This window comes from Cloacibacterium rupense (assembly GCF_014645495.1).
In the GTDB taxonomy this organism is placed as follows: domain Bacteria; phylum Bacteroidota; class Bacteroidia; order Flavobacteriales; family Weeksellaceae; genus Cloacibacterium; species Cloacibacterium rupense.
The window spans coordinates 69,298-126,968 of record NZ_BMLV01000006.1 but is presented as its reverse complement, the minus strand read 5'-3'; the positions used below and the strand labels follow the sequence as shown (position 1 = coordinate 126,968).

The 57,671-nt window shown below is 33.3% G+C and carries 50 protein-coding genes (1 of these 50 running past the window's edge); 30 read left to right on the top strand and 20 right to left on the bottom strand.

Annotated features, from left to right (window positions below; all coding sequences use genetic code 11):
- Positions 1-262: the 5' portion of a leucyl aminopeptidase family protein gene (locus tag IEW40_RS12410; RefSeq protein WP_188618428.1), read on the bottom strand. 1,154 nt of this gene lie to the left of the window's left edge; 262 of the gene's 1,416 nt are visible here — the first part of the coding sequence; its start codon is at positions 260-262; the stop codon falls past the left edge of the window.
- Positions 263-294: 32 nt separating this feature from the next.
- Positions 295-1,419, bottom strand: coding sequence for an alpha/beta hydrolase (locus IEW40_RS12405; RefSeq protein WP_188618427.1), 1,125 nt, complete (start codon positions 1,417-1,419; stop codon positions 295-297).
- A gap of 258 nt (positions 1,420-1,677) precedes the next feature.
- On the opposite strand from IEW40_RS12405, the gene glgB reads away from it, so the two are divergent.
- The 8 genes from glgB to apaG all read left to right on the top strand — a co-directional run bounded on the left by glgB (position 1,678) and on the right by apaG (position 12,724).
- Positions 1,678-3,630, top strand: a complete 1,953-nt coding sequence (gene glgB / locus IEW40_RS12400) for a 1,4-alpha-glucan branching protein GlgB (RefSeq protein ID WP_188618426.1) — start codon at positions 1,678-1,680, stop codon at positions 3,628-3,630.
- Positions 3,631-3,700: 70 nt separating this feature from the next.
- Positions 3,701-5,110 (top strand): glycogen synthase, encoded by a 1,410-nt coding sequence (locus IEW40_RS12395; RefSeq protein ID WP_188618425.1) that lies wholly within the window; start codon positions 3,701-3,703, stop codon positions 5,108-5,110.
- A 113-nt stretch (positions 5,111-5,223) separates the two neighbouring features.
- Positions 5,224-6,495, top strand: a complete 1,272-nt coding sequence (locus IEW40_RS12390) for a glucose-1-phosphate adenylyltransferase (RefSeq protein ID WP_188618424.1) — start codon at positions 5,224-5,226, stop codon at positions 6,493-6,495.
- A gap of 91 nt (positions 6,496-6,586) precedes the next feature.
- Positions 6,587-6,991, top strand: a complete 405-nt coding sequence (locus IEW40_RS12385) for a hypothetical protein (protein WP_188618423.1) — start codon at positions 6,587-6,589, stop codon at positions 6,989-6,991.
- Positions 6,992-7,021: 30 nt separating this feature from the next.
- A complete protein-coding gene (locus IEW40_RS12380; RefSeq protein ID WP_188618422.1) occupies positions 7,022-8,059 on the top strand; it encodes an SRPBCC family protein in 1,038 nt (345 codons plus the stop codon).
- 127 nt (positions 8,060-8,186) lie between these two features.
- Positions 8,187-10,988, top strand: a complete 2,802-nt coding sequence (locus IEW40_RS12375; RefSeq protein WP_188618421.1) for a 2-oxoglutarate dehydrogenase E1 component — start codon at positions 8,187-8,189, stop codon at positions 10,986-10,988.
- A gap of 23 nt (positions 10,989-11,011) precedes the next feature.
- Complete coding sequence (odhB, locus tag IEW40_RS12370) at positions 11,012-12,244, top strand: 2-oxoglutarate dehydrogenase complex dihydrolipoyllysine-residue succinyltransferase (protein ID WP_188618420.1); 1,233 nt, start codon at positions 11,012-11,014, stop codon at positions 12,242-12,244.
- Positions 12,245-12,337: 93 nt separating this feature from the next.
- Complete coding sequence (gene apaG / locus IEW40_RS12365; protein WP_188618419.1) at positions 12,338-12,724, top strand: Co2+/Mg2+ efflux facilitator ApaG/CorD; 387 nt, start codon at positions 12,338-12,340, stop codon at positions 12,722-12,724.
- 6 nt (positions 12,725-12,730) lie between these two features.
- On the opposite strand, the gene IEW40_RS12360 is transcribed toward apaG, so the two are convergent.
- From IEW40_RS12360 to IEW40_RS12350, 3 genes are all read right to left on the bottom strand, one after another.
- Positions 12,731-13,285 (bottom strand): 3'-5' exonuclease, encoded by a 555-nt coding sequence (locus IEW40_RS12360; protein ID WP_188618418.1) that lies wholly within the window; start codon positions 13,283-13,285, stop codon positions 12,731-12,733.
- A gap of 107 nt (positions 13,286-13,392) precedes the next feature.
- Positions 13,393-14,355 (bottom strand): glycosyltransferase family 2 protein, encoded by a 963-nt coding sequence (locus IEW40_RS12355; RefSeq protein ID WP_188618417.1) that lies wholly within the window; start codon positions 14,353-14,355, stop codon positions 13,393-13,395.
- A 12-nt stretch (positions 14,356-14,367) separates the two neighbouring features.
- Positions 14,368-15,270 carry a lysophospholipid acyltransferase family protein gene (locus IEW40_RS12350; RefSeq protein WP_229663450.1) on the bottom strand — a complete coding sequence of 301 codons (903 nt, stop codon included), beginning with the start codon at positions 15,268-15,270 and terminating at the stop codon, positions 14,368-14,370.
- A 147-nt stretch (positions 15,271-15,417) separates the two neighbouring features.
- On the opposite strand from IEW40_RS12350, the gene IEW40_RS12345 reads away from it, so the two are divergent.
- The gene (locus IEW40_RS12345; RefSeq protein ID WP_188618416.1) at positions 15,418-15,954 is read left to right on the top strand and encodes a thioredoxin fold domain-containing protein; all 537 of its coding nucleotides are present in this window, start codon (positions 15,418-15,420) and stop codon (positions 15,952-15,954) included.
- A gap of 92 nt (positions 15,955-16,046) precedes the next feature.
- Complete coding sequence (locus IEW40_RS12340) at positions 16,047-16,631, top strand: murein L,D-transpeptidase catalytic domain-containing protein (protein ID WP_188618415.1); 585 nt, start codon at positions 16,047-16,049, stop codon at positions 16,629-16,631.
- Between the two features lie 340 nt (positions 16,632-16,971).
- Here the strand turns inward: IEW40_RS12340 and IEW40_RS12335 are convergent, their stop codons facing one another.
- Complete coding sequence (locus IEW40_RS12335) at positions 16,972-18,345, bottom strand: aldehyde dehydrogenase (RefSeq protein WP_229663449.1); 1,374 nt, start codon at positions 18,343-18,345, stop codon at positions 16,972-16,974.
- Between the two features lie 150 nt (positions 18,346-18,495).
- Between IEW40_RS12335 and IEW40_RS12330 the strand changes: the two genes are divergently transcribed.
- The 5 genes from IEW40_RS12330 to purF all read left to right on the top strand — a co-directional run bounded on the left by IEW40_RS12330 (position 18,496) and on the right by purF (position 26,978).
- Positions 18,496-19,302 carry an SDR family oxidoreductase gene (locus tag IEW40_RS12330; RefSeq protein WP_188618414.1) on the top strand — a complete coding sequence of 269 codons (807 nt, stop codon included), beginning with the start codon at positions 18,496-18,498 and terminating at the stop codon, positions 19,300-19,302.
- A 105-nt stretch (positions 19,303-19,407) separates the two neighbouring features.
- Positions 19,408-20,835: an adenylosuccinate lyase gene (gene purB / locus IEW40_RS12325; protein ID WP_188618413.1), complete on the top strand. Its 1,428-nt coding sequence runs from the start codon at positions 19,408-19,410 to the stop codon at positions 20,833-20,835.
- A gap of 142 nt (positions 20,836-20,977) precedes the next feature.
- Entirely contained in the window at positions 20,978-24,667 is a 3,690-nt protein-coding gene (locus tag IEW40_RS12320; protein ID WP_188618412.1) for a phosphoribosylformylglycinamidine synthase, read from the top strand.
- Between the two features lie 51 nt (positions 24,668-24,718).
- Positions 24,719-25,438 carry a phosphoribosylaminoimidazolesuccinocarboxamide synthase gene (purC, locus tag IEW40_RS12315; protein WP_188618411.1) on the top strand — a complete coding sequence of 240 codons (720 nt, stop codon included), beginning with the start codon at positions 24,719-24,721 and terminating at the stop codon, positions 25,436-25,438.
- A 55-nt stretch (positions 25,439-25,493) separates the two neighbouring features.
- Positions 25,494-26,978, top strand: coding sequence for an amidophosphoribosyltransferase (purF, locus tag IEW40_RS12310; RefSeq protein WP_188618410.1), 1,485 nt, complete (start codon positions 25,494-25,496; stop codon positions 26,976-26,978).
- A 68-nt stretch (positions 26,979-27,046) separates the two neighbouring features.
- On the opposite strand, the gene IEW40_RS12305 is transcribed toward purF, so the two are convergent.
- Positions 27,047-27,661, bottom strand: a complete 615-nt coding sequence (locus IEW40_RS12305; RefSeq protein ID WP_188618409.1) for a porin family protein — start codon at positions 27,659-27,661, stop codon at positions 27,047-27,049.
- A 127-nt stretch (positions 27,662-27,788) separates the two neighbouring features.
- Positions 27,789-28,832, bottom strand: a complete 1,044-nt coding sequence (gene aroB, locus IEW40_RS12300; RefSeq protein ID WP_188618408.1) for a 3-dehydroquinate synthase — start codon at positions 28,830-28,832, stop codon at positions 27,789-27,791.
- 132 nt (positions 28,833-28,964) lie between these two features.
- Here aroB and IEW40_RS12295 point away from each other — a divergent pair, with 132 nt between their 5' ends.
- Positions 28,965-30,134: a proline dehydrogenase family protein gene (locus IEW40_RS12295; RefSeq protein ID WP_188618407.1), complete on the top strand. Its 1,170-nt coding sequence runs from the start codon at positions 28,965-28,967 to the stop codon at positions 30,132-30,134.
- A 50-nt stretch (positions 30,135-30,184) separates the two neighbouring features.
- On the opposite strand, the gene IEW40_RS12290 is transcribed toward IEW40_RS12295, so the two are convergent.
- Positions 30,185-30,841: a Yip1 family protein gene (locus tag IEW40_RS12290; RefSeq protein WP_188618406.1), complete on the bottom strand. Its 657-nt coding sequence runs from the start codon at positions 30,839-30,841 to the stop codon at positions 30,185-30,187.
- A 128-nt stretch (positions 30,842-30,969) separates the two neighbouring features.
- On the opposite strand from IEW40_RS12290, the gene priA reads away from it, so the two are divergent.
- From priA to kbl, 3 genes are all read left to right on the top strand, one after another.
- Positions 30,970-33,408: a replication restart helicase PriA gene (priA, locus tag IEW40_RS12285; protein WP_188618405.1), complete on the top strand. Its 2,439-nt coding sequence runs from the start codon at positions 30,970-30,972 to the stop codon at positions 33,406-33,408.
- A 204-nt stretch (positions 33,409-33,612) separates the two neighbouring features.
- Positions 33,613-35,055: a D-alanyl-D-alanine carboxypeptidase/D-alanyl-D-alanine endopeptidase gene (gene dacB / locus IEW40_RS12280; protein ID WP_188618404.1), complete on the top strand. Its 1,443-nt coding sequence runs from the start codon at positions 33,613-33,615 to the stop codon at positions 35,053-35,055.
- A 79-nt stretch (positions 35,056-35,134) separates the two neighbouring features.
- Positions 35,135-36,331 carry a glycine C-acetyltransferase gene (gene kbl / locus IEW40_RS12275; RefSeq protein WP_188618403.1) on the top strand — a complete coding sequence of 399 codons (1,197 nt, stop codon included), beginning with the start codon at positions 35,135-35,137 and terminating at the stop codon, positions 36,329-36,331.
- An 82-nt stretch (positions 36,332-36,413) separates the two neighbouring features.
- Here kbl and IEW40_RS12270 read toward each other — a convergent pair whose 3' ends face one another.
- On the bottom strand, positions 36,414-37,073 hold the full coding sequence (locus IEW40_RS12270) for an HAD family hydrolase (RefSeq protein ID WP_188618402.1): 660 nt from the start codon (positions 37,071-37,073) through the stop codon (positions 36,414-36,416).
- A 152-nt stretch (positions 37,074-37,225) separates the two neighbouring features.
- On the opposite strand from IEW40_RS12270, the gene IEW40_RS12265 reads away from it, so the two are divergent.
- The gene (locus IEW40_RS12265) at positions 37,226-37,666 is read left to right on the top strand and encodes a toxin-antitoxin system YwqK family antitoxin (protein ID WP_188618401.1); all 441 of its coding nucleotides are present in this window, start codon (positions 37,226-37,228) and stop codon (positions 37,664-37,666) included.
- On the opposite strand, the gene IEW40_RS12260 is transcribed toward IEW40_RS12265, so the two are convergent.
- Entirely contained in the window at positions 37,663-38,133 is a 471-nt protein-coding gene (locus IEW40_RS12260) for a hypothetical protein (protein WP_188618400.1), read from the bottom strand. The two genes, IEW40_RS12265 and IEW40_RS12260, sit on opposite strands and share 4 nt — an antisense overlap.
- A gap of 84 nt (positions 38,134-38,217) precedes the next feature.
- Between IEW40_RS12260 and IEW40_RS12255 the strand changes: the two genes are divergently transcribed.
- A complete protein-coding gene (locus tag IEW40_RS12255; RefSeq protein WP_188618399.1) occupies positions 38,218-38,649 on the top strand; it encodes a DUF4268 domain-containing protein in 432 nt (143 codons plus the stop codon).
- 79 nt (positions 38,650-38,728) lie between these two features.
- On the opposite strand, the gene gldG is transcribed toward IEW40_RS12255, so the two are convergent.
- From gldG to IEW40_RS12235, 4 genes are all read right to left on the bottom strand, one after another.
- A complete protein-coding gene (gene gldG, locus IEW40_RS12250) occupies positions 38,729-40,381 on the bottom strand; it encodes a gliding motility-associated ABC transporter substrate-binding protein GldG (RefSeq protein WP_188618398.1) in 1,653 nt (550 codons plus the stop codon).
- Between the two features lie 153 nt (positions 40,382-40,534).
- Positions 40,535-41,263 (bottom strand): ABC transporter permease, encoded by a 729-nt coding sequence (locus IEW40_RS12245; protein WP_188618397.1) that lies wholly within the window; start codon positions 41,261-41,263, stop codon positions 40,535-40,537.
- A gap of 83 nt (positions 41,264-41,346) precedes the next feature.
- On the bottom strand, positions 41,347-41,910 hold the full coding sequence (locus tag IEW40_RS12240; RefSeq protein WP_188618396.1) for a CopD family protein: 564 nt from the start codon (positions 41,908-41,910) through the stop codon (positions 41,347-41,349).
- Between the two features lie 87 nt (positions 41,911-41,997).
- Positions 41,998-42,825: an SAM hydrolase/SAM-dependent halogenase family protein gene (locus tag IEW40_RS12235; protein WP_188618395.1), complete on the bottom strand. Its 828-nt coding sequence runs from the start codon at positions 42,823-42,825 to the stop codon at positions 41,998-42,000.
- A gap of 79 nt (positions 42,826-42,904) precedes the next feature.
- Between IEW40_RS12235 and IEW40_RS12230 the strand changes: the two genes are divergently transcribed.
- The 3 genes from IEW40_RS12230 (at position 42,905) to IEW40_RS12220 (ending at position 45,087) form a co-directional block, all read left to right on the top strand.
- The gene (locus IEW40_RS12230) at positions 42,905-43,864 is read left to right on the top strand and encodes a PhoH family protein (RefSeq protein ID WP_188618394.1); all 960 of its coding nucleotides are present in this window, start codon (positions 42,905-42,907) and stop codon (positions 43,862-43,864) included.
- 126 nt (positions 43,865-43,990) lie between these two features.
- Positions 43,991-44,515, top strand: coding sequence for a porin (locus IEW40_RS12225; RefSeq protein ID WP_188618393.1), 525 nt, complete (start codon positions 43,991-43,993; stop codon positions 44,513-44,515).
- Between the two features lie 68 nt (positions 44,516-44,583).
- Complete coding sequence (locus tag IEW40_RS12220; RefSeq protein WP_188618392.1) at positions 44,584-45,087, top strand: outer membrane beta-barrel protein; 504 nt, start codon at positions 44,584-44,586, stop codon at positions 45,085-45,087.
- Between the two features lie 63 nt (positions 45,088-45,150).
- Here IEW40_RS12220 and ffh read toward each other — a convergent pair whose 3' ends face one another.
- The 4 genes from ffh to IEW40_RS12200 all read right to left on the bottom strand — a co-directional run bounded on the left by ffh (position 45,151) and on the right by IEW40_RS12200 (position 49,071).
- Positions 45,151-46,518 (bottom strand): signal recognition particle protein, encoded by a 1,368-nt coding sequence (gene ffh / locus IEW40_RS12215; protein WP_188618391.1) that lies wholly within the window; start codon positions 46,516-46,518, stop codon positions 45,151-45,153.
- Between the two features lie 322 nt (positions 46,519-46,840).
- Positions 46,841-47,233 (bottom strand): HIRAN domain-containing protein, encoded by a 393-nt coding sequence (locus IEW40_RS12210; RefSeq protein ID WP_188618390.1) that lies wholly within the window; start codon positions 47,231-47,233, stop codon positions 46,841-46,843.
- Positions 47,223-47,996, bottom strand: coding sequence for a hypothetical protein (locus IEW40_RS12205; RefSeq protein WP_188618389.1), 774 nt, complete (start codon positions 47,994-47,996; stop codon positions 47,223-47,225). The genes IEW40_RS12210 and IEW40_RS12205 overlap by 11 nt, the downstream gene beginning before the upstream one ends.
- Before the next feature lie 82 nt (positions 47,997-48,078).
- On the bottom strand, positions 48,079-49,071 hold the full coding sequence (locus tag IEW40_RS12200; protein WP_188618388.1) for an aldo/keto reductase: 993 nt from the start codon (positions 49,069-49,071) through the stop codon (positions 48,079-48,081).
- A gap of 187 nt (positions 49,072-49,258) precedes the next feature.
- Between IEW40_RS12200 and IEW40_RS12195 the strand changes: the two genes are divergently transcribed.
- Together IEW40_RS12195 and IEW40_RS12190 are read left to right on the top strand one after the other, a co-directional pair.
- Positions 49,259-50,011 carry a glycerophosphodiester phosphodiesterase gene (locus IEW40_RS12195; RefSeq protein WP_188618387.1) on the top strand — a complete coding sequence of 251 codons (753 nt, stop codon included), beginning with the start codon at positions 49,259-49,261 and terminating at the stop codon, positions 50,009-50,011.
- A gap of 69 nt (positions 50,012-50,080) precedes the next feature.
- Positions 50,081-51,061: a bile acid:sodium symporter family protein gene (locus tag IEW40_RS12190; RefSeq protein ID WP_262891258.1), complete on the top strand. Its 981-nt coding sequence runs from the start codon at positions 50,081-50,083 to the stop codon at positions 51,059-51,061.
- Positions 51,062-51,067: 6 nt separating this feature from the next.
- Here IEW40_RS12190 and IEW40_RS12185 read toward each other — a convergent pair whose 3' ends face one another.
- Positions 51,068-51,907 (bottom strand): AraC family transcriptional regulator, encoded by an 840-nt coding sequence (locus IEW40_RS12185; protein ID WP_188618386.1) that lies wholly within the window; start codon positions 51,905-51,907, stop codon positions 51,068-51,070.
- Positions 51,908-52,006: 99 nt separating this feature from the next.
- On the opposite strand from IEW40_RS12185, the gene IEW40_RS12180 reads away from it, so the two are divergent.
- The 4 genes from IEW40_RS12180 to IEW40_RS12165 all read left to right on the top strand — a co-directional run.
- A complete protein-coding gene (locus tag IEW40_RS12180; RefSeq protein WP_188618385.1) occupies positions 52,007-52,663 on the top strand; it encodes an NAD(P)H-dependent oxidoreductase in 657 nt (218 codons plus the stop codon).
- 8 nt (positions 52,664-52,671) lie between these two features.
- Entirely contained in the window at positions 52,672-53,766 is a 1,095-nt protein-coding gene (locus IEW40_RS12175) for an alkene reductase (RefSeq protein WP_188618384.1), read from the top strand.
- A gap of 133 nt (positions 53,767-53,899) precedes the next feature.
- A complete protein-coding gene (locus tag IEW40_RS12170) occupies positions 53,900-54,304 on the top strand; it encodes a DNA breaking-rejoining protein (RefSeq protein ID WP_188618383.1) in 405 nt (134 codons plus the stop codon).
- Positions 54,305-54,525: 221 nt separating this feature from the next.
- Positions 54,526-57,671: DUF8202 domain-containing protein (locus IEW40_RS12165; RefSeq protein ID WP_229663448.1), on the top strand; the 3,146-nt coding region annotated here is incomplete at its 3' end.

Here is a 57,671-nt window from a genome sequence, read left to right as displayed (position 1 = left end):
TATTACGAAAATCATAAGCAAATTTTTGTGCAACAGATTTAATTTCGTGGTTTTTGGCGGTTGATTTTCCTGTTCCGATGAGGAAATGAGTGATTTCATCTTTAATTAAAACAAAGGTTTCATTCTTTTTTCCGCTGAAGAAAAGAGAAGTGTTTTTGTCAAAAATATCTTTTTTAGTTTCCCAAGTTTCTTCAGAGATAAACTCAAAGATTTGAGAATAATTTTTTTCGGTTTTTGATTGTATGTTGATTTTTTCTATCATTTTTTATTTCAAATAATTAAAATTTAATAAAATTAGCTTTCGGTGATTTCTTTTTTCGCAATTTTTGTGGGATCTTCTTTGCTGTCGAAAAACAACCATTCTATTGCTCTAGGAAATTCTTGTGACCAATAAAATTCGTTGTGTTCGCCTTCAGAATTAATGCTTACTTTGGTTTCAAAATCAAGCGATTGCGTTTTCTCCCAGTTCATTAAGGCATCTTCAAAAAGATGAATTCTTTCCACCATTTTAGAGCCTTCTTTTTCGCCTCCGTATAGATAAACTTTGGTTTTGTAATGATTGCTAAAATTCAACAATTGAAAATTATTTTCAGGATTTAACCAAAGCGACGGCGAAAAAATTAGTAATTTAGAATACACTTCAGGATACAAAAAGCCACCATAAATACTGATTAAAGCACCAAGAGAACTGCCGCCGATTCCTGTAAATTCTCGCTCTTGTTTGGTTCTGTAAACAGAATCTACATAAGGTTTCAGCGTGTCTGTTACAAATCTGATGTATTTTTTGCCTTCTGCATTGTCTGTAAGCGAAGATTTATCTAAAATATATTCCTTAATTCTATCGTCTTTTCCGTTTTCTATGGCGATGATAATAATGTCTCCACGTCCGTATTCGGAGAGGATAGAGAGTTTTTTGTCAATTTCCCAATTTCCGAATTCTGAGCCTTCATTAAATAGATTTTGTGCATCTTGAAGGTACAAAACAGGATATTCTTTGTTTGTTTTGTGATAATCAAAAGGTAAAAGTGCCCAAACTTTTCTGGATTTATTGAGTTGAGGCATAAAAAATTTCTCCGAAATCAATTCTACAATCGGGAAAAACTCTTTTTTGAAAGGCCCCCAATTGAGTCTCCATTTTTCAACAGAATTTTTGCTGTTCTTTTTGGATTTTTCAATTTTTCTGTTGGGTGTTACATTTCCGTAACGGTCTATTTCTACGCTTTCCCAACCTCCTTTTGTAAATTTGAATTCTATGAGATCTGGTAGTTTTTCGTCTTTAATCTCTATAAAATACAAGTCTTCAATTTTAGAATCTTTTTCTAAGACAAAGTTGTTGTCTCTAGGATTCCAATCATTGAAATTTCCAGTAATATAGATAGGTCTTTCATCAATTTCCGCACTTCTTAAATAGAACTTCATAGTTAAAATTTTTCCTCAAATCATTATTAAAGATTAAATTTATAAAAAAATATTGAATGACAAAATTTAAAATAAATTAGTTAAGAAAAACTTTATTTTATTGTTAAATAATGGTTAATTGTTTTTATTTATTGAAAATGTTAATTTAATCAAAAGAGTTGGTTTTATTAATTGTTTTAGTTAATAAAAATGTTTAAATTGCTAAAGAAAAATTTCTTAATTTCAATTTTTGAATTCACCAAATAAACAAATGAAAATATGTCTCATCAAGTAGAACCTTTTACCCTCTTTACCGATTTTGATATTCATCTTTTCAAAGAGGGAAAGCACTTTAAACTTTACGAAAAAATGGGCTCTCATAAAGTCCAAAAAGAGGGAAGAAATGGTGTTTACTTTGCGGTATGGGCACCTAATGCGAAAGAAGTTTCTGTAATTGGAAATTTTAATGGGTGGAATTCTCATACGCATCAATTATTATGGAGATGGGATAATTCGGGGATTTGGGAAGGTTTTATAGAAGGTTTAGATTGGGGAGATGTTTATAAATATGGTATCAAAGCTTACAGTGGTCATTATCTAGAAAAAGGCGATCCTTATGCGTTACAATGGGAGAATTCTACCAATGCTGGTTCTATTGTCAATACCACCTATTATGAATGGGATGATAAAAACTGGATGGCAAATCGCTACCAAAAAAATTCTCTAGATGCCCCAATGTCTGTTTACGAAGTTCATTTGGCTTCTTGGATGCGAGGTGTAGATGATCCGAATAAATTTTTCACTTATAGAGAAATCGCTGATAGACTAGTGCCTTATGTTAAGGAAATGAATTTTACGCATGTAGAATTTATGCCCGTGATGGAATATCCATATGACCCAAGTTGGGGTTACCAAATTACAGGTTTTTTTGCTGCAAGTTCACGTTTTGGAGGTCCACAAGATTTGATGTACTTAATTGAAGAATTGCACAAAAATGATATCGGAGTAATTTTAGATTGGGTGCCATCTCATTTTCCGGGAGATGCTAATGGTTTGCATTTTTTTGATGGAAGTTTTCTCTACGAACACGAAGACCCTAGAAAAGGTTTTCACCCAGATTGGAAATCTCATATCTTCAATTACGGAAGAAATGAAGTGAAATCTTTTTTAATTTCTAATGCTTGTTTTTGGTTAGACAGATACCACGCAGATGGTTTGCGTGTAGATGCGGTTCGTTCTATGTTAGAGTTAGATTATTCTAGAGCTGAAGGAGAATGGGAACCTAATATCTATGGAGATAATCGAAATTTAGAAGCCATAGATTTTATTAAAGAAATGAATACCATTGTTTATAGAGAATTTCCAGATATACAGACCATAGCAGAAGATAGCAGTGATTTCCCGAAAGTAACCAAACCTATTTATGATGGCGGTCTCGGTTTTGGGATGAAGTGGATGATGGGTTGGATGCACGATACGCTGAAATATTTCAAAGAAGATCCTATCGCTAGAAAATATCATCATCATAAGCTTACATTCAGTACCATGTATATGTTGAATGAGAATTTTATGTTGCCTCTTTCTCATGATGAAGTAGTTCACGGAAAAAGCAGTTTGATTTTTAAAATGCCGGGAGATGAATGGCAAAAACACGCTAATCTGCGTGCAATGTACACCTATATGTACGCGCATCCGGGCAATAAATTGCTTTTTATGGGTGGAGAATTCGGGCAAACTCACGAATGGAATTTTAGCCAAAGTTTAGATTGGCATCTTTTGCAGTATCCTATTCATAAAGGATTGCAAGATTTTGTGAAAAAACTTAATTTAATATTTAAGGAAGAAAAAGCACTTTCAGAAAATAATTTTAATCCGTATGGTTTTGAATGGATTGAAGCAAATGATGAGGATAATTCTATCTATGTTTTTTTAAGAAAAGGAAAAACTGAAGAGGATATTTTAATGACCGTTCTCAATCTTACGCCTAGAACTTTTGATTACAAAATTGGCATAGAAGAAGGTACAAAATGGAGAGTTATCCTAAATTCTGATAACAAAGAATTTGGAGGAAGCGGAATTAAAGCCGAAATTAAGTGGTACGAAGAAACCGGTTGGAATAACAAGTCCAATTCTATGATTGTTACTTTGCCGCCTCTTTCTGGTCTTATCTTGAAGCAAACAGAGAAAAAGAAAATTAAAAAGACTGATTCTAAAACGACCATCAAGAAGTAATAAAAACTTGATTCATTTTTTAATTTTAATGATGAATCATCAATAATACAAAACACAAATTTTAATTAAAATGAAAGTATTTCACTTAAGCGTAGAATGTTTTCCAGTTGCTAAAGTAGGCGGTTTGGCAGATGTAGTAGGAGCTTTACCTAAATATCAAAAAAAATTGGGTGTAGATGCAAAAGTTGTAATGCCGTGGTACAACAAGCCGTTTGTTCATGAAAATGAATTCGAAGTGGTTTTTGATGGTTTTATACATCAGATTCATCATATGTATCAAGTATTGGTTCTGAAAGAGAAACACAATGTTCTGGGATATGAATTGTATTTGGTGAAAATTCCAGGACTTTTAGACAGAGATAATGTGTATGGTTATTTTGATGAAAGTCAGCAGTTTATCGCGTTTCAACAAGCGGTTTTACATTGGCTTTCTGCAATGCAAATTCGTCCAGATGTACTACATTGTCACGATTCTCACGTAGGTTTGGTGCCTTTTATGGTAGAATATTGTCCAGATTTTGAATTTTTGAAAGGGGTGAAAACCATAGGAACTATACATAATGGTGAGTATCAAGGAAGTATGGATTGGCAAATGTCTAATTATATGCCTCGTTTTGATGCATGGAAATGGGGGCTTCTAGATTGGAAAGGTAGGATAAATCCGCTAGCTTCTATGATTAAATGTTGTCACGAATTTACTGCTGTTTCTCAAGGTTATATGGATGAACTCTATGAAGAAGCTCAAGGTCTAGAAGAATTGATAAGACAAGAACATAGAAAAGCGCATGGAATTATCAACGGAATAGATGTAGAAGTTTGGAATCCTGCAACTGATTCTATGCTAGATTTTAATTTTTCTTCAGCAGATTTTACAGAAGGAAAAAGAAAAAGTAAAGAAAAACTCTGCGAAGAGTATCGACTAAATCCAGATTTACCACTTTTTTCATTCATAGGAAGATTTGCAGGAGAAAAAGGAGCAGATATGCTTCCTGATATTATCAGAAGAGCTGTTCAAGAAACAGGCGGAGAACTTAATATCATAGTTTTAGGCTCTGGAAATCTTCAATTAGAACATACCTTAAAAGAACTGAGAAAAGAATTTTATATCAATTTTGCATTAGATTTAGGTTACAAAGAGTATTTGTCTCATAAAATTTATGCAAGTTCAGATTTCTTGTTAATGCCTTCTAGAGTAGAGCCTTGCGGTTTAAACCAAATGTATGCTATGCGCTATGGTACCATTCCTATTGTACGCTACACTGGTGGTCTAAAAGACACGGTAAAGGATATCGCTTCTGGCGGTTATGGACTTAATTATACTTTCCCAGGTTCTGATGATGCCGTACATGCTATTAAGAGAGCACTGTATGTGTATATGGACAAAGAATTAATGAAAAACCTGAGAAATGTTATCATGAATTTAGATTTTTCATGGGAAAATTCTGCAGAAAAATACATAACTTTATACGAGAAAAAATAGAAAAGTTATTATCATGTGAAGTTTTAGATTAATATAATGTTAGAATATATTCGAAAAACAAAACTTAAATAATAACTCTCAGATTTAAAAAAAATTCAAAAACAAAAACATATATGAAACCAAGTGTTATTTCAATTGTTTTAGGAGGAGGACGCGGAAGCAGGTTGTTCCCTCTTACAGACAAACGTTCTAAACCTGCTGTTCCTATTGCAGGTAAGTACAGGTTAGTGGATATTCCAATTTCTAATTGCCTTAATTCTGGCTTTAATAGAATTATGGTACTTACACAATTTAATTCTGCATCGCTTAATTCTCATATCAAAAATACTTATCATTTTGATATCTTTAGTAAGGGTTTTGTAGATATTTTAGCAGCAGAACAAAGTACAGAAAATGAAAATTGGTATCAGGGTACCGCAGATGCTGTAAGACAATCTATGAGACATCTAGAAAAGTATGACTATGATTATATTCTCATATTGTCTGGTGACCAACTGTATCAAATGGATTTTAAAGAAATGATAGACTTCCACGTGAAAAACGGAGGTGATATTACCATTGCTACTATTCCTGTAAATGCTAAAGACGCTACAGGTTTTGGAATTTTAAAATCTAACGAAGAAGGCCATATTACCTCATTTATAGAAAAACCAGCCTCTGATTTGTTGCCTGATTGGAAGTCTGAAGTGTCAGACGAAATGAAATATCAAGGAAGAGAATACCTAGCTTCTATGGGAATTTACGTTTTCAATAAAAAAGTTTTGAAAAAAATGTTCCAAGAAGATCCAGGAGATGATTTTGGTAAAGAATTAATCCCAAATGCCATCAGTAAAGGATATACTACATTGAGCTACCAATATACAGGTTATTGGACAGATATAGGAACTATCGGCTCATTTTTTGAAGCTAATATGGATTTAACCAATGAAGTTCCTAAATTTAATATGTTTAGCTCTTCGCCAATCTACACCAGAGCTAGAATGTTGCCTCCATCTAAAATTAATGGTTCTTTTGTGAATAAAGCTGTTTTTGGGGACGGATGTATCATTATGGCAGATAAGATAGAGCATACTTTGGTAGGTATTAGAACTAGAATAGATAAAGGTAGTACCGTAATTAGATCTTATATAATGGGTGCAGATTACTATCAAACCATAGAAGATATAGAAGAAAATGAGAAAAAGGGAATTCCAAGCATTGGTGTTGGTAAATTTTGTTATATCGAAAATGCCATTCTAGATAAAAATTGCCATATTGGTAACAATGTCAGAATTATAGGAAATAAGCATTTACAAGACGGAGAATTTGATACCTATTGTATAAAAGATGGCGTAATTGTGATTAAAAAAGATGCAATAATAAAAGACGGAACTATAATTCCTTAATCTTTTCTTAAATTTACTAATCGGGCTTGTAAAATTTTTGCAAGCCCGATTTTTAATTCTAAATTTGCCAGAACATAAAAAAATATAACAAATGAAAAATATTAAATTTTTATTCGCAGCATTAGCTTTATTATTTGTATCAACTTTTGCATCTGCACAAGTGAAAGATTGGAAAGAAAAAAATGATTTTCATAAAATAATGAGCACTACTTTTCACCCAGCAGAAGAAGGTAATTTAGCTCCTATTAAATCTAAAATAGATGAAATGCAAGCAAAAGCTATCGCTTTTCAAAAATCTGAAATTCCGGTTGATGTTGTCAATAAAAAAGAAGTGAAAAAAAATCTTAAAGAATTGGTAAAAGGAACTAAAGCTCTTAATAAAAAAATAAAAGCCAATGCTTCTGATGAATTTATTAAAACTGAACTTACTTCTTTACACGATGTTTTCCACAAGATTGTGGGTTTATGTAATGCTGAAGATGAGCATGCTCATTAGTTTTTAGTTGAATTAATTGTTTTTTATTGAATGAAGGGATTTAAAATTTTTATTTACTTTGGTATTCTACTCTTTGGTATCTATTCATTATCTATGTTTTTAGTAGATGAGTCTAAAAGTTTTGTGATAGAAACCGAAGTAAAATATCCAATAGAAAAAGTTTTTCCTCAGTTCAATAATTTGCAAAACTTTACCCAATGGAATGATTTTTTTGTGACCAAAAAAGGATACAAATTTTCATATTATACTCCATATGAAGGGCAAGGAAGTTCGATGAATTTCCAAAATATGAAATCTAATTCTGATTTCGGAGACCTTTTTATTCGTTACGAGAATCATTTATCTTCTCTTAAATACCAACTTTATGAGGCTAATGGCCCTAGTCCTTATAAGATAGACCTTAAATTCGTACCTCATAACAATACTACCAAAATCATTTGGTATGTCACTACACCTAGAACTAGTTTTCTAGGCCGTGCTTATAATTTGGTGTCAGAAGATTATGTTGTAAACACCATAGATAAATCGATGGTGAATCTTTCACAGCTTCTAAGTGGCAAGGTAGATAAAGAGATATTATTGTCAAATATTAAATATGATACATTGATGGTAGAGCAACAAAAAGGCTTCCTATTGTTAGGTGTTAATGTATCTAGTGTTAATAAAAAAGGTGAACTCATAAAAAATATAGAACTTAACCATGGTAAGGTTTATAATTTTGTGACAAAAGATTTAGATAAAAAAGAAGATGAGTTTGGTTCTCCTATTTTAATAACCGATCCAAATGGTTATAAAAATAAAGAGGTTTCTTATTATTATGGGCTTCCTCTGTCAAAAAGGGTAGGTGTTTCTGATAATAATTTTAGTTTTAGAACCGTAAGCCCATCAGAATCCTATATTGTTTACTATCAAGGCAAATATGATGGCAGAACCAAAGCAATAAAACTTTTACTAGACAAAGCTAAAAAAGACAGTATGAGAAATGGTGAACTCCAAGAAATGTTCATAGAAGCTCCTAATTCTAGAGCAGATGTCAAAATAAAACTCTCATTACCCGTTTTTAAATAATTTCGATTGAAAAGAATAGTTAAAAACTATATTAATTTACCAAAATCATCTGCTGTCAGTCCACATTTTTTATTACTTTTGTAAAATACAGTTTTTTTAATCATAATACACAGATAATCTGTTTAAAATGGACAAGTTTTCATTCCTTAATGCGGCACACTCGCAGTTTATTGAAGATTTATATCAACAATATTTAAAATTTCCTGATTCTATAGAACCATCTTGGAAAGCGTTTTTCCAAGGTTTTGATTTCGCTTTAGAGATGTATGGTGATGATTCGGGGATTACAGTTCAGCAGTTGGCTACCCAAGCAATAACTTCTGGAAATGTACCTCAGAATATAGAAAAAGAATTTAAAGTAATTAATTTAATTTATGATTACCGAAGAAGAGGTCATCTTTTTACCAAAACCAATCCGGTTAGAGAAAGAAGAACTTACACGCCAGATTTATCCATTGAAAATTATGGTCTTTCTAGAGAAGATCTCTCCACGGTTTTTAATTGCGCTATAGAAACAGGTATGAAAGGCCCTGCTACATTGGCTGATATAATAGTGCATTTAGAGAAAATTTATTGTAATTCTATTGGGGTAGAATATATGCATATCAATAATGTAGAGGAGAAAAAATTCATTAAAGAATGGCTTCATAAAGATGAAAATCGCCCTATATTATCAGCTTCTGAAAAACGAGAAATTCTACATAAATTAAACCAAGCAGTTGCCTTCGAAAATTATTTGCATACCAAATTTGTTGGACAAAAACGCTTCTCACTAGAAGGTGGCGAATCTCTAATCCCAGCATTAGACCAATTGATTTCTAGGTCATCTGTACATGGAGTAGATGAGGTGATTCTAGGGATGGCTCATAGAGGAAGACTGAATGTTTTGACCAATGTTTTCCAAAAATCATACAAACAAATTTTCTCTGAATTCGAAGGAAAAGAATTCGAAGAAGATGTATTTTCTGGTGACGTAAAATATCACCTCGGTGCTTCTAAAAAAATTACAACTGCCGCAGGTGAAGAGGTTAGAATAAACTTAGTTCCCAATCCTTCACACTTAGAAACTGTAGCTGCATTAGTTCAAGGAATTAGCAGAGCCAAAATAGATAATGTTTTTGAAGGTGATTCTAAAAAAGTTTTACCAATCGTTATTCACGGAGATGCTGCCATTGCTGGCCAAGGTTTGGTCTATGAAGTGGCTCAGATGATGACTTTAGAAGGCTATAAAACCGGTGGTACTGTGCATATTGTAGTGAACAACCAAGTAGGTTTTACTACCAATTATCTAGATGCTCGTTCTTCTGTATATTGTACAGATATTGCAAAAGTGACAGATTCTCCTGTAATGCACGTAAATGACGATGATGTAGAAGCCGTAGTACACGCCATCAGATTTGCAGCAGATTATAGAAATAGATTTGGAAAAGACGTTTATATCGATTTATTAGGTTACAGAAAATATGGGCACAATGAGGGTGATGAACCTAGATTTACCCAACCTAATTTGTACAAAATCATTGCAAAACACCCAAATCCTAGAGAAATTTATAAGAAAAAACTCAAAGATGAAGGAGTAGTTTCTGATGCTGTTTTAGCCGAAATGGAACAACAGTTTAAAGAACTTCTAGACGAAAACTTCGAAGCTGCCAAAGAAATAGAAATCAATACAATGGCTGTCTTTATGGAAGACGACTGGAAATCATACAAAAGAGGTAATATAGAAGAAATTTATGCTAATTATCCTACAGGTTTTGATGTAGAAAAGCTTAAAGAATTAGCAGTTAAGATATCTACTTTACCTTCAAATAAAAAATTCATCAATAAAATCTCTAGATTGTTTGAAGCCAGAGTAAAAATGGTAGAAAACAATGCTCTAGACTGGGCTATGGGAGAACTACTAGCTTATGCCACACTTCTTATCGAAGGCAGTAATGTTAGAATTTCTGGTGAAGATGTAGAACGAGGTACTTTTTCTCACAGACACGCAGTGGTAAAAACAGAAGATAGTGAAGAAGAATACATCCCTCTAAAACAAGTTTCAAATCAAAAATTTGATGTTTATAATTCATTGCTTTCAGAATATGGAGTTTTAGGTTTTGATTATGGTTATGCTATGGCTTCTCCTAATACATTGACCATTTGGGAAGCACAGTTTGGTGATTTTGTAAACGGAGCGCAAATCATTATAGACCAATATTTGGTAGCTGCTGAGGAAAAATGGAAAGTACAAAATGGTTTGGTAATGCTTTTACCACACGGTTTCGAAGGGCAAGGAGCTGAGCACTCTTCTGCTAGATTAGAAAGGTTCTTAGAGCTATGTGCTAATCACAATATTTTTGTAGCTAATTGTACTACACCTGCCAATTACTTCCATTTATTGAGAAGACAAATGAAATTCCCTTTCAGAAAACCATTGGTAGTAATGACACCAAAATCATTACTAAGACATCCTAAAGTGGTTTCTAGTGTAGAAGAATTGGCTAACGGAAGCTTCCAACCAGTAATAGATGATGCTAGTGCAGATCCTAAAAAAGTAGAAAAATTGGTATTCTGTTCAGGTAAATTGTACTATGAATTACTGGCTAAAAAAGAGGAATTAAATGACGAAAAAGTAGCTTTGGTAAGATTAGAGCAATTATATCCGCTTGATAATTTAAGAATTAACGAAATTTTAGAAAAATACAACAACAGAAAAGAATTTGTTTGGGCTCAGGAAGAACCAGAAAATATGGGAGCTTGGACTTTCATGCTGCGTAATTTCAGAAATCAAAACATTCAAGTGGTTTCACCTGTTTCTAGTGGAACCCCTGCACCAGGTACCCACAAGAAATTTGACAAAAATCAAAAAGGAGTGATCAATGGTGTTTTCGGGATTACTGCTGAAAATGCAAAATTGATAAAACCAATAACAACAGTTAATGATTAAAAATAGATAAAAATATACATACAATGTCAATATTAGAAATGAAAGTTCCTTCTCCGGGAGAATCAATCACAGAAGTAGAAATTGCTACTTGGTTGGTAAAAGATGGAGATTATGTAGAAAAAGACCAAGCGATAGCAGAAGTAGATTCTGATAAAGCAACTTTAGAACTTCCTGCCGAAGAAAGCGGTATCATTACGCTAAAAGCAGAAGAAGGTGAGGTGGTAAAAGTAGGTCAAGTGGTTTGTTTAATCGATAGAAGTGCTTCTAAGCCATCAGGAGAGACAGCTGCGCCTGCACCTGCAAAAGAAGAACCAAAAGTTGAAGCTCCTCAACCTGAAGCTCCAAAAGCTACACCAGCACCAGCTACTTATGCAACCAACGCGCCATCGCCAGCTGCCAAAAAAATTCTAGATGAAAAAGGCATAGAGCCTGCTAGCGTTTCAGGAACTGGTAGAGACGGAAGAATTACCAAAGAAGATGCACAAAAAGCAACTCCAAGTGTTCCTGCAATGGGTGTTTCTAATACTGGAAGCAGAGCGCAAACTACTACTAAACTTTCAGTTCTTAGAAGAAAATTAGCAGCCAGATTGGTTTCAGTAAAAAATGAAACCGCTATGCTAACTACTTTTAACGAAGTAGATATGTCTGAAATTTTCAGAATTAGAAAACAATATAAAGATGAGTTCGCAGCTAAGCATGGCGTAGGTCTTGGCTTTATGTCTTTCTTTACCAAAGCAGTTACTAGAGCTTTACAGATGTATCCAGATGTAAATGCAATGATAGATGGTGATTTCAAAATCAATAATGATTTTTGTGATATCTCTATCGCGGTTTCTGGCCCTAAAGGTCTGATGGTTCCTGTACTTAGAAATGCTGAAAATCTTACTTTGAGAGGTGTAGAAGCTAGCATTAAAGAATTAGCTACCAAAGTTAGAGATGGTAAAATAACGATTGATGAAATGACTGGTGGTACATTTACCATTACCAACGGTGGTGTTTTTGGGTCTATGCTTTCCACGCCAATTATCAATCCGCCTCAATCTGCAATCTTAGGAATGCACAACATTATCGAAAGACCAGTGGCTGTAAAAGGTCAAGTGGTGATAAGACCTATGATGTATGTAGCTCTTTCTTATGACCACAGAATTATTGACGGTAGAGAATCTGTAGGTTTCTTAGTTGCTGTAAAAGAAGCACTAGACAATCCTGTGGAAATCTTAATGGGAGGTGATGAAAGAAAAGCACTTGAACTTTAATAGTCAATATTAATTATTTATGAAATAAATGAATCCCGCTTATTTTTAGGCGGGATTTTTGCTACATTTATTGTGAATAAAAAACTATTAAAAATGTACTCTGCCATTACCAACAATATCAGAATTTCTGTATTTCCAGAATATGATGTTAAGAATTCTTTTCCAGCAGAAAATCGTTTTGTTTTTCGCTATAATATTACCATAAAAAACCTTGGCAATGATGCCGTGAAACTTCACAAAAGAAGGTGGCTAATCTACGATTTGGGTTTTGGGTTTACCGAAGTTAATGGGGATGGGGTCATTGGGCTTACTCCAACTTTAGAACCTGGCGAAGAGTTTAATTATTTTTCTAATGTTATCTTGCGCTCTGGTGTTGGCAATATGCAAGGCAGTTATCTGTTTGAAAATTTATTGACTAAGGAAACTTTTCAATCTGATATTCCTAAATTTAATTTGGTTTCGGAAGTGCTTTGTAATTGATTTTAATCACAAAGTTTTCAGATTTTTACTAAAAATTGTTTTTACTTCTTCGTCTTCTGTTATGAATAATCTCTCAAAAGCGAGAAGTGATAGTTTGGCGCAAACCTCTGCATCTGCATCTGCTCGGTGATGATTAAATTTAATTTGATGATGATTGGCTAAGTTTTTTAAACCATAACTTTCTAAATTTTTCCAAGATTTTTTTGCCAATTGTATGCTACAAAGATATTGGGTTTTCGGTTTGAAAATTCCGTAATAATCTAGGCATCCTCTCAAAACACTGGCATCAAAAGATGCATTGTGTGCAATCATAAGATTACCGTAGAGCGTTTCTTCTACTTCGCTCCAGATTTCGTCAAAAGTAGGCGCGTTTTTTACATCTTCAGGATAAATTCCGTGTACATTAATGTTATGAGGATTAAAATAAGGATAACTAGGTGGTTTGATAAGCCAAGATTTGGTTTCCACAATTTCAGAATTTTCGACCACACAAATTCCCAATTCGCAGGCAGAATGTCTTTCATGAGTTGCAGTTTCGAAATCTAAGGCGATGAAATTCATGAGTAAATAGTTTGAAATGGTTTGATATTGTTTGAAATAGTTTGAAAAAGTAATATGATTTCAAAAATTTTATTCATCAATCATCATTTATCAATCATCAATTATAATTAAAGAAAATGCTTAAATATCAACCATTTAGTTTGGTAATAATCTTTTATTTGAGAAGTATTCCTAAGTTTCCAAGTTTTAGGTGCTTGAGCATAAAATCCAAAATGTGCTCTTATAACGGCCCAAAGATGAGGAAAACCATCTTTTAACCCAAAATAAACTCCAGCAACTCCGTCTAAAATTAATCTCGCTGGAATTACCCAAAGTAACGCCGCAAAAGGCAAATTTTTGAGCAACATCGAAAGATTATTTCTAATATTGAGATATGTTTTTTGTGGAGATTGTTTATTTAGTGTGCCTCCTCCTACGTGGAAAACAGTAGATTTCCCACAATAGTAGATTTTTCTTCCCGCATTTTTTAATCGCCAGCAAAGATCTATTTCTTCTTGATGCGCGAAAAATCTTTCATCTAAGCCATTCATAGACCAATAATCTTCTTTTCTGATGAAAAGTGCACAACCAGAAGCCCAAAATATTTCGGTTTCGTCATCGTATTGGCCTTTGTCTTCTTCTAGATTTTCAAAAACTCGTCCTCTACAATATGGGTATCCCAAATTATCGATTAAACCACCGCCAGCACCAGCAAATTCAAAGTATTGGTCTGCTTCAAACGAACGAATTTTTGGTTGAATGGCAGCAATTTCAGGTTGAGTTTTAAATAATTCTAAAATAGGCTCAATCCAATTTTCAGTTACTTCTACATCAGAATTCAGTAAACAATATATGTCTTCTGAGATATGCTTCAGTCCTTCATTATAACCTCCCGCAAAACCAGTATTTTTTTCATTTTTAATGATTTTTACACTCGGAAAACTTTTTTCTAAAAAAGTTACAGAATCATCTGTAGAGGCATTATCTATTACATAAATGTTAGCATCTTGAGAGTGTAAAATTACATTGGGAAGAAATTTTTCTAACCAATGTTTTCCGTTCCAGTTGAGTATTGCAATGGCTGTTTTCAAAATTGATAAAAATTAAATTGGGTATTCTTTTCCATGATAGAGTTTTTCATCTGTTATTTCATCCGCATTTTTCCATCTTTTGTGAGACCAAAGCCAGTTTTCTGGTTGTTTTCTAATGGTTCTTTCTATCAATTGATTGAATTTAACAACCAATTCAAATTCTTCAAATTTTTCGTTTTCAGGTAAGATTTCTATAAATTTAATATGATATTTACCTCTCTTAATTTTAATGATTTCAGCAAAACAAAATAGTAAATTATCTTTTTCTGGAAGCCTATTGTATCCTGTAAATACTGGGGTTCTTTGATTAAGGAAATTAACGCCAAATTGTGACTTTCCTCTCTGGGGTGATTGGTCAGATAGAAAACCATAAACCGAGTTTCCATCATTTTTTTGTTCTATAAAATGTTTCATTACATTTTTAGCTTCTAGTAATTGGAAACCAAATCTGCCTCTTGATTCTATAATTTTTTTGTCCCAAAAGGCACTTTGCAATTTTTTATAGATGGCATAGAAATTTTCTTGAGGTAGTTTTTGCGCTACTAGAGTTGTAAACTCCCAATTGAAGGTATGACCGGTTAATATGATTACGTTTTTTCTTTTTTGAAATGCTTTTTCGAAAAATTCTGTACTTTCATAGGTTACTAATGACTCTAATTCTTCACTAGAAATGGTAAAAGTCTTGAGCGTTTCTACCATAAAATCACCAAAATTTCTAAAAAATTCTTTTTTAATTCTTCTTAGTTCTGGCTCTGTTTTCTCAGGAAAAGAGTTTTTCAAGTTTTCGAAAACTACTTTTTTTCGGTATCCTATGATGTAATAATTTAGTAAGAAAAATACATCTGAAAAGAAGTATAAAACTTTTAAAGGTAATCTAGAAAATAGGACGAGTATTTGGTATAGTATTTGGTTCACAATTCAAAATTAATTTGCAAATTTACAAAATCAAAAATTACATTATATTTATAAAATCAAAAATAGTGAAATTAATATGAAATTACTTGGCTATTTTAATGTACTGATGTAAATTAAATTGTCGATAAGGATTAAAATAAACTTTATATGAAAAGAACCTTAATTAAATTTGCTTTAGCTGCGCTATTATTACCAGCATTTTCTTTTGCCCAAACTACAGCTGATGCAGATGCTGCAAAATTAGAAGCCAAGAAAAAAGCGGAAGAAGAAAAAGCAGCGCTCCCGAAACCATACAATGAAACCGAAAATGCGGAAGCAAGAATTGCAGAATTGGTGAAAAAAGCCAAAAAAGAGCATAAAAATGTGATTCTTCAGGCTGGTGGCAATTGGTGTATTTGGTGTCTTAGATTCAATAATTTTGTGCAGACCACACCTGAATTGAAATCTTTGGTAGATAACAATTATGTGTATTATCATTTGAATTATTCACCAAAAAATAAAAACGAAAAGGTTTTTGCACAATACGGAAATCCTGGTGACAAATATGGTTATCCTGTTTTTATAGTTTTGGATGGTAATGGCAAGCAAATTCACACGCAAGATTCTGCGGTCTTGGAAGAAGGAAAAGGTTACAGTTTGGAAAAAGTAAAATCGTTTTTTGAAACTTGGAAACCTAAAAAATAATTGAAAATTGAAAGTTGAAAGTGATTTCAACTTTTTTTGTTTTAAGGGATAATTTTTTATTGAAAATAGAGTTTTAATTTTAAATCTAATCAATGAAAAATCTAGTTTTCCTTTCTTTATTACTATTGTTTTCTTGTGATTCTAAATCTCAGGAAGTTTCTAAAAATTCAAGTAAATCAATACCTTCAGAAAAAATTGTTCAAATTAAAAATTTTGTGAAAGACACGAAGTATAATCAAGATTTGGCAATTTTCATCAATTTTAGAATACCATCTAACAAATTTCGGTTTTTTATTTATGATTTAAAAAATGACAAAATACTAGAAAAAGCAATTGTTGCTCACGGTTCTGGTTCTGTGGTCAAAGGAAGCAATGATTTAGTTTTTAGTAATGTTAAAAATTCTTATCAATCTTCTTTAGGCAAATATCAAATTGGGAGTTCATACGTAGGTACTTTTGGGAAATCATACAGATTGATAGGTTTGGATAAAACCAATTCAAATGCTGTCAAAAGAGCAATTGTAATACATCCGTATTATTGTATTTCAGATGTAGAAACTCAAAATTTAGCTTGTTTAAGTTTAGGTTGCCCAATGTTATCTCCTAACTTTTTTAAAGTTGCAGAAAAATATATTGATGGTTCAAAGAAACCAATTATTTTGTATGCCTTTTACTAAAATTTCCTTCGGAAATTGCTTTTCTGTAAAGGTTTTTCGAGTTCAAACATTTAACCAAATAAAAAATATACCGAAAAAATCAATAAAATCAGGATATGAATTAATATGCCAATTTTTAAGTGCTTTTTATTGTTGTAAAAGTAATTTATTATAAAAATAATTAATAAAATTATAGTAACTATTGGTAAAAATATCAACATCAGTATTCCAAAACTAGGCGTACAAGGTCCACTTGGAGATGTTTTTTCTAAAATCAAACCCAAACTTATGTAAATTACATAAAATAAAATAGTTAGAGCAATACTTTTATAAGGTTCATTTTTAATATTTAAAAACTTCATCACAACAACTTTTTCAAAATTTTCAACTTTCCATCTGTATAAGGTGGATATTTCAACTCTGGTTCTAGATAAATAGACTTGTCTAGAACTGCTTTTTGATGTGAAAAAGTTTCAAACCCATATTTCCCGTGGTAATGGCCAATTCCAGAATTGCCAACGCCACCAAAAGGTAAATTGTCATTGCTAATGTGCATTAAAGTATCATTGATACAACCGCCACCAAAACTTAGATGTTCTAAAAGCATTTTTTGCTCATCGCTGTCATTGCTGAATAGATACGCAGAAAGAGGTTTCTCATTATTCACAATTTTTAAAATGGTTTCGTAGAGATTGTTGTAACTCAAAATTGGCAAAATAGGTCCGAAAATCTCTTCTTGCATCACTGCATCTTCCCAAGTTACATTATCTAAAACAGTAGGAGAGATATAGCGAGTTTCTTTATTGATTTCACCACCGAAAATGAGTTTTTCTCGGTCTATCATTCTCTCTAATCTATCGAAATTTCTTTCGTTGATAATTTGGCAATAGTGTTCCGCGTTTTCGTGGTAGTTTCTTTTTTTAATCTCAGAGATAAGTTTTTGTATAAATTTATCCTTGATTTTTTCGTGTACATAAACATAATCTGGTGCAATACAAGTTTGCCCCGCATTGATGAATTTTCCCCAAACAATTCTTCTAGCTGCTACATCTATATCTGCATTTTCCGTAATAAAAGCAGGAGATTTGCCACCCAATTCCAAAGTGACTGGTGTCAGGTGTTCTGCCGCTGCTTTGTAAACAATTTTACCAACTTTCGGACTTCCTGTAAAGAAGATTTTGTCAAAACGAAGTCTCAAAATTTCTGTAGTTTCTTCTATGCCGCCTTCTACCACGTATAAAAATTCAGCATCAAAATTTTCATTAATCAATTTTGCCATTGCTCTCATCGTGTTTTCGGGCAATTCACTGGGCTTTATCATACAAGTATTTCCTGCGGCAATGGCAGCAATTACTGGGGTTAATGTCAATTGGTAAGGATAATTCCAAGCGCCTATGATAAGGCAATTTCCTAATGGATCTTGGTAAATTTTGCTGCTTCCGAGTTGGTTTACAATATTGGTGGTTACTTTTTTCGGTTTTGCAAAAGAAGTAAGGTTTTTTACATAAAAATCAATGTCTTTGTAAATAAATGAAATTTCGGTGCCGAAAGTTTCGAACTCAGATTTCTTAAAATCTTTATAAATAGCTTCATAAAGAAGTTTTTCGTTGTTTTTAACCAGTTGTTTCAACTTTTTAAGTTGGGTTTTTCTAAAAGTTAAATCTTTGGTTTTCTGTGAGTTAAAAAATATTTTCTGTTTTTGAAGAATTTCAGCGTAATTCATATCTTTAGCCATTGTTTTTCACAAAGATAAAATAAAGTAGATATTCTCAAAGCAATATTTTTTTGAGTTGCTAAAAGATTTTATGTTAAAAATAATAAAATGTAAAACTTTCTTCAAAACGAAAGCTTTTCTGAAGTATCTTGACACAGAAAATAAATTGATATGGAATTTAAGAACAAAAAGGTTTTAATTACAGGTGGCGCCTCAGGTATTGGTAAAATAATGGCGAGAAAATCTTTAGAAAGAGGTATTTCTCATTTGGTAATTTGGGATATTAATGAAGATGGTTTAGCTAAAACCAAAGAAGAATTTTCAAAATTCGGAATTCTAATTTCTACATATAAAGTAGATGTTTCTGTTTTAGACGAAATTAAAATTAATGCCCAAAAAGTAAGAACAGAAGTTGGGAAAATAGATATTCTTATCAATAATGCAGGCATTGTTGTAGGGAAATATTTCCATGAAAATACACATCTTGATATTCAAAAAACCATGTTGATTAATTCTAATGCATTGATGCATATTGCTTTAGAATTTTTACCGGAGATGATGAAAACCAATTCTGGTGCTATTTGTAACATTGCATCTTCAGCAGGTTTAATCTCGAATCCTAAAATGGCAGTTTACGCCGCTTCGAAATGGGCGGTGAACGGCTGGAGTGACAGTTTGAGACTAGAAATGGAGCAACTCAAAAAAGAGATTTCCATTACCACAATTATGCCTTTTTACATCAATACAGGGATGTTCGATGGCGTACAATCCAAATTAATTCCTATTCTAGAGCCGGAACCAACCGCCGAAAAAATTGTAAAAGCTATAGAAAATAAAAGAAAAATCTTGGCTATGCCACTTCCATATTGGTTTATAAGACTTTCTCAAGGTTTGTTGCCTTTGCCAATTTTTGATTGGGTGATGGAAAATGTCTTCGGAGTTTATGATACGATGAAATATTTCAAAGGAAGAAAGTAGTAGCTAATTTTTAGATAAATACCTATCAATGTGGAAAACAAAATTTGAAATTTCTTCAAAAAAAATTGTACTTTTGCATCTTGAAAAGTAAATCTAAAAAGTAAAATGAATTCCTACAAAAATCCATTGGAAGAACGTTATTCCAGTGCTGAAATGCTCTTTAATTTCTCACCAGATAATAAATTCCAAACCTGGAGAAAACTTTGGATTGCCCTTGCTGAAATAGAAAAAGACCTTGGTCTTGATATTTCTGAAGAGCAAATTTCTCAACTCAAAGAACAAGCCGAAAATATAGATTACAAAGTAGCGGCAGACTACGAAAAAAAATTTCGTCATGATGTGATGGCGCATGTTCACGCTTATGGTGATGTAGCTCCACTAGCAAAGCCTATTATTCACTTAGGCGCTACTTCGGCATTTGTAGGTGATAATACAGACTTAATCCAAATCAGAGACGGTTTACAAATCTTGAAAAAACAATTGGTCAACGTTATCAAAAATGTTTCTGATTTTGCCCTTCAATACAAAGATTTGCCAACTTTAGGTTTTACCCATTTTCAACCAGCACAGTTAACTACTGTTGGTAAAAGGGCTACACTTTGGCTTCAATCTTTGCTTTTAGACTTCGAAGAATTAGAATTTTTCTTAGAAACTCTTAGATTTAGAGGTGTAAAAGGAACTACAGGAACTGCCGCAAGTTTTTTAGAACTTTTTGATGGTGATTATACCAAGGTAAAACATCTAGATAAAGAACTTTCTAAAAGATTTGGTTTCGAAAAAGTTTTTGGTGTTTCTGGTCAAACTTATGATAGAAAAATTGATGCAAAAGTTTTGTCTTTGCTTTCAAATATCGCACAATCTGCTCATAAATTCACCAATGATTTAAGACTACTTCAAAACCTTAAAGAAATAGAAGAACCTTTCGAAAAAAATCAAATTGGTTCATCTGCTATGGCTTACAAACGTAATCCTATGCGAAGTGAGAGAATTTCTGCATTGGCAAAATTTGTAATTTCTCTTCAAAATTCTTCTGCGATGGTGGCGGCTACACAGTGGTTCGAAAGAACATTAGACGACTCTGCCAACAAGCGTTTAACCATTCCGCAAGCGTTTTTAGCGGTTGATGCTATTTTATTGATTTGGAATAACATCATGAACGGAATTGTGGTTTACGAAAACAGAATTCATAAGCATATCATGGAAGAACTTCCGTTTATGGCCACTGAATATATCATTATGGAGGAGGTGAAAGCTGGTGGTGACCGACAGGAAATACATGAAATTATCCGTGTACATTCTATGGAAGCCTCGAAAAAGGTGAAAATGGAAGGCAAGGAAAATGATTTGATTGAAAGAATTTTGAATGATGACTCTCTGAAATTTGATAAATCAAAACTCATGGAAGTTCTAGCCCCGAAAAATTTTATTGGCTTTGCTCCTATTCAGACAGAAGAGTTTGTGAAGAATGAAATCTCACCAATTGTGGAAAAATATCAACACCTAATTGGCTTAGAATCAGATTTAAAAGTATAATTTTATGCAGCCTTTTTTCGGCTGCATTTTTAATTTTTAAATTATACTTTTTACATTTTTAAATGTAATTATTTCAAAACATTAAAAACAAAGAAATTTTTTATAAATCTTTGCGCGCTTGGCGTTCAAAACAAAAATAAAAATGAACAGAAGAATTTTCGTAGAAAAAAGAGGAGTTTTCGATGTAGAAAGTCCTAAAATTTTGAATGAAATCAAATCTATTTTACCGAACATACAATCGGTGAAAGTCTTTAATATCTATGATATTTTTGGTTTAGAAGAATTGGATTTTGAAAAAGTAGTCAATAATACCTTTGTAGACCCAGTTGTAGATATTCTCCATACAGAAAACCCAGTGAAAACCTTGCATTTTGCTACTGAATTTCTTCCCGGTCAATATGACCAAAGAGCAGATTCTGCACAGCAATGCATCGCTTTATTGACTGGAAATGAGAAAACTATCGTCAGAAGCGGTAAATTGATTGAATTACAAGGTGTTACGGAGTTAGAATTGCCATTGATTAAGAATCTACTCATCAATAAAGTAGAATCTCAAGAAAAGAATCTCGAAATTTTAGAAATTCCAGCAGAGGAAACTCCTGATAAAATTATTACTTACGAACAATTCAACGAATTTACAACTCAACAACTCAACAATTTTTACGAAAGTCACGGTTTTGCATTTGGTTTTGATGATTTGCAATTCATTCAAGATTATTTTAAATCAGAAAATAGAAATCCTACCGAAACCGAACTGAAAGTTCTCGATACGTATTGGAGTGACCATTGTCGTCATACCACTTTTGAAACAGAATTAACTGATATTCAGTTTGAAGGAAAGTTTAAAGAGACTTTAGAAAAAATATTCAATGATTATCTAGAAAAAAGAAAATTTTTAGGTAGAGAAGCAAAACCTATTTCTTTGATGGATTTGGCTACAGTTTCTGCTAGATATTTTCACAAAACAGGAAATTTAGAAAACTTAGTGGTTTCAGACGAAATCAATGCTTGTACGATAGAAATTGAAGCGGAATTCGACGGTAAAAAAGAACCTTGGTACTTATTGTTCAAAAACGAAACGCATAATCACCCAACAGAAATTGAACCTTTTGGTGGTGCTTCTACTTGTCTTGGTGGCGCAATCAGAGACCCATTGTCTGGTAGAGCTTTCGTTTTCCAAGCAATGCGTTTAACTGGAGCGGCAGACGTTTTAGAACCTATTTCTGAAACTTTACCTGGTAAATTACCTCAAAGAACCATTTCTAAACAAGCGGCAAATGGTTATTCTTCTTACGGTAACCAAATTGGTTTGGCTACAACCCATGTTTCAGAAATTTATGACGATGGTTATAAAGCAAAAAGAATGGAGGTTGGTTTCGTAGCTGGTGCTGTTCCGAAATCTTGGGTTAGAAGAGAAAAGCCAGCACTTGGTGATGTGGTGATTGTTTTAGGTGGTGCCACAGGTAGAGATGGAGTAGGCGGTGCAACGGGAAGTTCTAAAGAACAAGACGAAACTTCTATTCATACCATGAGTTCTGAGGTACAGAAAGGAAATGCGGTGGAAGAGAGAAAGATTCAGAGACTTTTCAGAAATCCTGAAGTAACGAAATTGATTAAAAAGTCTAACGATTTCGGTGCAGGTGGTGTTTCAGTTGCTATTGGCGAAATTGCTGATTCATTGGAAATTAATCTTGATGTTTTACCTTTGAAATATGAAGGTTTGAACGGAACAGAACTTGCTATTTCTGAGTCTCAAGAAAGAATGGCTGTAGTAATTGAAGCGAACGAAAAAGATAAATTTATCAAATTCTGCGAAGCAGAAAATATAAAAGCTGTTGAAATAGCAAAAGTTACCGACAGTGGAAGAATGCAAATGTTCTGGAACGGACAAAAAATTGTAGATCTCAGCAGAGCATTTTTAGATACAAGTGGTTGTAGCAAGAAACAAGATGCTAAAATCACTCATTTACAGGAAATTAACTCAAATTATGTAACTTTCAACGAAGTGAATTTCTTTAACATTTTAGCAGAAAAGAATGTCGCTTCACAAAAAGGTTTGGTAGAAATGTTCGATTCTACAGTGGGTGCTACCACTGTGGCGTTGCCTTTTGGAGGGAAATATCAAACTACTGAAACTGAAGGTTGTGTACAAACATTGCCTGTACTGAATGCTGAGAATGTAGAAACTGCATCTTTTGCAAGTTGGGGTTTTGATGCTGAAATTTCTAAACAAAATTCTATGATTGGTGCGAGTTTGGCTGTTGTAGAATCTGTGGCTAAAATAGTAGCTATGGGCGGAAATTTTAGAAATATCAGATTGAGTTTTCAAGAATATTTTGAGAAACTAGGTAATAATCCTGAAAAATGGGGTAAACCTTTGGCTTCCCTTTTAGGAGCTTATGACGCCCAAATGAACCTTGGTTTAGCTGCAATCGGAGGTAAGGATTCTATGAGCGGAACGTACCAAGATATCAACGTTCCACCGACCTTAATTTCCTTCGCTTGTGCAGATGGAAAAAAATTAAACACTATTTCTCCAGAGTTCAAAAAAGCTGGTAATTTTATTTATCATTTTCATCATCAATTGCAAGAAGATGGCTTGCCAAATTACCAAAATTTAATTGAAATATTTGATTATATTTATCAAGGAATTCAGGACAAAAAAGTAGTTTCTGTAAAAACGATTAAAGATGGTGGAGTAGCAGTGGCGTTGGCAAAAATGAGTTTCGGGAATCTTCTTGGAGCGGAAGTTTCAGTAGATGAAAAATTCTTACTCGAAAAAAATATTGGAGGATTGGTTATAGAATCTACAGAAAAACTTGACAATGATTTACTTCAATTAATTGGTGAGGTTAAAAATTCAGAAACTCTCAAAATCAGTAATTTAGAATTTGATATCAAAAAATTACTTGAGGTAAACTTTGGAACGTTTGAAAATCTTTTTCCAACCAAAGAAAAAGAGAGAATCTTGATTAATTTTGATGAAAATCTAAACGGTACAGAAAAAAAATCTATCAATATCATCTCTCATAAAATAGGTTCACCTAGAGTTTTTGCACCAATTTTCCCTGGAACCAATTGTGAGTACGAAACGCAAAATGCTTTTAGAAAAGAAGGCGCTATTGTAGAAAGTTTACCACTAAAAAACATAACTCATCAATTGCTGGATGAAAGTATAGAAGCTTGGGTAGAAAAAATTAAACAGTCGCAGATTTTAGTGTTCTCTGGAGGCTTTTCTGCAGGTGATGAACCCGATGGTTCTGCCAAGTTTATTGTAAATGTTTTGAAGAACGAAAAGATGAAAAATGCAGTTCACGAATTGCTTTCTAGAGACGGAATGATTTTAGGAATTTGCAACGGTTTTCAAGCTTTGGTAAAGTCTGGTTTACTACCTTTTGGCGAAATCAGAGATTTGGATGAAACGTCTCCAACTCTTGCACATAATTCTATCGGAAGACACATTTCTCAAATGGTAGATGTAAAAGTTATCAATGATGATTCGCCTTGGTTGAAAGGGATGAAAGGTGAGGTTTATACCATCCCGATTTCTCACGGTGAAGGTAGATTTATGGCTTCTGAAGAAGTGTTGTTAGATTTGTACAAAAAAGGACAAATTGCGACACAATACATCGATAATGATGGGAATGTAGCTCACGGAATGCCTTTCAATCCTAATCAATCTCTATTCGGAATTGAAGGGATTACCAGTGAAAGTGGTAAAATTTTCGGAAGAATGGGGCATCCTGAACGATTTGTAGAGGGCTTGTTCAAAAACATTCCTTCTGCTAATTACCATAATATTTTCAGAAACGGAGTAGAATATTTTAAATAAAAATTTAAAATCCATAAAATAAATCAGTTTAAAAATAAAAATCTCAATAAAATGAATAAAGGTGAAATGCTTTATGAAGGTAAAGCAAAACAAGTGTTCGCAACAGAAAATCCAGAAGAAGTAATTGTAAAATTTAAAGACGATGCTACTGCTTTTAATGCACAGAAACGTGGCAGTTTCGATTTGAAAGGTGAAATGAATAATGCTATCACTACGCTTATTTTTGAATATTTACAAGAAAAAGGAATCCCAACTCATTTCATCAAACAGTTGAATGAAAGAGAGCAATTGGTGAGAAAAGTGAGCATCATTCCCCTAGAAATGGTGGTTAGAAATTATGCAGCTGGAAGTATGGCGCAAAGATTAGGCGTAGAAGAAGGTGTAAAATCTCCAGTTACCATTTTTGATATTTGCTATAAAAAGGACGAATTGGGTGATCCGCTAATTAATGATTATCACGCCATTTTCTTAGGAGCTGCTACCAAAGAAGAATTAGATGAAATGTATGCTTTGACAAACAAAATCAATGAGTTATTGAAAGAGTTGTTTGACAAAATGAACATTATTTTGGTAGATTTCAAAATCGAATTAGGCAAAACTTCTGATGGAAAAATCATTCTAGCAGACGAAATTTCTCCTGATACTTGCAGACTTTGGGATAAAGACACGATGAAAAAATTAGACAAAGATAGATTCAGACGTGATTTAGGCGAAGTTACTGAAGCTTACGTAGAAATCTATGAAAGATTGAAAAAAGTATTAGGAAAGTAATTTCTTGACAGATATAATAGATTTTTTTGTTAAAATCTTTGAATATAAATAATAAATGAAAGATATAAAATTAACATATCAAGAACAATTCAGCCAAGAATTTTACGGGAGAAATCTTTTTAGAACTCAAGAAGAAGAATTCTTAGATGCTCCAAAAGAAGAATGTGGTATTTTTGGTTTATATTCTGATAATGAAGTAGATACGTTCTCTTTGTCTCAGTTCGGATTGTTTGCATTACAACATCGTGGTCAGGAGGCATGTGGTGTTTCTGTTGCTTCTAAAGGAAAAATTATCACCGTGAAAGATGAAGGATTGGTTTTAGATATTTTTAAAACTATTCCTAATCCTGAATCTTTATTAGGAAACGCCGTGATTGGTCATACACGATATACGACTGCTGGTGATAAAAAGAAGTACAATTTCCAACCGTTTTTTGCTAAGAATGAATATGACCAACCGATTCTCTCTATTGCTCACAACGGAAATTTGACTAATGCTAAAGAATTAAAAGCTGAATTAGAAGCAGAAGGTGTAGTTTTTAAAGCAACTTCAGACTCAGAGGTAATTTTGAGATTAATTCAAAAAAATCTTGATTTGGGACTTCGTGGTGCCATTAAAGCTACAATGGAAAGAATAGAAGGTGCTTATTCTGTCGTGGGATTAACCCGAAATAAATTCTTTGCTTTTAGAGATTTTAAAGGGATTAGACCTTTGGTTTTAGGAGCGATAGACGAAAGAACTTATGTTTGTGCGTCTGAAACTTGCGCTTTAGATGCTGTAGGAGCTCAATATGTGAGAGATATTTTGCCAGGTGAGATTGTATATACTAGTGATACTGAAGATGGTTTGAGAAGCTTCTTGGTAAAAAACGATTGTGAGAGAAAAATTTGCGCTTTCGAATATATTTATTTTGCAAGACCTGATACTACTTTAGAAGGCATTAATGTACACGAAATTAGAGAAAAATCTGGTGAGAAAATTTGGGAACAATCTCCTGTAAAAGCAGATTTGGTAGTAGGTGTTCCAGATTCTGGGGTGCCAGCAGCTATTGGTTTTTCTAAAGCTTCAGGAATTCCTTTTAGACCTGCGTTAATTAAAAATAGATACATTGCCAGAAGTTTCATAGTTCCGTCTCAGGAAATGAGAGAAAGAGTGGTAAATCTTAAATTAAATCCAATTGTTTCTGAAATTAAAGGAAAATCAGTAGTTATCATTGATGATTCAATAGTGAGAGGAACTACATCGAAAAGATTGGTGAAGATTTTGAGAGATAGTGGCGCTAGAGAAATTCATTTTAGAAGTGTTTCTCCGCCTATAATTGCGCCTTGTTTCTTAGGAATTGATACTCCGAAAAAAGATGATCTAATTGCTGCAAATATGTCAGTAGATGAATTAAAAAATTATCTTGGAGTAGATAGCTTAGAGTTTCTGAGTGTAGAAAATTTAATCAATATTTTAGGCTCGGATGAACATTGTTTCGGGTGTTTTACAGAAAAATATCCCGTAGCAAAACCAAAAGAAAGCGAATTATTCAGCTAAATATCATTAAAAAACTCGGAAATTACTTCCGAGTTTTTTGTTGTATGAAAAATTATATATGGATTGTGTTAAAATTTGAAATTTACACCTACTTGTAAATTGTTGTTTTTGGCACTGTCTAAGAAATAATCTGTTACGTTTCCGTCTTTTCCTAGACCGGTTAATCCGAGAGTATATCTGGCATTAATTCCTATATTTTTGTTCAAGTTATATCCAGCTCCAAAACCAGCTCCTACATTTAATCTATTGAGATAATCCATATTGATATCTGTAGATGGCGAAATGATAGAAGTGCTAAGTCCTTGTTTTGCTGATACCATATAACTAAATTCTGGCCCCAATTCTACGTAAAAATTACTTGGGAAGTTATACTGTAACATTACCGGCAGAGAAATGTAATCTAACTTGGTTGTAGTAGAAACATTGCCAATAATTCCCCCGAAATCATATAAATTGGTTTTAGCACCTAATTGATTGTAAATCAACTCTGGTTGTACACTGAATTCTTCTGAAACAGGAATGGTAGCTGTAACCCCAACGTACAAACCTGTTTTGGCTTTCATATCAGTGCCAGAAGCGCCGTTGTTGATGTCAGAAACGTTAAGTCCCGCTTTTAATCCAAATTGTTGTGAGAAAGCAAAACCGCTTATTACAATTCCTAATCCTAAAAATATTTTTCTCATTTTATTTTTTTTAATTGTTGTTTGATGTAGAAGTATTTTCAATTTGCGTGCCAAAGATTTATTATTATACTACAAAAAAAAAGCTTGGTGATGAAAACCAAGCTCTTATTTTTTTATGTGTAAAGGTCTATTTGTTCAAATTTCTATAAAAAATTAGACTTTTTTCTATGTTTTCTGAACTTACTTTATAATCGTAATTACATTTACCTATGCTAGTCAATAAAGAAAAATTGATTTTTCCGTGGTTGTTTTTCTTATCATTAATCATTAGGCTGATGATTTCTTCATTTTTAAATTCTTCAATAGAAATGTAAGGATAAAATCTTCTAATATTTTTGATAATTTCTGTGGCTGTTTCTTCTGGAATTAAGTTTTCTAAATGTGCCAAATGTGTCTCTGCAATCATACCAAGTGCTACAGCTTCGCCGTGCGGAATTATCTTGTCTGCTTTCAAGAAAAGACTTTCTACTGCATGCCCTATGGTGTGTCCAAAATTTAGAATTTTTCTTATATTTTCTTCTTTGAAGTCTTTTACCACCACATTTTCCTTAATCATCATGCTATTTTCTATATGTGGAGCAATATTTTCGGCGGTGATTTCCTCTAATGCAATAAGGTCATTCCAATGATTTTCACAGGCAATTAACCCATGTTTTAGCATTTCTGCAAAACCACTTCTCAGTTCTACAAATGCTAATGTTTCCAAAAATTTAGGATAAACGAGAATGTGTTCTGCATTGGCAAATGTTCCTACAATATTTTTTAAAAATTGATGATCTATGCCAGTTTTTCCGCCAATAGACGCATCGCACATTGCCAAAAGTGTGGTAGGAATATTTAGAAATTTAACACCTCTTTTATAAGTAGATGCTACAAAACCTCCCATATCCGTAATTACACCACCTCCTAAATTGAGTAAAAGAGACTTTCTATCTGCTTTGAATTCTGCTAAAATTTCCCAAAGTTGAGTTGCAGTAGCAATGGTTTTGGCATCTTCACCAGCTTCTATTTCTATAATTTCGAAAGGAATTTCGGTTTCCAGATTGGCTAGAAGTGTAGGAATACAATATTCGTGGGTGTTTTCATCGACTAGAATAAAAATCTGACTTGGGTTTTGTTCTGTAATATATTGGTTCAAAGAACTGAACTCTTCATCTAAAATTGAAATCATCTACTTCATTTTTTTACAAATTTACGAAACTTCTATACAATAAAGAATACTTTTTAAAAATGACAAATCTTATGTTAAATAGATTTTCAGTTTTGATTTACAATGATTAAATTTGGGCACCAAATATTTTATATGTCTATTTTTAACGATACTAAGATTGCATTTGCAGATAGAAGCACTGCTCAACTAGAAAAAGCGAAGTGGATGTTTACCGCTATACAATATCCTAGCCTTACAAATATTGGAATTGGAGCGCTTAATTTTACCATTAAGAATAATTTTCCGTTGGTAGAAGATATTGTAAAAAATACCTTATTCGAACAATTTTGTGGCGGCGAAACGCGTGAGCAGAGTATGAAAGTGGTAGATAAAATGTTTAACCATCATATCGGTAGCATTTTTGATTACGCCATCGAAGGCAAAGAAGAAGAAGAAGCTTTTGACATTACTTGTAAAGAAATTAAAGAAAATATCAATTTCGCAGTAGGTAATCCAGCCATCCCTTTTGTGGTTTTTAAGCCTACAGGTTTCGGAAGATTAGACTTATATACCGAAGTAACTGCGGGTAAAGAACTCACCAATTCCGAAAAAGAAGAATGGCAAAGAGTGAGAACTCGCTACGAAGAAGTTTGTCAGTTGGCGTTTGAGAAAAAAGTGATTCTAATGATAGATGCAGAAGAAACTTGGATGCAAGGTGCTGTAGATGACTTGGTAAACGAAATGATGGAAAGATACAACCAAGAAAAAGCATACATCTGGAATACCATTCAAATGTACAGAACGGGTAGAATAGAATATTTGAAAGCAGATTTAGAGAGAGCAAAATCTAAAAATTATTTCTTAGGCTACAAATTTGTTCGTGGTGCTTACATGGAAAAAGAACGCGAAAGAGCCGCAGAAATGAATTACCCAGACCCAATACAACCGACCAAAGAAGCTACAGATGATAATTACAATGCTGCAGTAGATTTTGTGATAGAAAACCTTGACAGAGTCTCTGCATTTTTCGGTACACATAATGAGAAATCTACAGAATTAGCTCTTGATAAAATGAAAGCATTAGGTTTAGCTCATGATGATGAAAGGTTACATTTCGGGCAATTGTATGGGATGAGTGATAACATTACTTATTATCTCGGCGAAAATAAATACAATGCATCTAAATATCTACCTTACGGTCCTGTAAAAGATGTAGTTCCGTATCTTACCAGAAGAGCGCAAGAGAATACATCGGTTGCTGGCCAAACAGGAAGAGAACTTTCACTCCTTAAAAAAGAATTAAAAAGAAGAAAAGGAAATTAATATTAAAGATAGTTTTATAAAAAGCTGGCGTTTGTCAGCTTTTTTTATTTCTATAGTAAAGTTAATATTAAAATTAGTAAAACAATAGGAGTAACAATTACTGCGATAGAGGCTATGTAATTGAGGATAGCTTTTCCGTAAGAAAATTTTTGTACGACAGCAATTCCTATTACGTTCAAAACTATAATCCAAGCCCATACTAGAAGTTGTAATACTGCTAAGCTGTATACAAGAATCATATAGAAATTCCACATTATTTTTTCACCACTAAAATCATTCAGAAAATATTGATAAACAATAATTTGTAAGATTACAATAAAAATCGAAAATAATTTGGGAAGACTAGAATAAGCATAAACTCTGACAAAATCAGAAGTTTTTCCCTTTCCGTTCATCCATTTTCCAGTGAAATATGTAAGCCAGCCAATTAGATAAAAAGAAATCCATCCGAATAATCCCCCAAAAATGATAGCCATAGAAACATAAAAGACTATGTTTTCTCCTTGTACATTTTGATTTTTACTGAGAATACTTTCTAAAGAACTAAAAATGCCTAATGAGAAAATAATAATCGTTAAGTAGTTTTCAAATTTATTCTCTTGTATATATTGCAAAGCTTCTTTAGGATGTGTGAAAATTTTGGTAAATATTTCTTTTTCAGTCATTAAAGCTCCATTGTCGAATTCTTTGAAATAATTGTTTTCCATGGTTTTGATTTTAAAATTTAAAAGTAGCAAATAGATTTAAAATAAAGAAATTTTTATGGCTTTTTTCTTGATTTTTAAATGCTGTTTTAATGATTTAAAATCCTTATTTTTGAAGATATTTTCAAAAATTGACCTTCGCACAAATTATTCTTCCGCTTAACTTAAAAGGAACTTTTACCTACAAAGTTTCAAAAGATTTATTGCCAAAATTAGCTTTAGGGATGCGCGTTCTCGTTCCTTTTGGTGGTAAAAAAATCTACACAGGAATTGTAGCCGAGATTCACGAAAACGAACCAGAAACTTTTCTCCCAAAAGAGATTCATTCTATTTTAGATGCAGAAGCCATCGTTCCTGAAGCGCAACTTCAATTTTGGAATTGGCTTTCAGAGTATTATCTCTGTAATATTGGCGAAATTTATCGTTTTGCTTTCCCTAGTTCTTTGAAGTTAGAAAGTGAAACGTATCTTAAAAGAAATCTTAACAAAGAAATAGATTGGGAAGTTTTAGACGCTAATGAAACCTATCTGCTTCAAGCTCTAGAAGTGAAAACGCTGGTCAGTTTATCAGAAATTGAAGCATTCATTCCGAAAAAGGAAATCATCAAAACCGTAAATACGCTTATTGATGAGCAATATATTTTGATTGATGAACAGATTTTTGAAAAATACAAAGCGAAGGAAGTTGCTTATCTCAAAATTGATGAAAAAATATTAGTAAATCTTTCCGATATTCTTCAAAATTTAAACAAAGCCAAGAAACAAAAAGACTTATTTTTAACGATTTTGCAGGCTCAACAAACAGATAATCAACCGTTAAGGAAATCTCAGTTTTTCGAAGATGGTGTTTTTAATGCATCGCATTTAAGAGGTTTGGTAGAGAAAAATTTGGTGGTAGAATATTACCTTCAGAAAGACAGAATCGAAGCCTATGAAGGTGAAATAGAAGAAATAGAAGAGCTTTCTGAAACACAGAAAAAAGCTTTAGCAGAAATTAATGAAGGTTTTGAAGAAGGAAAAAATACATTGCTACACGGTGTTACCAGCTCTGGAAAAACGCATCTTTATCTCGAAAAAATTGAAGAGACAGTCGGTTTTGGCAAAAATGTTTTGTTCTTACTTCCCGAAATTGCGCTTACCAAACAAATTACCCAAAGATTAGAGAAAAAATACGGAAAAGAATTGGGCTTTTATCATCAGAAAATGTCTGATTTTGAAAAAGTGGAGGTTTGGAGAAAAATAAAGAGAAACGAAATTAAAATTTTGATAGGCACTAGAAGTTCACTTTTTCTCCCGTTTCAGAATTTAGGTTTAATTATTGTAGATGAAGAGCACGATAATGCTTATAAACCCAAAGAAGTAAAACCTTATTTCAACGCGAAAGATGCCGCTCAAGTTTTAGCAAAATTTTATGATGCTAAAGTGATTTTAGGTTCTGCCACGCCTTCGGTAGAAAGCTATTACGCTTCCAAAAATGATAGATTAAAGTATGTTTTTTTGGGTGAAAGATTCGGAGAAGTAGCACTTCCGAAATATGAAATCATCAACTTCAAAGAAGCACAAGAAACCAAAAAATCAGTTGGGCATTTTTCTGAATTTTTAATTGATAAAATTTCGGAAAATCTTCAACATAAAAAGCAAAGCATTATTCTGCACAACAGAAGAGGATATGCCAATGTTGTAGAATGTGAGACTTGCGGAAATGTTACCTATTGCAGCAATTGTGATGTGGTGATGACGTACCACAAGGCGACCAATGAAATGAAATGCCACTACTGCGGACATAAAGCGCAAAAGCCAAAATTCTGTCCAAAATGTCACAGCGAAAACCTGAATACCAGAGGAATTGGCGTGGAACAAATAGAAGAAGAAACACTGAAAATCTTTAAAGAAGCCAATGTAGAAAGAATGGATGTGGATAGTATGCGCAAGAAATTTGCCTACGAAAAACTTTACGAAAAAATAGAAAATGGAGAAGCCGAAATTATCGTGGGAACACAGATGATTTCCAAAGGTTTAGATTTTGATAATATAGAATTGGTAGCGATTCCAAAGGCTGATTCTCTGTTGTATGTTCAGGATTTTAGGGCAGAAGAACGTGCTTATCAATTGATTACGCAGGTTTCGGGAAGAGCGGGTAGAATTTCGGGGAATGGCAAAATTTACATACAAACGTATAATCCTTACCATCCACTTTTTGAGTTGATTAAAGAAGAAAATTCTGCTAAAATTTATGAACATTTTCTTAAAGAAAGAGAGCAGTTTTTGTATCCACCTTTTGTAAAATTAATTTTAATTGAAATAAAACACAGAAAAGAAGACAAAGTAAACAGAGCTTCGCAATTTCTGAGTTCTATTTTGCAAAAATATTTGCCTTTGCAATGTATTTTAGGCCCCGAAAAAGCACCAATTGGTAGGATAAATTTGCTGTATCAGTATCAAATTTTATTGAAACTTCCTCGTGGTAAAAAGTACCAACAATACAAAGAAATGGTATTAAAGTCATTTGAAGAATTCAATGAAATTACAGCCTACAAAAGCATAAAAATTGAAACATTTGTTGATGTTTAACAAAATTTAACTTATCTTGGGATAGTTTTAGCTATGGCTAAATAAGCAAAAATGGCAATATTTGATAACTTTGCCTCGTTAATAATTGAAAATAAGACTATTATAGAATCGAAATATACTCTTTAAATATTGAAAATATAGAGAAAACGTTTATTCACCTTAATTTTTAATATTTATAAATTTAAAAAGTAAATTACATACGAAATGAAAAGACTGAACAAATTTTTTGTTACCTCAGCATTGGCTTTTTGTGGTCTTGTTTTGGCACAAGTTCCTTCAGTTCCTTCCGATATAAATTCAGATAAAAATGCAGAAGCAGTTCCTGTAGAAAAAGTAGCGCTTTCGCCCAAAGAACAAATCGAAGAAAATGTCAAAAGGATGAAGAACGACCCTGTTTTAAAAACAGCAAATTGGGGTTTTGTAGTATATGATACTCATAAAAAACAAGTAATTACAGAGTATAATTCAGACACGCCATTAGTGCCAGCTTCTACTACCAAATTGCTTTCTACAGATGCTTCTATGGCGCTTTTGGGTGGTAAATTCAGATGGATTACTCAGTTAGAATATTCTGGTGAAATTACACCAGAAGGTACGTTGAACGGAGATTTATTCATCATCGGTAGTGGTGACCCTTCCATTGGTTCTGGTAAGGCTGGTGCTGCTTCTACTGCGCAAATTGCAGCAGATTATTTAGATAAAATTAAAGAAGCAGGGATTAAAAAGATTACAGGAAATATCATTGTTCAAACTGCAGTTTATCAAGATGTTAGATTAGAACTTCCAGAAAAAATTGTTTGGATTGAGCATAATAACTATTACCTTCCTGTTGGTAATACCTCTACCGTTGATCCAAAAGCTGAAAAAATTGCAGTAAAAGCAAAGTCTGTTTTTGATACTTCTAAAAGATACTTCTATCAATCTCCTTTTACGCATAAAATGGCTTTTACAGAGAAATTTGATGCCAATAGTTTGGTGACAAGTATACCAGCAGCGCCTGCACTTTTAGGAAATACTTTGAGAGCAAAATTAATCGCAAGTAAAATCCCAATCTCTGGAAAAGTAGTAACCAGAGTTACAGACCCAAATCCTGAACCAAGAGAGTTTTTGGCCAAGTATTCTTCGCCTACAATGGTAGATATTATTTATTACACCAATCAGCATTCAGATAACGCTTTGGCTGAAGCTTTGCTTAAAACGGTTGGTTTTTACAAAACAGGAAATGTGTCTTTAGAATCGGGTAGAGAAACCATTGTAAGACATTTAGAAGATAAAAAATATGATTTTGATGGTTTGACTTTAATCGACGGAAGTGGACTTTCCAGAGGTAATAAAGTGAAGCCTATTTCTCAAGTTAAGTTTTTGGCAGCAGTGATGAAAGAAAAATATTATGATGATTTTCTAAAATCTCTTCCTATTGCTGGTGAAACAGGTACACTGAGAAGAATGTTTAAAACCAGTGACAATCACGGACAAATTTTTGCCAAAACAGGTACTTTGAACGGGGTAAAATGTTTAGCAGGATATATTAAAACTAAAAGTGGAAAAGTACTTACTTTTTCTTTGTTAATCAATGGTTATAGAGGTTCTGTAGAACAAGTAAAATCTAAAATGGAGTACATTCTAGAACCTGTAGTGAATTTGTAAAATTTAGAATATATTGTTAAAGCCTTCAGTTGATGAAGGCTTTTTTTATTACATTTGTGAAAATCAAAAAATCTCAAAAATGATTTCAGAAAAATACCTAAAACACCTACAAAACGAACTTACAAACATAGAGAATGATGGTCTTTACAAACGTGAAAGAATCATTACTTCTCAGCAATCTGCCGAAATTGTTGCTAATGGAAAATCTTTGTTGAATTTTTGCGCCAACAATTATCTGGGACTTTCTAACCATCCTGAAGTGATGAAAGCTTCACAAGATATGATTGCAAGTCACGGTTACGGAATGTCTTCGGTGCGTTTTATCTGCGGAACTCAAGATATTCACAAAGAATTAGAAGCCAAAATTTCTGAATTTTTAGGAACAGAAGACACCATTTTATACGCAGCAGCTTTTGATGCCAATGGTGGCGTTTTCGAACCTCTTTTTACGGAAGAAGATGCCATAATTTCTGATGAACTTAATCATGCTTCTATTATAGACGGAGTAAGACTTTGTAAAGCAGCAAGATATAGATACAAAAACAACAATATGCATGATTTGGAAGCTCAGTTAATAGAAGCTTCTAAACAAAATCACCGTTTCAAAATCATTGTTACAGATGGTGTTTTTTCTATGGACGGAATTGTTGCAGACCTAAAAGGAGTTTGTGATTTAGCCGAAAAATATGATGCTTTGGTAATGGTTGACGATTCTCACGCAACGGGTTTCATAGGGAAAACAGGTCGTGGAACTCACGAAGCCAACGAAGTGATGGGTAGAGTTGACATCATTACTTCTACTTTAGGAAAAGCTCTTGGGGGCGCTCTTGGTGGTTTTACTTCGGGCAAAAAAGAGATTATTGACATGCTTCGTCAGCGTTCACGTCCTTATTTATTCTCTAATTCTCTAGCTCCAGGTATTGTAGGTGCAGCGCTAAAAGTTTTAGAAATGCTTTCTAAAGATACTTCACTTCGTGATAAAGTAATGGAAAATGCAGACTATTTCCGCACAGAAATGAAAGCCAAAGGGTTTGATATTCCTGATGGTGATGCTGCCATTGTTCCTGTGATGTTGTACGATGCGAAATTAGCTCAAACTTTTGCAGAAAAAATGATGGAAAACGGTGTTTATGTGATTGGTTTCTTTTACCCAGTCGTTCCGAAGGGAAAAGCCAGAATTAGAGTTCAGCTTTCTGCGGGACATTCTCGTGAACATTTGGATAAAGCGATTGCAGCCTTTGAAAAAGTAGGGAAAGAACTAGGGGTTATTTCTTAATATTAAAGAATTAAAAATGAATAATTAAAGCGGACCAAAAGTTCGCTTTTTTTGTTGCTCTAGTTTGGATTTTTTTCATTTTTTAACCCAAAACAATATCCAATAATTCTTCAGCTTTATGAATGATATATTCTGGATGATAGGCTCTAAGTTCTTTTTCCGAGCGGAATCCCCAAGTTACACCTACCGCTTCTAAACCCGCATTTTTTGCAGTCTGCATATCCACAGAAGTGTCACCTACGTATATTGCATCGCTTTTATCATTGATTTTACAAAATTCTAGAATATCAAAAACAATAGCAGGATCTGGTTTTGGTAGGTAGCCTTCTCTATGCCCAAAAACAACATCGAATTCAATCTCAGGGAAATAATTATCAATTACTTCTATGGCTGCCTCGTGATATTTATTGGTTGCAACAGCTAGTTTTATTCCGTTTTGTTTCAGAGTTTGTAAAGTATTTAAAATTCCAAAATAAGGAGCCGTAAAATCACTGTTGTGAATTTGATAGTAAGGCAAAAATAAGGCTCTCATTTTTAAGATGTTTTCGGAATTACGTTCTGTTTCGGGAAGCGCACGTTCAAACAAAATGTCAATTCCGTTTCCTACAAAAATTTTATAAGCATCTTCAGAATGTGTAGGAAAACCCAATTGCTCTAATGCTTGATTGGTTGCCACAGCCAAGTCTGTAATCGTGTTAAGCAAAGTACCATCTAAATCAAAAATCACCAATTTTTTTGCCATCTTCTTGCATTATTTTCTACTACAAAGATAAGGATTCTTAAGATGAATAGTTTGTCCTATTTATTCCAATTTATGTAGGTTTTTACTGATTTTCTTCAATGTTTTTATTGAAAATTCTAACAAATTTTTTACTTTTAGTGAAAATTTAACCAATGAAAATTCAATATTCTATTTTTATATTATTGTTTCTAATTTCTTGTACTGCAAAAACGGGAAAAATAAATCAATACGCCAAAGATAATAATGGCGTGAGACAGAGAAATGGCATTTGGGAAGAAAAGTACGCTTCTGATATAGGAGAATTAATAGGAAAAGGAAGATATAAAAACGGACAAAAAGTTGGACTTTGGATAACCAAATATCAAGACAAAGTCTATCAAAAAGAAAGATTCAAAAAGAATATTTCTAAAGTGAAAATCTATCATAAAAATGGGGTTTTAAGAGAAAAAGGACAAACTAAAACCGATGAAAATGAATTGAATACACATTGGTTTTATGATGGACCTTGGAAAATTTATGACGAAAACGGCAAGCATATTTATACCAAAATCTACAAACAAGGAACACCGATTGATAGCATTCCTGTTCATTAATCTTTTGTATTACTTTTTTTAGGATTTAATGGTTTTTCTTTGGTAATTACAATTCCGCTGAGGTAGTTTTGATCTTGGTAAATCCATACGCTTATGTATTTTAACTCAGGATTTTTCTCTGTTTTTGCATTGAATACAAACAATTCGTAAGGATCTGTATTTTCTGAATATTTATTGAGATAAGCAGAATCAAAATTTAGAAGTTCTATTTTGCCTAGCTCTTCATTGTTTTTCTGACAATTTTTTTCTAAGGTTTTATCGAAAAACATTTCTAATCTTTTACTTAAATTATAATTTTGGAATTTTGAATAGTTTTTGTCTTCGCATTTTTTTAGAAAATCCTGAATAAAATTCTTTGCAACGGTTTGTCTTTCTGTATTGATGTTTTTCTCCGAAATTTTCTTGTAATAGCTTTGAGCATTAAGAAACGAACTTAAAAATAAAGTGATAAAGAAGAAGTTTTTCATTGGTTTTAATTTTTTGATTGAATCAAATATACAAATTTTCCCTATTTTCGCACTCTATCAATTATCAATCATTATTCATCAATTATGTTCAGCAAAGAAGAAGCGGCAAAAATAAAAAAAGAATTTTGGACTAGTTTCGGGAAGTCTTTTCCTAGAAAATGGATTTTGTATGATACCAAGATTAAAGATTTTGCCTTCAAATTCTATTGCGACAACAAAAAAGCTGAAGTTTCTCTAGATATTGAAATTAAAGACGAAATTTTCCGAAATGCTTATTACGAAAAGCTTTGGTCTTTAGAAAGTATTTTAGAAGAAGAACTAAAATGTGAACTTTACAAAGACGAATTTTATACTCTAGAAAACGGAAAAGTCATTTCTAGATTCTGGGTAGAGAAACACGGCGTTTCTATTTACAATAAAAATACTTGGCAAGATATTTTCGAGTTTTTTGTAGAAAAAATGTCTGCCTTCGAACTAGTTTATTGGGAGTATGAGGAGTTTATAAAAGATGTTTAAATCGTAAAGTTGTAAATCTGTAAAATCGTAAAAATAAAAACGATTTAACGACTTTACAAATCATTGATTTTACAAAAAATTACCCAAATTTTTTCCTTCTCAACCAAAAGAAAACTCCGCCCAAAATTCCTAAAATAGCAAGTGGAGTGAGTAAATTAAACCATTGCCAATTATTTTTTTCTTCGTCTATTCTTCGTCTGTCTAGAAGGCGAGATTCTATATTTCTGTTTCTTAAATCTATGAGATTGCTATCATCTAAAAGCCAATCTAGACAATTTCTCAAAAACTGCTCATTGCCATATTGTTGCTGAGTAAGAATATCTGCACCCAAAGGTAGCGGTTGACCTTTCATCATCTGATTTCTACCAATATCTCCATCTGCTATAATAATCATTTTGTTATAAGCTGAAGCAGCTCGGAAATCTGGAACTGCATTTCTCTCACTTCTTGTAGCATAAGCAGACCCGAATTTTCCTTCTAAACTCACCGCAAAAATTTTAGGAGTACTCGGTTTTTCCATCATGGTAAGACTGTCTAGATTTGCCATTTCAGAGAGTTCTACATAATTAGGAACTGCTTTGAGTGTCGTTCTAGAACTTGACTCAAAAAGGACATGGGTTTTAATGTTTTTTCTTCCTAAAGTATCTATTGAAGTCGGAAATTCAAATTTTACAGGATTGATATTTCTAGAAATAGGATTTTTATTTTCGTTAATTCCGATAGGGTAATAAGGCCAAATCAGATTCTTGTAAATAGGATTCCCCGAAACTTCGCCAGCTTCTACTCTTATCAGAGCAGATTTTTGAAAATCTTTAACCAAAGGCGCATTAATTCTAACGCCATAATTAAAGAAAAAATCAGTCATATTAATATCTATAGGATAGGCCATTAATTTTCTTTTGGTCATTAGGGTGTCCATTTCGGCATTTACTGCATCTATCATCCAAAGTGTTTTTCCGCCATTCATAATGTATTGGTCTAGCACTACTTTTTCTTCATCAGAAAATGGTTTTCTAGGTTTAGCAATCACCAGTGCGTGCATCTGTTTCAGACGTGGAAGGTCATTAATGGTTAATGATTTTTTATTTTCTGGGATGAATGGTCCTGCATTGTAATTCTCTAAAGTCATATCCATAAAACCTCTGAATTCATCGGGTCTCAGTTCATCTTGGTTTACCAAAACGCCTACATTTTTTCTTTCTTCGGCAATGATGGATTTGATGTTAGAAGCGAAATTATATTCTAAATTTTCTGCAGATTTATTCAATTGTTCGGTGAGGTCTATGTTTGCCTGAGAAATCACCAACGGAATAGAAGTGCCATATTTTTTGAACTTAAGTGTAGCGTACGGAAAAAGAATAACTTTGGTTTCTTTTCCGTCTTTGGTATAAGGCAACATCGATGGTTGCATTCCCATTGCCATTAAGGTGTCTTGAGACATTTTGGTAGCAATTGGGTCTATAAATTTATAATCTATTTTGGGATTTACTTTTCGGAATTCTTCTAGCAAGAATTTGGTTTCGTTTTGCAATTGCTTAAAATTAGCTGGGAAATCTCCTTCCAGATAAACATCTATGGTTAGCGGTTCTTTCACCGATTTTAGGGTAGCAATTGTAGCATCAGAAAGGGTATAGCGTTTTTCTGCAGTTAAATCAAAACGATGAGAAAATACGCCGAAAATGCCTAAAATTAGGATGATAGCAGGGATAATATATTTTAAATTTTGTTTCATTTTTTATTTTAAATTTTTAACCGCAAAAGAGACAAAAGTTTTTGTGGTTTTTTAAGTTTTTTCAAAAGTAAAAAAAAGTAAGATTTTTCTTTTTTTACTTTTGGTTTGCTTTATTTTTTAATCAATTCTTTTGTTGCTTTTGCGGTTAACTAATTATTTCTTTTTCTCCACAAAAACCTTCGCCAAAAACAAACTTAAACCAATTACAAAAAGGAAGTAAAAAACATCTTGTGTATCAATGAGACCTCTTGTAAATGCCATGAAATGATGATAAAAACCAAGGTTTTTTAACAAATAATCTGCGCCACCCAAAAGTTTGAAATTAGCCAATTGTTCTATCCCGAAATATAATATGAAATTCAAGAAAACGCCTAACAAATATGCCATAATTTGATTAGAAGAAAGTGAACTTGCCAAAATCCCAACCGCCGAGAATGCGGCAATTAATATGATTAATCCAAAACAACTTCCTAAAGTTGCTCCGAAATCTAAATTTCCTTCTGGTACGCCCAAAACATAAACAGAGTAGAAGTAAACCAATGATGGCAATAAACATAAAATCCCTACCAAAAATACGGATAAAAATTTCCCAGAAACAATTTCGGAGATTTTAAGTGGTTGAGAAAAAAGCCATTGTAAAGTGCCGTTTTGTTGTTCCTCTGCGAAGGATTTCATCGCCAATGCGGGAATAATAAACAAAAATAACCACGGTGAAAGCATGAAAAAGCTTTGTAAACTGGCAGTTCCGATGTCGAGAATATTAAAATCGTTCTCGAAAAAAAATAAAAATAATGCGGAAACAAAAGAAAACGCCCCGATAATAATCCACGCGCTCCAATTCCCGAAATAACTCCAAAGTTCTTTTTTTAGTATAGCAATCATAATTTGTTGGGTGTTAGATGATAGGTGTTAGATGTTTTCTAAGGATTTCAACCTACATCAAACATCCTGCATCCAGCAAAAATTTATTTTTTCTTATTCACTATTTTTACCGTCATCATAATGACAAAGACTATAACGAAAAATCCTACAATTAATTGCCACCAATATTCTAATGCAAGAGATTTTAAAATCGCTACAAATACTACTAAAAATAGCAAGAATGTAGCTATTTCGTTGCTTTGTCTTAATTTAAGATTGGCGGTTGGTAATTCTTTTCCGTTGAGGTTTTTAATTTCTAAAACTTTTTTCCAACACCAGTAATGATAGATGAACAATCCGATTAGAAATATTGCTTTTACGTAAAACCAATGTAATGAATTAGTTATCGTTAATAATGGGAATTCAGGATAGTAATAAAACAGCATCCAAATTCCGAAAACGGTCATCAAAACAAATGCGGGTACGGTGATGATATTCCATAATCTTCTAGCCATAAAAACATATTGTTCTCTTAATACTTCTTTTTTCGGCGATTCAAAATCGTCTGTATCTTTATAATACACAAAAATCCTCACAAGGTAAAAAATACCCGCAAAGTAGCTAACCATAAAGATAATGTGCAATGCTTTTATAATTAAATAAGTCATAGTAATTTACGATTTACGATTTACGATTTTTGATTTATTTTTAATTAAAATTTTTATCACCCATCTTCTAACATCCATCATCCATCATCATTCAAACTGAACATAAATTTTGTCTCCTACTTTTAAACCGAAAAGAGTATTGGCTCCGTTTTTATTGGTGCCTTTGTAAATGGAGATTTCTAATAAATCTTGTTCGTTAAAAATAGCAGATGCTTTGCCGTGATACTCGGTTTCTTTTTCCCAATCCGTCACGATATCGGTGTATTTTCTATGAATGTTTTTGAGTAAAATATTTCTGATGTTAATTTCATAGTTTTCAAAATTAACCACCGTTTTTTCAAATAAATTTCTAGAAATATTGGTTACACAATTGCCAAAATTGTCTATATACATTACTTCACCAATCAAGATTTTTTCAGCTTCATTGAAATAAGGTTTTGGGAAGGTAATTTCTTTGTAATTCTTAATTTTTCTGCCAATAAGTTCGGGTAAACCTCCATTGCTAAGGTGTGCCGCTACAGGTGTATAGATATCTATACTGGCAAACTTCACATCATCATCAAATCTGTTATTGATGGTGATTTCATAGATGGCTTCTGGTTTTAAATCATAAAAAATAAGGCTGAGCAAACCATTGTCTGCTGAAATAAAGTAATGACCGTCTGCTTTTACTAAAATATTTTTTCGGTCTTTATGAAAAAAACTGTCCACAGAAATGATATGGATACTTTCTTTTGGGAAGTTTACATAAGCATTTCTTACAATATATGCGGTTTGTAGCAGGTTGTATGCGCCTATCTCATGAGTGATGTCAATGATTCTGGCATCAGGATTCAGCTGTATGATATTGCCTTTAATTGCCGCAACTCTGTGGTCCACTGTTCCATAATCTGAAGTTAAAGTAATTATTGGCATTTTTTAATGAAATAAATGTTTGAAAAAACAAAGATATTGCTTATTTTTGGTAAGATAAAATTTTTAAAAACAGAATATCTTGTACGAACTAACCTATGAAATCTCCGGCATTAATACCAAAATTTTTTATGGTGTTAACAATCAGTTTTTTAATCTGATAAAATCTAGCTTTCCTACCCTTAAAATTACAGGCAGAGATCAATTTATTTTTGCGATGGGCAACCAAGAAACTTTAGATGTTTTTAAGCAAAAATTAGAAGATATAGTGAGTTATATTTCTAAAAATAACTCTATAGAATTGAAAGAGCTAGAAAGCATTTTAAAAATAAAAGATGAAGCAGAGAAACAATTGGTTTTTGACCAAGATATTATTGTAAAAGGCGTAAATGGTAAAGTCATAAAAGCCAAAACCACCAATCTGAAGAAACTGGTGAAAGAATCTGAAAAGAAAGATATGGTTTTTGCAATCGGACCAGCCGGAACCGGTAAAACCTATACCAGTGTCGCTTTGGCAGTTCGTGCACTTAGAGATAAAGAAGTCAAAAGAATTATTCTAACCAGACCAGCAGTAGAAGCAGGCGAAAGTTTAGGTTTTTTGCCAGGTGATTTAAAGGAAAAATTAGACCCTTATTTACAACCTTTATACGATGCTCTGCGCGATATGATTCCCCATGAAAAACTTGAAGGTTTTATGGAAAAAAAGGTGATAGAAGTAGCGCCTTTAGCATTTATGCGTGGTAGAACATTAGATGAAGCCTTCGTAATTCTAGACGAAGCACAAAATACAACCCATTCTCAGATGAAAATGTTTCTCACCAGAATGGGGATGAATGCTAAATTTATTATCACTGGAGATCCTTCGCAAGTAGATTTACCACCGAAAATGCATTCTGGACTGAAAGAAGCAATGCGTATCTTAAAAAATGTTCCCGAAATTGGTTTTGTACACCTTACTGAAGAAGATGTGGTACGCCATCCTGTGGTAAAAAAGATTATTTTGGCTTACAACGCAGAGGAAAAAAGACAAAGAGAAGAGTAGTTATCCACATTTCCACAATGAGTTTAAAGTCCTCATTTTATTTAACATAACAAAAAATAATGTTAATAATTTGTTAATGTTTAAAGAATATTTTTACTTTTGTACATGATTTAAATTAATAACATTATGAAAAAACTATTTTTAGTAGGTGCATTAGCACTTTTTGGAGCTATGAATGCTCAAACAACAGGGAATTTTAAGATTGGAGCTCATGTAGGATTACCAGTAGGTGATTTAGCTGATTCATCAAACCTTAATATTGGAGCAGATGTTGCTTATGTATGGGATTTGGCAGAAAACTTTAAAGCAGGTGTTACAACAGGATATTCATATTATACAGGAGGAAAAACGTACAGCTATATTCTTCCAGGTTATGGAACTGTTTCTGTTGAAACTGAAGGTTATGGTATTATTCCTTTAGCTGCAACTGCAGAATACGCTATTTCTCCAAATTTCTTCATAGGTGGAGATTTGGGCTACGCTTTTTTCACAGAAAGTAATGGAGGTGACTCAGGTGCAATTTATTATCAACCTAAAATTGGTTACAAATTTAATTCGAGTGAACTCTATTTAGGATATAAAGGAATGAGTAAAGATGGAAATTCAATTTCATCAATTAACTTAGGTTATGCTTTTACTTTTGGTAAATAATTGAACAGAAAAATAATCAAATCTCTCGTTATTGCGAGAGATTTTTTTTAATCAAAACCAATATTATTATGAAGAAACTATTTTTAGTAGGAGTATTAGCTCTTTTTGGAGTGGTGAATGCTCAACATTTTGGTGTAAATGCAGGTTTTTTGTCTTTGAATGCTAAAGTAAAACTTCTGGATATGAAAGGTTCTGAGACAAAGTCAGGATATTATGTAGGTTTATTTGGTGAGTTTGGGAATGAAAAATTTAAATTTCAACCAGCAGTAAATTTAATAGGAAATGAAGATGGTAATGCTTTGCAAATTCCACTGATTGCTAAGTTTTATGTAGCAGATAAATTTAATTTACAAGCTGGGCCACAACTAATGTTTGATCTTGAGGAGGTTCCAGAGGGTTTTAATGCGTTAAATTTTGGACTTGGGCTAGGATTAGGTTATGATATCAATAATAAGTTTTTATTAGAGGCTAGATATTCTATACAATTGAATAACCACCTAGAAAATTCGTCTTCAAATTATTCTGCAAAAATCAATTATCTAAGTATCGGCTTAGGATATAGATTAAAATAATAGACAAAAAACGCTTCTAGAAAATAGAAGCGTTTTAGATTATTATATAATTTGAATTACATTTTATTTGCCGAAAAGGTTACCTCCCATTCCTGGCATATTAGGCATTCCTTTGCCCATCATTTGCATCAGTTGTTTTCCTTGTGGGCCTTGCATCATCTTCATCATTTTGCCCATTTGTTCGAATTGTTTCATCAAGGCGTTTACTTCATCTAATTTTCTACCGCTACCTCTGGCAATTCTTTTTTTACGATTCATATCTATGATAGAAGGTCTCCTTCTTTCGTCTGGTGTCATAGAATGAATGATGGCTTCTATGTGTTTGAAAGCATCATCATTGATGTCAACATCTTTTATGGCTTTTCCTACGCCTGGTAACATCCCCATAAGGTCTTTCATGTTACCCATTTTCTTGATTTGTTGAATTTGTTTTAAGAAATCATCAAAACCGAATTCGTTTTTAGCGATTTTTTTGTGTAATTTCTTTGCTTCTTCTTCATCAAATTGTTCCTGAGCTCTTTCTACCAAGGAAACCACGTCACCCATCCCCAAGATTCTGTCTGCCATTCTTTCTGGGTAGAAAAGGTCTAGGGCTTCCATTTTTTCTCCAGTAGAGATAAATTTGATTGGTTTACTCACTACAGAGCGAATGGTAAGCGCAGCACCACCTCTGGTATCACCGTCTAATTTGGTAAGAACTACCCCATTGTAGTCTAGAACGTGGTTAAAGGCTAGAGCGGTATTCACTGCATCTTGACCGGTCATGGCATCTACTACAAAGAGTGTTTCGGTAGGTTTTACTGCTTGGTGAACGTTTCTTATCTCGTTCATCATGTTTTCGTCTATGGCTAGACGACCTGCAGTATCTATAATCACTACATCATGCTTATTTTCTTTAGCAAATTGGATGGCGTTTTCTGAGATTTCTACTGGGTTTTTGTTTTCTATTTCTTTGTAGATGGTTACCCCTACTTGGTCTGCTAATACCGTTAACTGGTCTATTGCAGCAGGTCTGTAAACATCACAGGCTACTAATAATGGTTTTTTATTTCTCTTTGACTTTAGGTAATTAGCCAACTTACCAGAGAAAGTGGTCTTACCAGAACCTTGTAAACCTGCAATGAGGATGATGGTAGGGTTGGCCGAAAGGTTGATTCCTTCTTGGGTACGACCCATGAGTTCTACCAATTCATCATGAACAATTTTGGTCATTAATTGCCCAGGAGTGATAGAGGTAAGTACGTTTTGACCTAATGCTTTGTCTTGTACTCTTTTGGTAAGGTCCTTGGCTACTTTGTAGTTTACATCGGCATCTACCAATGCACGGCGAATTTCTTTCACCGTTTCTGCTACGTTGATTTCTGTAATTTTACCGCGTCCTTGTAGGTTTTGTAACGCTTTATCTAGCTTGTCCTGAAGACTATTAAACATAGTTTATGATTTTAAGATGTGCAAAAATAAGGAATTTTGTTGATTTGTATTATGATTTTCTTGGATTCGTGGTGAATGATTTTTAGGGAGTCGTTTAGAGTAGGTTTTGTATGAATTGACCTAGGAGAATAGATTGGTAGAAGTGGGTCTTTTTTTTTCATACATGATTCATACATCAGCTATACTTCAACCATACATGAGCTATACATTTGCCATGCATTTTTCATGCACTATCCATACACTATCTATGCTTTATCCATACATTATCTATGCCTTTGATATGGTAAATGTTTTGTTCTAAAATTTATTATAAAAATAGTCATCAACCTTTCATAAAAACTTCTATGTCTAGTTGTAAATTATAGTCAGAATGAATGGTTTTTTGTTTTACTTTGGCGGAGAATTGCTTTCCGGCATCCATGAGATTGGCGATGACTTCGTTTTTTGCTTTTGGGAGGTAGCCAATTTTTAAATCTCCGAAATAGAGGGCAATGGCCAGTGCATCAAATTGGTTTTGAGGTTCTCTTTTTAAGGTGATGATGGATTCTGGAGAGATGTCTTGAGCAAATTTTTCGGGATGGTGGTAGTAGGTACCTGCAACTTCGGTATTGAGTACAGAAATATCTTTAAGCAAAACATCGAGATTAAAGTTTTGTCCTGCAAGGAGATGTGCCAGTCCGGGATTTACATTGATTAGTTGCTTATTAGAGTCCATGGGTTAAGTGATGATATGTTTTTTGGAGTTGTAGATAATAATTTTGATGTTGTTTTATCCATTCATTGGTTTCTTGATTTTGCTCAGAAACCCAGTCGTCATTGTATAGTTTTTTTTCAATATCAAAAGGGAAAATTTGGTAAAGTTGAGCTATTTTTAGGTCTATTTCTTTGATTTCAGATGTTACTTTTAGCAATTGTTTTTCAAGGCTTTCTTCTGTGTGTTTTATTTCGATATTGAGCAGGTCAGCATAGACCAATTGTAGAGATTCTAATTTTTCTATATTTTTTTCTTGATAGGCTTTTTGTACTTGTTCCCAAACTATTTTATGCTCTTCTGTGTATTCAGGGATTACATCAGGGTGTAATTTATGAGCCATTTTGCTGTAGAGGGATTTGATTTCTTTTTCGTTTTCTACAGGTTTTACATTTTGTAAAAATTCTTTGGCAGCTGTTAATAATTCGGTTTGTTGATTAATTTTTTCTTTGGTTTCTATTAATTCTATTTGGATTTTAAGGTCTATGAGTTTCAGGTCTGGATTTTCGTTTTTATTGATACAAGCGTTAATTTCTTCAATTTTTCTTTGCAGAAATTGGATGTCTAGCTGAAGATTTAGAAGTTCTAATTTAAGATTTCCAACCAAAGTCATATAGAGAGAGGAGAGAATTTTTCTCTGGGTATTGACGAGGTAATCTAATTCGGCAGATTTATCAATAAGCATCTGCGAAAGATTTTTGAGGGTTTCTAGTTCTGTAGTATTCATAGAGATGGTTATCGTTAACCAAAGATAAATAAAAAGAAGGAAACAGTAGTTGGTTTGGGTTGGTAATTTTGTTTATTTAAAATTAAATATTCTCAATGATTTGTAATTCTTCATTAGAAAAAGAGAGGTTTTTGAGTGCGGAAATATTGTCTTGTAATTGTTTTACAGAGCTGGTTCCGATGATTACAGAATTCACTTGTTCTTTTTGGAAACACCATGCTAAAGCCATTTGAGCAAGTGTTTGTCCACGTTTTTGTGCCAGAGCATTAAGTTGAGTAATTTTGAGAATCGTTTCTTGGGTAATTTGTTCTTTTTTTAGAAAACCATAAGAAAGGGCAGCCCTAGATTTTTCAGGAATACCGTGTAGGTATTTATCACTTAACAATCCCTGAGCTAAGGGAGAGAAACCAATGAATCCCACTCCGTTTTTTTCAGCAGATGGCAATACCTCAGTTTCTATTTCTTTAGAGAATATGCTGTATCGACCTTGGTAAATGGTACATGGGGTGCCGTTTTGTTTTAAGATTTTATAAGCTTCTTGGGCTTTATCTTCAGGGTATTTAGAGATGCCTACATAGAGAGCTTTACCTTGTTTTACAATATCAGATAGAGCATTCATTGTTTCTTCTATGGGTGTATTTTCATCATATCTGTGAGAGTAGAAAATATCTACGTAGTCTAATTGCATTCTTTTGAGGCTTTGGTCTATACTCGCCATTAAGTTTTTTCTGGAGCCACCATCTCCATAAGGGCCGTCCCACATTCTATGCCCTGCTTTGGTGCTGATGAGCATTTCGTCTCTATAGCCAGCAAAATGTTTTTTAAGGATATGTCCGAAATTTTTTTCAGCACTTCCGAAAGGAGTTCCGTAGTTGTTTGCTAAATCGAAATGAGTAATTCCGTGGTCAAATGCAAATGAGAGCATTTTTAAGGCTTCTTGTGCATCATCTACTTCGCCGAAATTATGCCAAAGGCCTAAGGAAAGTTGAGGGAGGAGCAATCCTGTTTTTCCGCAAAAGCGGTATTGAACTTCTGATTGGTAACGATTGGCATTGATGTTTGAAAGAGATTCCATTGAATTAAATTTAAAGAATACGCAATCAAAGGTAGGAAAAATTGAACAATGAATTTTGGAGATGAAGTGTATGAAATTTTCAAAAAGCGATGGTATTTTATCAATTTAATATTGTTATAAATTAACATCAATTTATGATACCAATTCAAAAAGACTGCTTAGTTTTGTAGAGCAAAGAATAGTAAAAATGAAAAGATTTATTGTATTAATCGCTATAGTTATGTTTAATTTCAGTTCATCTCAGACCCAGATTATTGCACATAGAGGCTTTTGGAAGACCCATCCAGCAACGGCAGAAAATTCTATTCAATCGCTTAAAAATGCTCAAGGATTAAAAATTTATGGAAGTGAATTTGATGTCCGAATGAGCAAAGATGGCGTTTTGGTGGTGAATCATGATGAACATATCAATACCTTAGAAATTTCTGAAACTTTATTTAAAGATTTAGAAAAAGAGAAACTTTCTAACGGAGAAACATTGCCAACCTTGGAAAAATATTTGAAACAAGGCAAAAAATCAAAACAAGTGAAGCTCATTGTAGAAATAAAACCAGGGAAAACCCCAGAGTTGGAAAACGAAATGGTTATGAAAACCCTAGAAATGGTGAAGAGAAATCAATTGGAAAATCAATGTGAGTTTATATCTTTTAGTTTGCATCTTTGTCAAGAAATTAAAAGACAAAATCCTAACGCCATTGTACAATATTTAGAAGGCAATTTGTCTCCTGAGCAGGTTAAAAACGCAGGATTAGATGGTATAGATTATCACTATAGCGTATTTGTAGAAAAGCACCCTGAATGGATTTCTGAGGCTAAAAAGCTAGGAATAATCACCAATGTATGGACGGTGAATGATGAAGTGATTTTCAAAAAATTGGTAGAAATGGGGGTAGATTTTGTTACGACCAATGTGCCAGATGAATTGATGAAGCATCATTGATTTTTATTGAGGCTGAAATGTATTGTTTTAGATTTTAAAGTTGATTTATCTTTGAAAAAAATATAGAAATTGGATTTTAAGAAAATATTTGATAAGCAAAACGTATTCTTATTGTTGTTGGTTTTGATGGTGATTGCAGGTAAAGTGATTCCTTATGAAGATTCTTACCAAAGAATTTTCAATCTAGAAGCCTTCATCGATTGGGGAATTGCTGGTATTTTTCTTTTGTATGGGCTAAAGCTCAATCTAAAAGAAGTGATAAAAGATGTTTCTAATTGGAAGCTTCATTTGGTGGTACAGTTGGGGACCTTTTTATTGTTTCCGTTGTTGGTTCTTATTTTTTATCCTTTTTTTAGAGAAACGGTCTATTTCCAGAGTTGGCTTTCGGTGTACTTTTTGGCGTGTTTGCCTTCCACGGTTTCGTCATCTGTGGTGATGGTTTCTATTGCCAGGGGGAACGTGACTTCAGCTATATTTAATGCATCTATTTCAGGATTGATAGGGATTCTGATGACGCCACTTTTAATGGGATTTTTCCTGCAAGCTCATCATTCTGAAGGAAACGAAACTGAAATTATCCAACAACTGTTATTAAAAGTTCTTTTGCCTATTGTTTTAGGAATTTTGTTGAATCCTATTTTTAAAAAAATCATTTCAAAATATGGTAAAATAATAGCAGAATTTGATCGATTGATTATTCTATTGATTGTTTACGAAAGTTTTTCTAAAGCCTTTTTAGAAAACGTTTTTGCAGCGGTACCTTCTTTTGTTTTTGTAGTTATTGCAGTAGGAGTTATTGCCTTGTTTTTTGTGGTTTATGAAATTTTAGCTTGGCTTTCTCACCGATTAGGATTTAGCAGAGAAGATACCATTACTACTACCTTTTGTGGTTCTAAAAAATCATTGGTACATGGCAGTTTGTTTGTGATGATTTTGGGGATTCCTGAGGCACAAAAAGTACTCTTTTTGCTTCCTGTGATGATTTACCACAGTTTTCAGTTGTTCTATGTAAGTTGGTTGGCTAGTAAGATTGCGAAAGGTAATAATTAAATTCAATTATTTACTACGCCATTCAGAAGGCGATACGTTTTTATATTTTTTAAAGATTTTATGAAAATGGCTGGCATCATTAAATCCCAAATGAGATGAGATTTCATTGATATTTAGTTTTCCTTGTTTTAGAAGTCTTTCAGCGATGGTTATTTTATTTTGAATGATGTGATTTTGGATAGAAAATCCAGTATTTTTTTTCACATAAAGGCTAATGTAGTTTTTGGACATCAAAAATTGTTTCGCCAGGTTTTCTATCTTCATTTTGTCATTATCTAGGGTGTAAATATTAATATAGGATAATATTTTTTCTATTTTTTCACCTTCTAAGGTTACCCATTTTTCTGAACCATTTTTGTAGAGATTTCTTACGATAATGGTCATTACAGTGGCGTATAGATTTTTCAGTATTTCGTTGCTGTACGTGTTTTTGCTTTGGAATTCAATTTCCAGAATTTTTGCTAGTTGTAGTAGATTTTCGGCTTCTTTTTCGTCTTTAATGATACTTTCGTAGAGCAAAGGTTTTTGATATAAAGTTAATTGCAAAGCTTCTTTCCAGTTTTTATTGTTTTCTAAAGTCAGCGCATCAAGCAAAAATTGTTCGGTGTACTTTATATAGATAAATTTAGTTTTTTGATGAATTTCAAAAGAATGCGCATCACTAGGCGTTAATAGAAATACATCATTTTTTTTGTAATTAAATTTCACTTGATTGAGGTGGTGAATGCCTTCGCCTTGTTCTATTAAGATGATTTCGTAGAAATTATGGTTGTGATAATCGATATCCCAGACATCTTTTTCTATACTGAAAACATTGAAGGTTCTGAAATTTACAATTCTCTGCATGAGCATTTATTTTTACAAAAATAACATAAATTTTTACTCATCAAACAGATTGCTTTTGTTATAATTTTGTATTGTTAATTAATTTAATTATTTGATACCATGAATAAAAAAGAAATTTTAGAAGCATACCAATTTCGTCATGCCTGCAAGGAGTTTGACGTGAATAGAATTATCCCTCAAGAAGATATAGAATTTATCCTAGAAACAGCCAGACTATCGCCCAGTTCTTTTGGTTTTGAGCCATGGCATTTTATTGTGGTACAGGATAAAAATCTAAGAGAGCAGTTGAAAGAAAATGCATGGGGAGCAACTAAAAAGTTAGACACAGCCAGCCACTATGTGATAGGACTTACAATGAAGAGTCCTTTAACAAAATGGGATTCTGCTTACATCTTAGATTTTATGAAAAATGTACAGAAGCTGCCAGAGGAAGTGGTAAAAGGCAAGGGGAAGTTTTATGAAGATTTTCAGAAGACTGATTTTGATTTGAGTGACGATCGTAAATTGTTTGACTGGGCCTCTAAACAAAGTTATATAGCCTTAGGAAATATGATGACCGCTGCTGCTATGATAGGGATAGACAGTTGTCCTATAGAGGGTTTTAACCAAGCGACTACCGATGTTATATTGAGAGAAAAATTAGGAGTAGATACCGAGCAATTTGGTATTTCTTATATGGTGGCTTTCGGGTATAGAGTAGTAGAGCCTAAAGAGAAAACCAGAAGAACACTAGATGAAATAGTTACTTGGAAATAAAAATAAACATGGATTTATCACAAATTTTTTCAGCATATCAATTAGGCGGAATATCTCTTGAGAATCGTTTTGTGATGGCACCTATGACCAGAAGTAGAGCTACACCGCTGGGCAATGTACCCAACGAATTGATGGCAACTTACTATGTACAGAGAGCAGGTGCAGGCCTTATAATTACAGAAGCTACACAGATTTCTCTACAAGGTCAGGGCTATGCCCACACACCTGGGATTTATACATTGGAACAAATTCTTGGTTGGAAGTTGATTACAAAAGCGGTACATGATGCAGGAGGTAAAATATTTCTACAACTTTGGCATGTAGGAAGGGTGTCTTCATCTAAAGTCAATGGATTGCAACCAGTGGCGCCGTCTGCAATTCTGGCAAAGGAAACATCGGTTTATATTTTTGATGGTGCGCCCAATTGTGACGCTACTTTTGTACCGGTAGAAGAACCTAGAGAAATGACATTGGAAGAAATAGAACAAACCACACAAGACTATGTACAAGCCTCTAAAAATGCCATAGAAGCTGGATTTGATGGGGTTGAAATTCACGGTGCCAACGGTTATTTAATCGATCAATTTTTGCGTAGCAATAGCAACCAAAGAACCGATGAATATGGAGGGACCAGAGAAAATAGAATTCAATTTTTATTAAAAGTAGCCCAAGCGATAGCAGCTGCTATTGGCAAAGAAAAAACAGGGGTAAGATTGTCTCCGTTTATTAAATTTAAAGATATGGATGATCCTGAAATATTAGAGACCATTATGTTGGCTTCAGAAAAGTTAAATCATCTAGATATCGCTTATTTGCATTTGTCTGAGGCAGATTGGGAAGATGCGCCAGAGATTCCGTTGGATTTTCGTGTAAAATTAAGAGCTACTTTTAAAAATACCATCATTGCAACTGGGAACAAAACTCCAGAACAAGGAGAAGAGCTTTTGGTGCAGGATTTAGCAGATCTGATTGGCTTTGGAAGGAAGTTTATCTCTAATCCCAATTATCCTGAGAGGGTTAAAAATAATTTAGAGTTAGCCGAAATAAAAGATACTCATACTCTTTTTGGAGGAGGGGGTGCTAGAGGTTATACAGACTATTAGGAAAACCACAAAAGAATGATGGTCTAGAAAAGATAAAAATTTTTAAAAAAATTTGGCAAATATAATTTTTGGCACTTAATTTGTGATTATATAAAACGTCAAAATAAACAATTATTAATTAAAACAAATCAAAATGAAAAACATTAAAAAACCTATCGTAGCAAAATTATTTTCTTTATTTTTAATTTTTGCTTTAGTTACAGTAAATGCACAGACGGTAAAAAAACAGACTGTGAAATTTGCGCCGGGAAAATCATCAACCTTATTGAAAGGAACTTTAAAAGCCAATGATGCGGTAGATTATTTGGTAAGTGCCAAAGAAGGTCAAACCTTAAAAGTGAGCCTAAAAGCCAACAGTGGAAGAGATTATTTTAATATTTTAGAACCAGGTTCTAATGATGAAGCTGTTTACAATGGAAGCATAGAAGGAAACTCTTATGAAGGAAAGCTTACCAAAACAGGGGCATACAAGATTAGAGTATATAATATGAAAGGAACTAAGCCATCAGCATTTACGCTGAATGTTTCTGTGAAATAGTAGAACTAAGTTTTTTTATAGTAAAATTAAGCACCTTATGTAAATAAGCGTGCTTTTTTTTGTTGTTTGTCCAAAATTTGAAATATTTATTAATTTTTTCTATTATGTTTTCATATTCAATACTTTGAGTTTTTTTTTGTTATATTTGTTAACATAATTCATTACTCATGATGTGTATTGAGTTATGGTAAACTATTAAACTACAACAAAACGAGATTTAGATGAGCAACAACTTTAAGTTAATTGTTCTGTTAATTTTGTGTTTTTTAACACAAAATATTTATTCGCAGATAGTATTTCAAGATGATTTTGGTCAAACTACTTCTAGAGTAGAGAGTCCTTATATGCCAAAAGTTAATGGTTTTACTTTTGCAGATACTTCAAGTTTTCCAAAAATAAGAATAGATGAAGATTATTATACTGTAATAGACCCTAGAAGAATTGGGGATCCATGGCCAGCTAATTTTGATTGGTTTTGGACGGGTCCTGCGCCATCTGGTTCTTCGTCTTCATTAAATCATCCTGCAACAACAGACCATACGGGTAATCCTAATGGTGCAGTAATGGTGGTAAATAATGGAGGGGCAAACTCTGGTTTTTTTTATTTAAGAAATTTTTCATTTGATGATAATTCTATTTATAAACTTACTCTTTGGGTTTATGTAGTCAATCCAAATGGGGAAGTTGAGTTTGGTTTAAGTGATTATTCGGGTAATGATTTGCTAGGAGGAGGCAGGTTAACTTCACCACTTTTCACTACCAATAATAACCAATGGCGTGAAATAACTTTTTATTTTAGAACGCCAATATCTTGTACCCATAAAGATGCAAAGATAGAATTGTATAATGGAGACCTTTCTGGGACTAATCTATTTAATACGGATTATTATGTAGATGATATTTCTCTAGAAAAGGTAAGTTCTGCGCCTGGTGGAACACCAACCATAATTTGTCCTTCGGTTTCTAGTCCTTTACAAGCAGTGAGTGATGCGTTTACTGTTAGTCCTAGTTCAACTAGTGTAACTTCTGTTTTGGCAAATGACCTCTACAATGGCGGACAAGCTACCACTGGCAATGTAGATATTACCCAGATTTCTACTACCAATTCAGGAATTAGCATCGATACCAGTACGGGAAATGTAGTTGTGGCTGCAGGAACTCCATCAGGGGTTTATAATTTAGTCTATAGAATATCTAAAAAAATACAACAGAATGATTATGATGAAGCAATAATAACAGTAACGGTACCATCAGCAATTAATCCTGGTGGAGTTTCTGGAACTAGCCTATGGTTAAAAGCTAATGAGGGAGTTACTAGTTCTGGAACCAACCTAATAGGCTGGGTAGATCAAGCGGGTGTTAACACTTTTACCGTTACAGGTACCCCAACATATAATACCAATGCGATTAATTTCAATCAAGCCGTAAGTTTTAATAATGATGGTTTTAGCAGTGCATTGCCTACCAATAGATTAGACGGGAATACCAATATAGATTACGTAACCGCATTTGCAGTTTATAAATTTGATGATAATTCATTCGGACAATCTAATTTTCTTGGAAGTTCAATATCTCCTTTAAATACAGGAGTTGTGCTTTTTGGGGGGAATAATGAAAACAGCGCATGGTCTAGAAATGGAAATAGTATTGTAGGAGCAGGAGCAGGTTTTCATATACAAGATACTAGTTTAAATAATATTAAATTTAATATTGTAAGTCTAGATGCAAGCACTCAAACTCCTTTTGGTACTGGGAGGGTAAATGGTAAGAATGGGAGCATCGTGAATGGTCAGCAAGATTTTGATGTGATCAATTTTAGACCGATGATTGGAGGAAGTAATCATAATGGGAATAATGATTTTGGGCATATGAAGGGAAATGGATTACTGGCTGAGGTTATTGTTTTTCCCACAGCAAAAACTATTAGCGAAAAAGCAAATGTAGAAAGTTATTTGGCAATTAAATATGGCATTACTTTAGATTCTTCTATTGGCAGTTATGTCAATTCTAATGGAGGTTCGATATGGAATAATGCGGGCTATTGGCATGATGTTTTTGGGATAGGAAAAGACGATGTCAGTGGATTAAATCAGCCACAATCCAATAGTATCAATACAGGTAGTGGTAACGGAACTGGGCAAAGTGGCAAAGGAAATATCGTGTTGAGTAATCCCTCTAATTTAGAAAATTTAGAATTTTTAATGATAGGGCATGATAATACTGCTCTAGCAGAACAAGCCACGGACTTACCTATTGCGCTCAGTTCATTAAATGCCAGAAGATTAACTAGAGAATGGAAAGTAAGTCAAGCAAGTCAAGTTGTAGGAAATGATATAGGAAATGTTACATTACGTTTTGACTTGACGGGACTTACCATCTCGGGTAATACTTCTAATGTTAATGATTTTAGAATTTTAGTTGATTTGGATGGCGATGGTAATTTTACCACAGGAACAGTAAACCAAATAGTTCCTGATTTAATTGCGGGTTCTAGAATTATATTTAATGCTTTGAATTTGCCAGATAGGGCAGTTTTTAGTTTTGTTACAGGATTTCAGCAATTAGATGCTGACCAAGACGGTATAGCAGATGCAGCAGATTTAGATGATGATAATGATGGGATTTTAGACACTGTAGAATGTAATCTTTTCTCTTCTAGAAATGCAGGTTTTGAAATTCCGAATATTACCCTAGCACCCTATAATTCTACCACGTGGACTTTGGTGAATCAAGTTAATGCAGGAGGCTGGCAGACTACTGCAGGAGATGGTTTGATAGAATTCTGGAGGTCTGGGTTTAATGGTGTTCCAGCAGCAGAAGGCAATCAATTTGTAGAATTAAACGCCAATGTAGTATCTACTTTGTATCAAAACTTTGCGCTGAGTGGAAATGCAGGAACTATCACTTGGTCTATTAAGCATAGGGGAAGAAGTGGAGTAGATGTAGCCAATGTAAGAATGGGAACATCTTTGGCCAATGCTTTAGCTTCACCAGTTGTTGCTACCATGAGTGATGGTAATACTGCTTGGGGTACCTATACAGGGAGTTACAATGTGGTTGCAGGGCAAACCAACCTCACGATTGCTTTTCAGTCGGTAAGTTCAGTCGGAGGAGCTTCTTATGGCAATTTTTTAGATGATGTACAATTTGTTTTTAGTGAATGTATTGATACAGATGGAGATGGTATTCCCAATTCATTAGATGTAGATTCGGATAATGATGGTTGCCCAGATGCAATAGAAGGCTCTGAAAATGTAAAATACAATCAAATTCATAATCTTAACCTTCCTTTAGCAGATCCAAATTATGCTTACAGAGGTCAAATAAAAGTTACTTACAACGGAACAACCACTAGTACTCCTTCTGC

Excerpts from the sequence above, each read along its gene's own strand:
- purF (WP_188618410.1), top strand. The coding sequence starts at position 25,494 with ATGAAAGATATAAAATTAACATATCAAGAACAATTCAGCCAAGAATTT.
- IEW40_RS12320 (WP_188618412.1), top strand. The coding sequence starts at position 20,978 with ATGAACAGAAGAATTTTCGTAGAAAAAAGAGGAGTTTTCGATGTAGAA.
- ffh (WP_188618391.1), bottom strand. The coding sequence starts at position 46,518 with ATGTTTAATAGTCTTCAGGACAAGCTAGATAAAGCGTTACAAAACCTA.
- IEW40_RS12345 (WP_188618416.1), top strand. The coding sequence starts at position 15,418 with ATGAAAAGAACCTTAATTAAATTTGCTTTAGCTGCGCTATTATTACCA.
- glgB (WP_188618426.1), top strand. The coding sequence starts at position 1,678 with ATGTCTCATCAAGTAGAACCTTTTACCCTCTTTACCGATTTTGATATT.
- gldG (WP_188618398.1), bottom strand. The coding sequence starts at position 40,381 with ATGAAACAAAATTTAAAATATATTATCCCTGCTATCATCCTAATTTTA.
- IEW40_RS12305 (WP_188618409.1), bottom strand. The coding sequence starts at position 27,661 with ATGAGAAAAATATTTTTAGGATTAGGAATTGTAATAAGCGGTTTTGCT.
- IEW40_RS12385 (WP_188618423.1), top strand. The coding sequence starts at position 6,587 with ATGAAAAATATTAAATTTTTATTCGCAGCATTAGCTTTATTATTTGTA.
- IEW40_RS12240 (WP_188618396.1), bottom strand. The coding sequence starts at position 41,910 with ATGACTTATTTAATTATAAAAGCATTGCACATTATCTTTATGGTTAGC.
- IEW40_RS12195 (WP_188618387.1), top strand. The coding sequence starts at position 49,259 with ATGAAAAGATTTATTGTATTAATCGCTATAGTTATGTTTAATTTCAGT.
- purC (WP_188618411.1), top strand. The coding sequence starts at position 24,719 with ATGAATAAAGGTGAAATGCTTTATGAAGGTAAAGCAAAACAAGTGTTC.
- purB (WP_188618413.1), top strand. The coding sequence starts at position 19,408 with ATGAATTCCTACAAAAATCCATTGGAAGAACGTTATTCCAGTGCTGAA.
- IEW40_RS12380 (WP_188618422.1), top strand. The coding sequence starts at position 7,022 with ATGAAGGGATTTAAAATTTTTATTTACTTTGGTATTCTACTCTTTGGT.
- IEW40_RS12255 (WP_188618399.1), top strand. The coding sequence starts at position 38,218 with ATGTTCAGCAAAGAAGAAGCGGCAAAAATAAAAAAAGAATTTTGGACT.
- IEW40_RS12170 (WP_188618383.1), top strand. The coding sequence starts at position 53,900 with ATGAAAAACATTAAAAAACCTATCGTAGCAAAATTATTTTCTTTATTT.
- odhB (WP_188618420.1), top strand. The coding sequence starts at position 11,012 with ATGTCAATATTAGAAATGAAAGTTCCTTCTCCGGGAGAATCAATCACA.
- IEW40_RS12340 (WP_188618415.1), top strand. The coding sequence starts at position 16,047 with ATGAAAAATCTAGTTTTCCTTTCTTTATTACTATTGTTTTCTTGTGAT.
- IEW40_RS12180 (WP_188618385.1), top strand. The coding sequence starts at position 52,007 with ATGAATAAAAAAGAAATTTTAGAAGCATACCAATTTCGTCATGCCTGC.
- IEW40_RS12395 (WP_188618425.1), top strand. The coding sequence starts at position 3,701 with ATGAAAGTATTTCACTTAAGCGTAGAATGTTTTCCAGTTGCTAAAGTA.
- IEW40_RS12205 (WP_188618389.1), bottom strand. The coding sequence starts at position 47,996 with ATGAATACTACAGAACTAGAAACCCTCAAAAATCTTTCGCAGATGCTT.
- IEW40_RS12270 (WP_188618402.1), bottom strand. The coding sequence starts at position 37,073 with ATGGCAAAAAAATTGGTGATTTTTGATTTAGATGGTACTTTGCTTAAC.
- IEW40_RS12260 (WP_188618400.1), bottom strand. The coding sequence starts at position 38,133 with ATGAAAAACTTCTTCTTTATCACTTTATTTTTAAGTTCGTTTCTTAAT.
- IEW40_RS12330 (WP_188618414.1), top strand. The coding sequence starts at position 18,496 with ATGGAATTTAAGAACAAAAAGGTTTTAATTACAGGTGGCGCCTCAGGT.
- IEW40_RS12175 (WP_188618384.1), top strand. The coding sequence starts at position 52,672 with ATGGATTTATCACAAATTTTTTCAGCATATCAATTAGGCGGAATATCT.
- IEW40_RS12375 (WP_188618421.1), top strand. The coding sequence starts at position 8,187 with ATGGACAAGTTTTCATTCCTTAATGCGGCACACTCGCAGTTTATTGAA.
- IEW40_RS12185 (WP_188618386.1), bottom strand. The coding sequence starts at position 51,907 with ATGCAGAGAATTGTAAATTTCAGAACCTTCAATGTTTTCAGTATAGAA.
- aroB (WP_188618408.1), bottom strand. The coding sequence starts at position 28,832 with ATGATTTCAATTTTAGATGAAGAGTTCAGTTCTTTGAACCAATATATT.
- IEW40_RS12390 (WP_188618424.1), top strand. The coding sequence starts at position 5,224 with ATGAAACCAAGTGTTATTTCAATTGTTTTAGGAGGAGGACGCGGAAGC.
- IEW40_RS12245 (WP_188618397.1), bottom strand. The coding sequence starts at position 41,263 with ATGATTGCTATACTAAAAAAAGAACTTTGGAGTTATTTCGGGAATTGG.
- IEW40_RS12295 (WP_188618407.1), top strand. The coding sequence starts at position 28,965 with ATGTCTATTTTTAACGATACTAAGATTGCATTTGCAGATAGAAGCACT.
- IEW40_RS12360 (WP_188618418.1), bottom strand. The coding sequence starts at position 13,285 with ATGAATTTCATCGCCTTAGATTTCGAAACTGCAACTCATGAAAGACAT.
- IEW40_RS12335 (WP_229663449.1), bottom strand. The coding sequence starts at position 18,345 with ATGGCTAAAGATATGAATTACGCTGAAATTCTTCAAAAACAGAAAATA.
- IEW40_RS12225 (WP_188618393.1), top strand. The coding sequence starts at position 43,991 with ATGAAAAAACTATTTTTAGTAGGTGCATTAGCACTTTTTGGAGCTATG.
- IEW40_RS12405 (WP_188618427.1), bottom strand. The coding sequence starts at position 1,419 with ATGAAGTTCTATTTAAGAAGTGCGGAAATTGATGAAAGACCTATCTAT.
- IEW40_RS12210 (WP_188618390.1), bottom strand. The coding sequence starts at position 47,233 with ATGGACTCTAATAAGCAACTAATCAATGTAAATCCCGGACTGGCACAT.
- IEW40_RS12220 (WP_188618392.1), top strand. The coding sequence starts at position 44,584 with ATGAAGAAACTATTTTTAGTAGGAGTATTAGCTCTTTTTGGAGTGGTG.
- IEW40_RS12265 (WP_188618401.1), top strand. The coding sequence starts at position 37,226 with ATGAAAATTCAATATTCTATTTTTATATTATTGTTTCTAATTTCTTGT.
- apaG (WP_188618419.1), top strand. The coding sequence starts at position 12,338 with ATGTACTCTGCCATTACCAACAATATCAGAATTTCTGTATTTCCAGAA.
- IEW40_RS12200 (WP_188618388.1), bottom strand. The coding sequence starts at position 49,071 with ATGGAATCTCTTTCAAACATCAATGCCAATCGTTACCAATCAGAAGTT.
- IEW40_RS12290 (WP_188618406.1), bottom strand. The coding sequence starts at position 30,841 with ATGGAAAACAATTATTTCAAAGAATTCGACAATGGAGCTTTAATGACT.
- dacB (WP_188618404.1), top strand. The coding sequence starts at position 33,613 with ATGAAAAGACTGAACAAATTTTTTGTTACCTCAGCATTGGCTTTTTGT.
- IEW40_RS12235 (WP_188618395.1), bottom strand. The coding sequence starts at position 42,825 with ATGCCAATAATTACTTTAACTTCAGATTATGGAACAGTGGACCACAGA.
- kbl (WP_188618403.1), top strand. The coding sequence starts at position 35,135 with ATGATTTCAGAAAAATACCTAAAACACCTACAAAACGAACTTACAAAC.